Origin of the sequence: Quyinboa ferrireducens, from assembly GCF_042436675.1 — a bacterium.
GTDB lineage: Bacteria > Bacteroidota > Bacteroidia > Bacteroidales > UBA5342 > JBHJHP01.
Genome location: NZ_JBHMVA010000001.1, coordinates 230,687 through 288,357, shown reverse-complemented (window position 1 = coordinate 288,357; position 57,671 = coordinate 230,687). Strand labels below are relative to the sequence as shown.

At 41.0% G+C, this 57,671-nt stretch carries 20 protein-coding genes (2 of these 20 running past the window's edge); 13 read left to right on the top strand and 7 right to left on the bottom strand.

Annotated elements, in window-relative coordinates; all coding sequences use genetic code 11:
* The 9 genes from ACE01N_RS01080 to ACE01N_RS01040 all read left to right on the top strand — a co-directional run.
* Nucleotides 1-2,223 carry the 3' portion of an OmpA family protein gene (locus ACE01N_RS01080; RefSeq protein ID WP_380583960.1) on the top strand. It extends 555 nt beyond the left edge of the window, so only the last 2,223 of its 2,778 coding nucleotides appear in the window; its start codon lies off the left edge, out of view; the stop codon is at nucleotides 2,221-2,223.
* A gap of 20 nt (nucleotides 2,224-2,243) precedes the next feature.
* Nucleotides 2,244-3,137 (top strand): hypothetical protein, encoded by an 894-nt coding sequence (locus ACE01N_RS01075; RefSeq protein ID WP_380583958.1) that lies wholly within the window; start codon nucleotides 2,244-2,246, stop codon nucleotides 3,135-3,137.
* A gap of 32 nt (nucleotides 3,138-3,169) precedes the next feature.
* Entirely contained in the window at nucleotides 3,170-5,218 is a 2,049-nt protein-coding gene (locus ACE01N_RS01070; protein ID WP_380583956.1) for a hypothetical protein, read from the top strand.
* A gap of 22 nt (nucleotides 5,219-5,240) precedes the next feature.
* Nucleotides 5,241-7,559: a hypothetical protein gene (locus tag ACE01N_RS01065; protein WP_380583954.1), complete on the top strand. Its 2,319-nt coding sequence runs from the start codon at nucleotides 5,241-5,243 to the stop codon at nucleotides 7,557-7,559.
* Nucleotides 7,560-7,584: 25 nt separating this feature from the next.
* A complete protein-coding gene (locus tag ACE01N_RS01060; protein WP_380583952.1) occupies nucleotides 7,585-10,428 on the top strand; it encodes a hypothetical protein in 2,844 nt (947 codons plus the stop codon).
* A gap of 22 nt (nucleotides 10,429-10,450) precedes the next feature.
* Nucleotides 10,451-18,505 carry a hypothetical protein gene (locus ACE01N_RS01055; RefSeq protein WP_380583950.1) on the top strand — a complete coding sequence of 2,685 codons (8,055 nt, stop codon included), beginning with the start codon at nucleotides 10,451-10,453 and terminating at the stop codon, nucleotides 18,503-18,505.
* A gap of 82 nt (nucleotides 18,506-18,587) precedes the next feature.
* Entirely contained in the window at nucleotides 18,588-39,536 is a 20,949-nt protein-coding gene (locus tag ACE01N_RS01050; RefSeq protein WP_380583948.1) for a LamG-like jellyroll fold domain-containing protein, read from the top strand.
* A gap of 92 nt (nucleotides 39,537-39,628) precedes the next feature.
* On the top strand, nucleotides 39,629-40,135 hold the full coding sequence (locus tag ACE01N_RS01045; RefSeq protein ID WP_380583946.1) for a T9SS type A sorting domain-containing protein: 507 nt from the start codon (nucleotides 39,629-39,631) through the stop codon (nucleotides 40,133-40,135).
* Between the two features lies 1 nt (nucleotide 40,136).
* Entirely contained in the window at nucleotides 40,137-41,258 is a 1,122-nt protein-coding gene (locus ACE01N_RS01040; RefSeq protein WP_380583944.1) for a hypothetical protein, read from the top strand.
* Between the two features lie 81 nt (nucleotides 41,259-41,339).
* Here the strand turns inward: ACE01N_RS01040 and ACE01N_RS01035 are convergent, their stop codons facing one another.
* The 7 genes from ACE01N_RS01035 to ACE01N_RS01005 all read right to left on the bottom strand — a co-directional run bounded on the left by ACE01N_RS01035 (nucleotide 41,340) and on the right by ACE01N_RS01005 (nucleotide 53,287).
* Nucleotides 41,340-42,935 carry a hypothetical protein gene (locus tag ACE01N_RS01035; RefSeq protein WP_380583942.1) on the bottom strand — a complete coding sequence of 532 codons (1,596 nt, stop codon included), beginning with the start codon at nucleotides 42,933-42,935 and terminating at the stop codon, nucleotides 41,340-41,342.
* A gap of 9 nt (nucleotides 42,936-42,944) precedes the next feature.
* Nucleotides 42,945-43,970 carry a hypothetical protein gene (locus tag ACE01N_RS01030; protein ID WP_380583940.1) on the bottom strand — a complete coding sequence of 342 codons (1,026 nt, stop codon included), beginning with the start codon at nucleotides 43,968-43,970 and terminating at the stop codon, nucleotides 42,945-42,947.
* 9 nt (nucleotides 43,971-43,979) lie between these two features.
* A complete protein-coding gene (locus ACE01N_RS01025) occupies nucleotides 43,980-46,334 on the bottom strand; it encodes a hypothetical protein (RefSeq protein ID WP_380583938.1) in 2,355 nt (784 codons plus the stop codon).
* Nucleotides 46,313-47,905: a cytochrome c3 family protein gene (locus ACE01N_RS01020; RefSeq protein ID WP_380583936.1), complete on the bottom strand. Its 1,593-nt coding sequence runs from the start codon at nucleotides 47,903-47,905 to the stop codon at nucleotides 46,313-46,315. The genes ACE01N_RS01025 and ACE01N_RS01020 overlap by 22 nt, the downstream gene beginning before the upstream one ends.
* Nucleotides 47,906-47,915: 10 nt before the next feature.
* Nucleotides 47,916-49,262 (bottom strand): NAD(P)-binding domain-containing protein, encoded by a 1,347-nt coding sequence (locus ACE01N_RS01015; RefSeq protein ID WP_380583934.1) that lies wholly within the window; start codon nucleotides 49,260-49,262, stop codon nucleotides 47,916-47,918.
* Complete coding sequence (locus tag ACE01N_RS01010; protein ID WP_380583932.1) at nucleotides 49,250-50,053, bottom strand: hypothetical protein; 804 nt, start codon at nucleotides 50,051-50,053, stop codon at nucleotides 49,250-49,252. The genes ACE01N_RS01015 and ACE01N_RS01010 overlap by 13 nt, the downstream gene beginning before the upstream one ends.
* Nucleotides 50,054-50,191: 138 nt before the next feature.
* Nucleotides 50,192-53,287, bottom strand: a complete 3,096-nt coding sequence (locus ACE01N_RS01005) for a cytochrome c biogenesis protein CcsA (RefSeq protein WP_380583930.1) — start codon at nucleotides 53,285-53,287, stop codon at nucleotides 50,192-50,194.
* 249 nt (nucleotides 53,288-53,536) lie between these two features.
* On the opposite strand from ACE01N_RS01005, the gene ACE01N_RS01000 reads away from it, so the two are divergent.
* The 4 genes from ACE01N_RS01000 to ACE01N_RS00985 form a co-directional block, all read left to right on the top strand.
* Nucleotides 53,537-54,613 carry a hypothetical protein gene (locus ACE01N_RS01000; RefSeq protein ID WP_380583928.1) on the top strand — a complete coding sequence of 359 codons (1,077 nt, stop codon included), beginning with the start codon at nucleotides 53,537-53,539 and terminating at the stop codon, nucleotides 54,611-54,613.
* Nucleotides 54,614-54,717: 104 nt separating this feature from the next.
* On the top strand, nucleotides 54,718-55,422 hold the full coding sequence (locus ACE01N_RS00995) for a Bax inhibitor-1/YccA family protein (protein WP_380583926.1): 705 nt from the start codon (nucleotides 54,718-54,720) through the stop codon (nucleotides 55,420-55,422).
* A 23-nt stretch (nucleotides 55,423-55,445) separates the two neighbouring features.
* Nucleotides 55,446-55,880: a DUF2147 domain-containing protein gene (locus tag ACE01N_RS00990; protein WP_375729305.1), complete on the top strand. Its 435-nt coding sequence runs from the start codon at nucleotides 55,446-55,448 to the stop codon at nucleotides 55,878-55,880.
* Nucleotides 55,881-55,934: 54 nt separating this feature from the next.
* Nucleotides 55,935-57,671 carry the 5' portion of a T9SS type A sorting domain-containing protein gene (locus tag ACE01N_RS00985; protein WP_380583923.1) on the top strand. The gene runs 849 nt beyond the window's last position, so only the first 1,737 of its 2,586 coding nucleotides appear in the window; its start codon is at nucleotides 55,935-55,937; its stop codon lies beyond the right edge, outside the window.

The following is a 57,671-nucleotide window of genomic DNA, read 5'->3' as shown; positions in this document are numbered from 1 at the left end:
CTTGTGTTCGCTTCATACACGAATTTTAAAAAACCGAGTCGCAGGGAGGAAGAAGCTTCGGAATACAACCAGATCCTTCAGGATTATGAGAGAACCAATACCGACCTGTATATTGCATCTCTCGACGATAAGTTTGAAAACAGGAAGTTATTTTCAAAAGATATTGCTTCGTTGGAAAACGAAGGTGCTCTAACCTTTAATAAGGATAATACGCAAATGTATTATACCCGCAATGAATATAAAAAGGGTAAAGACAGGTATATGATCTATTATGCAAAAAAGGTAGGCAACGAATGGATAGATCAGGGTCCCGTTAATTTTAACTCCGAAGAGTTTAATACTATGCAACCAACATTTTCGTCGGATGGGAAAGGGATTTATTTCGTCTCGAATAATCCGGGAGGCTATGGTGGATATGATATTTATTATGCCGAGGGATCCGGGAGCAGTTTCAAACAGCCTGTTAACCTTGGGCCAACCATTAATACCACTGAAAATGAAATATTTCCATATATGCAAAACGATACCGTTATGATTTATTCATCTAACGGTCTGCTTGGTTTTGGGGGTTACGATATTTACTGGGTTGATATAAAGTCAAAAGATAAAATACCCAGAAACCTGTTACAGCCTATTAACTCAAATAGCGATGATTACTGTATAGTTGGGAACCGGAATAATCCCGAACAAATGTTGTTTTTCTCTGACAGGGATATGTCGATGGGCAACCTTGCCATGAATGTAAAGCACGAAGATGTTTCGGGCGAAGCTCTTTCTTTTAAAATCAGTCTGTTGCCTCCGGGTAAAAAGCTGACGGATGAACAAAGGCAATTGCTTGCATCAGAAGGCAGCCTGCTTAAAGATAAAGTAAAGGATAATACCTCTGACAATGGTTCAGGAACTAATGTTGCTGATGCTTCCGGATTGTTTGTTTTACTTGATGGAAACGGAGAGCCGTTACTTGATGAAAGCGGTTTCCCGTTAATAGTGCCAAATGGGATCTATAAATTGGATGAAGACGGAAAAACTGTTGTTGACACGAAAGGTAATAAGATAATAGGATATGATGGAAAACCGATCCGAACATTCGAAGGTGCGGTGGCATATAATGAGGATGGAAATCTTATTACTGATGATGTTTCGGACTATTTCGATGCGGTTATTAATCCCGCTTATTTGGGTGCGGGCAATGTAGTTCTGCTTGACGAAACAGGAAAACCTGTTAATGATATCAAAGGTAATCCGATTATACTGTCTGAAGGTACTTACACTATTGGCAGTGATGGACATACATTACTTGACAATAAAGGATACCCGATACTGGGTGCGGATAGTAAGCCTGTATCATTACCGAATGATGCTGTAGCATTAAACGATGATAAAACGATTGTAACGGCTGATGCGTCTGACTATTTTGGAAAAGAAATTACACCCGTGGAAACCTCTGGATTTGCAAGCCTGTATTTCGATCTGAACAGTAGCAGTTTGTCTGAAGAAGCCAAACAAAACCTGATGATGGTGGCAGAATATCTGAAGGCTAAAAAGGCAATGAAACTTGTAATTTCCGGTAATGCCGGCCTGAGAGGCAATGAGTCGTATAACCTTGTAATTTCAGCTTACCGTGCTTATCAGGCTTATGAATTCATGACGGAAACACTTGGTTTATCTGACGAAAGTATTTTGCTGGAATCCAATGGTAAATACTTCCCGACTGTAAAAACATATGACATTGCAAAAGGACTTGAAAACAGAAGAGTGGATCTGAAAGCGCAGTGGGCTGAACCAAATAGTGGGTTAAAAGTGCGGTTCAAAATAACTGGTAAACCGCAGGAAGAATTGATAACCAACCTTATTGATCTGTATCTGGAACAGCATCCGGAAGTAGATTACCTGTACCGCGTTAAAAATAACGAGGGTTTATTCAGAGTTGCCATTAATCATAATCTGGATACATCTGCTCTAAAACAGATGAACCATTTAGGAAACAGGGATTACCTGTTGAATAAGGAAGTGATTTTCGTGAAACAGCATAACGAAGCATTAAAAGACATGGTATTTGATGTAAGGGTTAAAACGCTGTATTACGTACCAAAAGACGTGGATGTTCAGGTTATTGCCGACAAATTTAATGTGAGTGCGGATGAATTGAAACGCATCAATAAACTGAAGGATGGTGAGCAAATTGAAGCAAGATCCAGACTTATAATACCTATTAATAATTGAATAACAGAAAAAGAAGATATATGAAACGGCTGGTTTTTATATTGTTTGCATTACTACCTGTTTTAACTGCTTTCGGTCAGGAAGGTGTTTTAATCGGGAAAAAGGAAGGAACTCCCAATAAGTATGCAAAGCTGGAAATTTACTCTACAAACAGTGGTTTACTGGTTCCAAGAATGACAACCGAAGAGCGTTTGGCTATCAATCCCGATGAATCTGCTTTGAGTTTGCTGGTTTTTGATACCACGGACAGCACATACTTTTTTTACAACGGAGCTGAATGGGAAAAGATGAGTGCCAACAGGGACATCGTTCTTTTAACCAGTCAGATGGATACTCTGCGTATACGCCTGGAGGAATCACTGGATAGTTTAGGAACCCTATTGATTGATACGCTTGAATCACGACTGCCCAGAGCTGAAATGGTGGATTCTATCAGTCAGCTCAATGCCAGCGGTGATAATAATGGTGATGTTACTGTAGTGGAAGATAATGGTGAAGGATACCGTGAAACATTTGTCTGGTCGGACACAAACGGTGACGGGGTTGCTGATACCTGGGTTGGAGTTACAATTCGTCCAAGAGCTTCAGGTTATGCGGTTTACTGGTTTCAGGATGATGGTGCCAATACACTAACTCCGGCAGATTTTACCACGGATAAAGAAGTAGCAACCGGTTCCGATAATTTCAGTGGTTCCGGCTATGCCATAGCAAAACCTTATGACGGATATTACGTGCTTGCTTTCCCATCCGTATGGGGGAGACCGGAATTTTATCTGAATGGTAACGCTGTATTTGATGGGATATCAAAACAGTTAGTAGTGATTGACGGCGTACAGTATCAGGCGTGGTCTTTATATGTAAGGATTCCTTCTACGTATACAGGACCCGATCTGGTATTAACTGCAGTAAAGTAAAGAATTTAGAAGATTAATGAAATAAGTATATCATGAAAAAATGTAGCGTATTATTGCTCCTTTTTCTCCTGACGACATTCGCAACTATCGCTCAGGAAACCTATTTGAATACAACGCTCCGTAAGCAATCGTGGAGTGATTTGCCTGTAATTTATGTGAACGAGGCAAAAGGTGGTTTACAAACGCTTCAGATAGATTTAGACGGTTTATCTGCCACAGAAGTAAACGACACTTTGAATTCTCTTGTTTTGCCAAATTTCAGGGAGGAAGGAATGGTTGTGGTAGTAACTGACGGAACAGGTAATTCCAGATTCTTTCAGTTTTATCAGGCTGATACCTGGCGTGAAGTGTTTATCATCACAAGCTGGCAGTCTGGTGTAAACTATATTCCCGGTCAACCCATTTTACACAACGGAAACCTGTTTATTGCAAAAGATACGGTTGCGGATGTTGAGCCATTGGTGGATACCAACTGGAAAGCATCGTGGGCAAACCTTGGAGGTCTGGATTCAACCGATCTGGATTTTGCATTAAAAAATCTTGGAAATCTTGAGGATGTTGCGATTAATCAGGATTTGACTCCGAACCAGACTGATACGCTGGATTTAGGTTCAGCACTTGCAAGATGGAGCAATTTATACTTATCAGATACATTGTTTTTAGGGCAGGATACTGCTGCTGATATAGCCGTAATAACTGACTGGACAGAGGGTGATACACTGAATAGCACTACCTTAAGTTCTGTTGGATATACACATAAGGCCATTAAGGAAGGTGGTAACGAAGTTGCATTCCTTTACGGAACCAAACCTGTAACACGTACTGGTTTACCAGGTGTTACAGGACAGTCAATGGATGTAAATAATCTGGAAGATTTCCTTAAGAAGATTTTCTTTCCGGTAACCAGTCCTAAAATTTTATCATACAATTACAATGGAGTGGTTACTGCTGGCAACTATTCTTACCAGAATGAAGATGCTCAGGGATTGTTAACCGATGTTGTCGGAACCATTAATGTTCCGTTCTCAAACTGGAGCGTTAATGCGTTCGATTTTAATTACGAAATTGAAAACAGAAGTGTGCGTCCGACAGATAGCAGCGAAGATACTCCTATTGACAGTGTGGTAATCTACAACGGATCTACGCGTTTGGCACAAAATGCACATGGCGTACTCGATGCCAGTATTACCGGTTCATTTAATCTTGACAGGACCGCTTTTGTTGTGGATACGGATAATGTGAGTTCTAATCCATTAACACTCACTGTTTATGATGCATATCCAAATGCGGTTCCGTTGATCCTTTATGTTGCATTCCAGCCGGCACTTGGTGTTTTGATTAATACTGCAGAGGTTACAGCAACAGGTGCAACTGCAAGATATACTACTTCAGAAGGAACCGGTGTTGCGGCTACACCTTATTTAATAGAACGTACAGGTGCTGATATTAATCTCGATTTATACTGGACCTTTAACGCAAGGGATGATGCCGGTCAGATTACTGATGTAGAATTCCAGACGAATGGAGGACCGGCCGGCGCTACTCCCGCTAATATTGCAGGAACAAACGTAACAACACAACGTTCTAATCTGGTAATTCCCAATGATCACCTTACGGCATTTCGTTACGGTGTTCGTGCCCGTGGTGCCGTAGCAAACGATTACAGCCCGTTTAACAATACATTATACTACCAGTTAATGGATGCAAGTTACGCCGGATTTTTACCTTCAGATATTATGCCATCTGAAGCACAGGTTGAAGCCTTGCAGGATAAAAGATTGAATGATGCGCAATACTACGAAGCAGTAGATGGCATTACATTATCAAACGGAACCGGAGGTTCAGGTTTCTTTGCCTGGGCTATTCCTACTTATGTTGATGGCGCTCAACCGGCACCAACAACGTTTGCAGCACCCACGCCTTTTTACGAAGCTGCCGGTACATGGTATGTTAACGGTAACATTAACACCTATTTTGTGAAGTTAATTCCATCAGGTGGAGGAAACGGATCTTGGTATTGGGTCTGTGTTTACAAGGCTTCTGTTGCTAACGGAGGTAACATCAAAGTAAAATTACAATAATAATCATAAACGAATGACGATCATGAAACAAATGAATTTAAAGAATAAGCTGCGGTTATTTACAGCCATATTCGTCATCCTGTTTTCTTTAAACGGAAATGCGCAGGTGGTAATGCCTGACCAGTTACAACCCGGGGACTCGTGGGGGCTTATCGATGTAAATAATCTTTACGGAGGTTTCATGCAGGTAGCTGACTATAATGCATTACTAAATATTGACGTGCAGTTTGTAAAGAAAGGTATGGTAGTTATCGTTTATGACTACGATGGCATTGAAACCAATGGAATTGATACACGTTCTTACATGTTCATCCCCGCAGCCGGAACATGGAATTACACATCACCATTTGATATTCCTGCCGCTAATCAGAATGACGTGGTTGCTCCTGAAAATTGGGTGGAAGTAAGTATTCGTCCGGTTGCCGGTGTAAGCCAGATAGATACCGTTTCTGTCAAAGCATTGATTTTTGATGGAGATACCATTAAGGGATACAGTACTGATCCGAGTTTTGCCAATGCCACGGATTCTCTTTTCCCGTCTCAGTTAGCCGTTTCTCTGTATGTGGATTCGTTGATGACCGACCTGAAAGAATTCGGTGTGTTTGATACCATTGTCGTTGATACCGCATTTATTAATGGATTAGCTATTAACTATTTCACTTTGAATAACAGGTATATTACAGATATATCAAATGATTCAACGCTGAGTGGTGCAGATTCTACGAAACTGATAACAGAATATTCGGTTCAGACAAGGATAGACTCTGTTCTGGCATATGTGAACGGACAGTTTTCATCGTTGAGCCAGAATTTAATTGAAGATACACAGGATGGAGAATCCATGGTAAAAGTAACCGATGGAGATTCTGTCATCATTCGCGTCGCAAACGATACTGCAATTGTTGTGGATCAGAACCGTAATGTTACATTCAATAATTCAAACCTGATTATTAATGGAGATTCTTTAAATGCTATTGCAGATAAAGGAGAAACATTTGCTAATGAAGCAGATTCAGCCAAAGCGGTAACTTCACTGGCAACGGTAGACAGCATGATTGTTGAAGGAGGTAACAATATAAACTTTGCGTTCGGAACCAAAACTATTACGCGTGCAGGTTGGGATGGTGTTACCGGAGCACAGATGAATGTGGATAATCTGGAAGATTTTCTTAAAAAACTATTCTTCCCGGTTTCTTCTCCTTTAATTCAGTTCTTTGGAATTGATGGAGAAAGCAATACTGCATATTACTCGTATCAGACAGAAGATGCAGTTTCAAAAGTAGTTACAAACCATGTTGGAACAGCAACCGTACCTTATAGCAACTGGAACAGTGCTGCAACATATACATTAGGTTATGATGTATATAACAGGAGTGTGAATGATGAAAGTGATGATACTCAGATTGATAGTATCGTTTGGTTGCTAAATGGTTCAAGACAGGGTGTTGTTGCGGTTGGAAACATGAATTCAAACAATGCAGGAACTTTAACGCTTAACAAGGCAGATTTAAATGTAAATGCAACCGGTGCGAGTACGAATGCATTGGAAGTTAAGGTGTATGATGCCTATCCGAATATGAGTTCAATTGGTTGGACATTGAATACAAGTGCTGCTCTGCAATCTTTAGTTCAGAATAATTTGACCGTTACGCATCCTTCATCTGAAGGCAGCAATCCATATTTAATAGAACGTAATGGGGCAACTCAGACATTTACCGTAACCTATAATGTTGATGCAAGAGATGAAACAGTAACGGATGTTATCTATACACCTTACGGTGGAATTACGGCGCCATCAAATGAAACAGGTTTGACCGTTACCGGAAATGGTGTTGCCAGAACAGTAACCATTGATGTTGCAAATACAAACCTTAGCGTTGTTCAGCTTGGTGTTCAGGTTCAGGGAGATATTTATAACACTGCAAGTACAGAACAACGTTCACCAACAATTCAAATGGCTGACAGAGGTTATGTTGGATATGTGACCAACGCTCAGAGACTGGATATTACTAACCAGGGTGCAACCATTGCCGGTTTCTCAAACGCAAGCTGTTTGATGAATTACCAGTTTAAAACCACAGATGGTGTGACATTAACAAACGGAATTGGTGAAACGGGTTACCTCTGTTTTGCATTGCCGGTTTCTAAAGAAAGCACAGGAAAATCTTATAAAATACAAACATACGACCTTGGTATTTGGAGTGATGTTACAACCGGACAGGTTGTGTACGACATAACAACAAATGGCGCAACTGTTTCATATTATGTAGTTTATATTAATTCAGGAACTGCTAATACCAGTGATGGCGGAACAGTACAGGCAAGAATAATTGAAAATTAATAGTTGAAATAAAAATATTTTGGAGATGAAAACTTTTAAAACCGGATTAATAACAAAATTTCTGCTCTTAATAGGGTTAGTCTTTTTGCCGGCCTTATCGAATGGCCAGATTAAGCTGTCGCAGTCGATGAGCCCGGGAGGTACTTTTGGTTTGGTTGATGTGAATGAACTGAAAGGGGGTTTTATGATGGTTGATAACCTGGAACAAAGGGATTCAATTTTCATGAACCGGACAAAAAGAGGTTTAATGGTTGTAGTAATTGACGCCGATGATATTCAGGCCGGGGACCAGACAAAAACATATATGTTCCTGCCTTCTGAAGATCCTGTTGATTACAGTGACGGTGGTAAAATCTGGAATACCTATGATGAATATTCGGTTCATATGGTAAGTCAGTTTATGAGCAAATACAGCCTTACTCCTTGGGTTGAAGTTTCACTGGGTTTAAAAGATCCAAACGGACCTGGTATCGATACTATTTTCATCTCCACATCATTCATCGATACAATATACTCCAATACAGGTGATACTTTATTCCTGATGGATAAAGTTAAAACAGATTCATTGTATGCCGATTATCTGGATTTATCCGGTGTTCAGATTCTTGGAATTTCTACAGACGAAACATTTGCCAATGCAAGTAATGACAGTCTTGTTACGCAACTGGCAATTAAAACATATGTTCAGAACGAGTTGGCTAATCTGAGTACTAATGCCAATATCTCTAATCTGAGTGTGGATACACTTACGGCGGATACAGCATTTATTTCCCGCTTATTAAATAATACACTGGTTTCTGATTCAATTAATGTGGATACATTGATTGCATTATATTCAACAATAGATACTGCTGCTATTAATAAGGTAAGTGTAAATTATTTTACCCTAAACGGATATTGGGTAGGATCTATTTCGAACGATACATTATTTACTTCAGCTGATTCTACAGCTTTGATTACGGAATTTGCAGTTCAGAACCGGATAGATTCGGTTATGGTTTACGTGAACGATCAGTTTAGTAACCTGAGTCAGAATTCCATTGAAAATCCGGTCAATAGCGCAACTAAAATTGTGGTTAACGAAAACGACTCGCTTGTATTTACCGTAAATGGCGATACTGCCATGGTTATTAATCCAGACGGAACCGTTGTTGCAGACACACTTTCGGTTCAGCAGTTAACATTAAGCGGCGATACCATTACGGGAATTTCCACTGATGTTAATCTTGGAGGAATAGCAGCAAGCGATGACAGCCTTTCTACACAGTTGGCTGTAAAAACATATGTTGATACAGAAATTGCCAAACTTTCCGGCAGTACAACTACAGATACATTAAGGGCTAATGTGGCCTATATCAATCAGGCCAATCTGGATACCATCGTGGCTGATACAGCTTATATCACAGAATTAAAGGCCGATACACTTGTTGCTGACCGTGCTGAGATCGATACCTTGTATATGGATAGCGATACCATTTTTAGCATCGCCAAAACAGGAGATACGGTTGCTGATTCGGTTCAGGATAATACATTGGTTACTGCAGGATATGTTAAGAACAATGCTTCTGCATTTCCTGACGGACTTAACCCAATTACACGTGCTGGTTGGTCAGGTGTTTCAGGTCAGGATCTGAATGCTGACAATGTGGTCGATTTCCTGAAGAAGGTTTTCTTCCCGGTACCGGAACCACAGATTAATGATTTCAGATACGATGCAACCTACCGCTCTTATGAAACAGCTCCGGGCGGAGATCCCAACGGTGCGTTAACTGAAACCATCAGTCCTACATTGCAGATTCCTTATGCAACCTGGAAAAACAGTGCTTTTACACTGGCATTGAATTACGATATTGACAACCGGAGTGCTCTGGACGCAAATATTACAACGACCAATATTGCGACAGTAAATTTAATCTCAGCTCCGGGTACTTTTAATCAAACGGATAATATTAATAATGCCAATGCAAATATTACCGGATCCTTTACTGTAAATAAGGCAGATTTTGGAGCACCTTCGGCTACTGTGGATAACAATTATACATTTACATTAACCGTAACGGATGATTATCCAAACGTAAATACATTAACATTCCCGGTTCTGCTTAAAAATGCGGATCCATTAACAATTTCATATTTCAGAATTAATGGAGGCAACGGACCAATTACTGTAGAAGGTGACGGAACAGATAAGGCTCCGGTTTTCTCATGGAGTATAAATACGCAGGAAGATACGGTTACATCTATTACGTTGGTTCAGGAGCTTCCTTCAAGTGCTACCTATGCAACAGGTTCAACTTCTGCAACAGGTACATACAACCATACAATTACTGCACCTGCAGGCCAGGGTACTTATACTTACCGCTATGACTTAAGGGTTGGCAGTGAAGTGTTTGGTTCAAATGTGAATACAAATGTGAACAGACAATATATTATTACTGACAGGCATTTCTGGGGATATATCTATCTGACCCAGAAACAGGCAATTGATGCGATGGCCAGCGGAACAGCGGTTGATCTGTCAGCATTCTTCCCGGATGCTCCTTCAAGAGGCAACGTATTGAATAAGGACTGGGAAGGATCGCAACCGAATGCAGGTATTGCTTCCGGGGCATCTGTTGGTGATGGAGTTGCATTTTCAACAACAACATCAGGTGATGTATATGCATGTATTGCAATTCCCAGAACAACGGGTTCGGTTGAACTGCATCAATGGGATGATTTAAATAAATACTGGGTTGATCAGTCAGGTCTGGTGGCAAAACCGGTAACCTATACTGTAGGATCTTTAACTAAAAACTATTGGTTGGTATACAGTACTACGGCTTTCTCCAGTACTGCAGCACCAATCTTCCGTGTAGTAGAAAAATAAGAATAACGATAGCTTTAAGATTATGAAAGCAAAAGCATTAGGAAAGATTTTTATTGTTTTAAGTTTACTGTTCATTGGCGCAGGCACCGCCAGTGCACAGTTTGTGTTTCAAAACTATTTGAAGCCGTCATCCTCAACATTCCCAATTGTAGATCAGGATCACATTAAAGGGGGTTATCATGTTTTGGATAGTTGGGCCCAGTTAAATGACGGGTCTGATATGGCAGGTTTACATAAATCAAAACGTGAGGTTGGAATGATTGTGGTTATTCTTGATGAGGGAAAAACCTATGTTTTGGTTAGTCTGGGACTGGATCCGGAAGATCCAACCGATGATATCTGGCAGGAAGTGATTTCCACAACTGTTTACCGGAATTTTCTTCCATATAAAGCAGGTTTTCTGGCAGTACACGAGAATAACCTTTATATCTGTACCGCCGATTTCGTTGGTTTATCCAACTATGTGGGCCAACCTCTGCCATCAACAAACTGGGTAAATTTAGGTGGTGGATCCGGTGGAGACTTTGCCTTAAAAGACCTTTCCAATGTTGATAGAGCCAGTATCGTTGATACCTTGATTGCAGCAAATGCAATAGCCGATACAGCCATTCAGAATTTTGCTGTAACTACAAATAAAATTGAAACCAATGCAGTAACAGGTGCCAAATTAAATAATGCTGTTGCTGGTTCAGGTTTGTTATTCGATAATCTTCATAATCTTAAAGTTGCAGTTGACAGTAATACCATCGTATTTAAAAATGATAGTATAACTATTAATAACGGTAGTATTCAGACTGAAAAACTACGTTCAAATCTAGGTGCTTCATTAACCAATGGATCTGCAGGTCAGGTTCTTTCCTCTGATGGTTCAGGAAACTTCCAGTGGTTAAATTCAAGTAGCTTGTCGGTTAATCCTGATAACCTTAATCTTGGAAATGACAGTATTTTTGTTGGTAGCAGTTCCAAAGCTACCCAGATGGTTGTTGGAGGTGACATGGGGCTTTCAGTTATGAATGGTGATTCAGCAGTTTTCACTATTGAAAATAATGCTGTTGATTTGGCCAAACTGGATCAGGCTAACATTTCAATTGCAGATCTGGCAGCTGCCAATGCAACGGTTGATATGAACGGTAATAAAATTGTAAATGTTGCAAATCCGCTGGATAGTGCAGATGCTGCAAACTTTTATACCGTTAAAAAACAAATTAACGATTCCTTGTTATTAAGGTTAAATGATAACAGTTCATCATACTCACAGTGGTGGAGTGCAGGAAAAATGCAGGATACACTTGCTGATTACCCGGTTATTTATGCATCTGGTAAAATAAGCAGCGCAGTTATTCCATCACTTTCAATCAACACTACTTATGTGGTTTCCGACTTGTATCAGATCCGTGTTCTGGATGTGAATCTGGATACGATTATTTATCGAGGTGATATTGCAATTGATACCACTAACAGTACATCTTACATGTTTATCGGTTATCAGGATGGGTTGAACGATACGCTGGAATACGGACAACATGTAGACACACTGTCCGTATCAGGTGATCTTTGGGTGCCGATTTCCTTTGGTAACGTAATTTCTGTAAATGGACAGCAGGGCATTGTAAATGTTGATATTAATGATATGCCTCTGGCTCAGGCCGAAATTAATTCTAAAGAAGATGCACTGGGAAATCCCGTGACCAACGGTGAAGTTCTTACTTCAACAACTACCGGAGCAAGATCATGGAAAACAATTGGTGATCTGTTAAGTACAACCACGCTCGATAATTTTGGTGACGTAACAGATTATACAGGTGCCGGTGACAGTACAATTCTTGTTTATGACGGTTCAAATTGGCAGGCGGTTAAGTTATCCGGTGATGTTGTAATAGGAAATTCCGGAGCAACTGAAATTACAGCCGATGCAGTTGAATTGGGAACTAATACCACAGGAAATTATGTAAGATCGGTTAACGACCTTGTCGCAGATGGTTTAAAAGTAACAGGCAATGGCGAAGGTGGCGATGTTAGCATTCAACTTAACGTGGATGATTCAACACTGACAATTATTGATGATACTGTTCGATTAATGAATGGTGCAGTAAGAGCATCGAATATGAAAGCCACATCAGGTTCTCTTGGAAACGGAACGGGTGGTCAGGTTTTAAGTTCTGATGGACTTGGAGGATTTGAATGGATGAATGCCAGCGCACTGTCTGTTAATCCAAACAATATTACTTTAGATTCAGCGAATATATTAATTGGTAATGCATCAGATCTGGCACAGGCTCAGCCTTTAAGTGGTGATGCCACATTAGACCATAACGGAGTACTGAGTATTTCAAATGGTGCAGTAACAAAAGCAAAAATAGCTGCAGATGCAGTTGATAGTGTTCGAATAATTGATGGTTCTGTTACCTCAACAGACATTAAGAACGGAACTATTACAGCGCTTGATATTGCTGATGATGGTATTACCGCTGCAAAAATTGATGCAGGAATTGCAGGTGCCGGTCTGAAAAAGAATACCGGTAACGATTCAGTATATGTTTCTACCGATGGCGTAACGCTTGAAGTGGTGAACGACCAGGTAAGCATTAAAGATGATGCAATTACATCTGCTAAAATCAGTGATCGTTCAATATCCGGTGTTGATATTAATCAGCTTGGAGCAACATCAAACCAGCAATTGACATGGGACGGTTTTAACTGGGTGGCGCAAACAGACTCTGCGATTTATACCGGATTCCAGGACACAATTGGTCTGGATGCAACTAATGTTCAGCGGGCAATTGAAAAAGTCTATGGTGCAGCAAATGCAGTAAATACATCTATCCTGGATAAAGTAAAGGCTGACAGTACTTATTTTGAGTCTGCTCTGGATGATGACAGCACTGCTATCTGGGATAAAATATATTCTGATTCACTGGCTACTGTCGCAGTACTTTCTGCACAGCGTGCATTATTATTCGCAAAACTTACCGGAGACAGTCTGTATTTTGAAACCATGATGGATCAGGACAGTCTGTATTTTGAAGGTCAGCTTGCTTCTGGTAATTCAACACTGCTTTCAAAAATGGCTTCTGACAGTTTATATTTTGAGTCAGCTTTGGATGATGACAGTACTGCCATTTGGGATAAAATATATTCGGATTCTCTTGCGACGGTCGCAGTACTTACAGCTCAGCGTGCACTATTATTCGCAAAGCTTACCGGAGACAGTCTGTATTTTGAAACCATGATGGATCAGGACAGTATCTATTTTGAAAATCAGATGGATATTGACAGTGCTTATTTAGCAGGCTTAATTACTTCCGGAAATTCAGATCTTCTTACAAAAATAAATGCCGACAGTACTGCGATATGGGATAAGGTTTATTCTGATTCTGTTGCCGCAGAAACGAAATTAGCACTACAGCGTACACTTTTATATACAAAACTTACGACAGACAGTTTGTATTACGAAGCTCAAATGGATGTTGACAGTAGCTACTTTGAAGGACTTATTAATGCCGGATCTGCCGGATTACTTTCTAAGATAGCTGCAGATAGCACCTATTTTGAAGCACAGTTAGATGTGGACAGTGCTGCGCTTCAAACAGAACTGGATGCTACCCAGGCGGGAGCTGGTCTTGGAACAGACGGAACATATACAGCGAACGGAACAGCTAACTACATCAGTGGCGCAACCAGTCTGGTGAATGCAGACGATCTTTTAGATGCAGCTATTAAAGTAAACAGTGATTCTGTGATCAACTATGCATCCTACATCAGTGCATTACAGGATAGTGGTTTGGTTTACAGAGATAGTATTAATAATTTAAGTGATTCAATCCTTGCTTTACGAACAGATTTAAATTCATTGGATCCGCTGCCTGCACAGGCTGGGTTAGCGAATCTTGTCCTCACGACTGACGGTTCAACTGCAATATGGGATTCAGTTCGTACAGCAGCTATTGCTGACGGTAATATTATAGCTTCTAAACTTGCTGCTAATTCAGGAACCCTTGAAAATGGAACAGCGGGACAGGTATTATCTTCAAGCGGAAACGGAAATTTCTACTGGCAGGATGCCAGTTCGCTTTCGGTTGATCCGAGCAGTCTGACCTTACCTGATGGTCAAATGTATGTAGGAAATGCAAGTGATCAGGCACAAGCCAGGGATATTACAGGAGATGTATCTATATCCAATACTGGCGTCGTTACACTGAATGATACGATATCTTCTATCAATGAATTATATGTTGGTGATTCACTGAGTACCGCACAATTACAGGTAACAGACAGTGCCGTATTTGATGGTGCGGTTGTTATCGGCGGAACCGGAGTTAACGGAATCACAACTTCCGTGAATGCAGGAGCAGATAACGATTCGCTTGTAACAGCAGGAGCCGTAAAAACATATGTTGATGCAGTGGCAACTTCGGCCGGTTCAACACAAACCGAGGTTGATGCGATTGAAACAGGAGCCGGTCTTGGAACAGACGGAACCTATACTGCTAACGGCGCAGCCAATTATATCAGTGGCGCAACCAGTCTTGTTAATGCAGATGATTTACTGGATGCAGCAATTAAAGAAAATGCAGATTCAGTAGCCAACTACTCCGCATACTTTGCATCGCAGTCAGACAGCAACCTGGTTTACAGAGACAGTATTAATGCACTGAGTACAGCCATCGCTGCTGCCGGAACAGATAATACTGCACTTCAGGGTGAAGTTGATGCTACCCAGGCGGGAGCGGGTCTTGGAACAGACGGAACCTATACAGCTAACGGAACAGCCAACTATATCAGTGGCGCAACCAGTCTGGTGAATGCAGATGATTTACTGGATGCAGCAATTAAAGAAAATGCAGATTCAGTAGCCAACTACTCCGCATACTTTGCATCACAGTCAGACAGCAACCTGGTTTACCGTGACAGTATTAATGCACTGAGTACAGCCATCGCTGCTGCCGGATCAGACAACACAGCGCTTCAGGGTGAAGTTGATGCGATTGAAACTGGTTCGGGTCTTGGAACAGACGGAACCTATACAGCTAATGGAACAGCTAACTACATCAGTGGTGCAACCAGTCTTGTTAATGCAGACGATCTTTTAGATGCTGCGATAAAAGTAAACAGCGATTCTGTGATCAACTATGCATCCTATATCGGTGCTTTACAGGATAGTGGGTTGGTCTACAGGGATAGTATTAATAACTTAAGTGATTCTATTCTTGCTTTACGAACAGATTTGAATTCACTGGATCCGTTGCCTGCACAGGCTGGATTAGCAAATCTTGTCCTCACGACTGACGGTTCAACTGCAGTATGGGATTCAGTTCGAACAGTAGCAATTGCACGTGGAAATATTACAGCATCCAAATTGGCAGCAAATTCAGGTTATTTGCAGAATGGAACAGCCGGACAGGTATTGTCTTCAAGCGGAAATGGAAATTTCTACTGGCAGGATGCAAGTTCACTTTCGGTTGACCCGAGCAGTCTGACCTTACCTGATGGTCAAATGTATGTAGGAAATGCAAGCGACCAGGCCCAGGCCAGGGATATTACAGGTGATGTATCCGTATCTAATACGGGAGTTGTTATATTGAACGATACGATATCTTCTATCAATGAATTATATGTTGGTGATTCACTGAGTACCGCACAATTACAGGTAACAGACAGTGCCGTATTTGAAGGTGCCGTAGTTATCGGCGGAACCGGAGTTAACGGAATCACAACTTCAGTGAATGCAGGAGCAGATAACGATTCGCTTGTTACAGCAGGAGCAGTAAAAACGTATGTTGATGCAGTGGCAACTTCGGCCGGTTCAACACAAACTGAAGTTGATGCGATTGAAACAGGAGCAGGTCTTGGAACAGACGGAACCTATACTGCTAACGGCGCAGCCAATTATATCAGTGGCTCAACCAGTCTGGTTAATGCAGATGATTTACTGGATGCAGCTATTAAAGAAAATGCAGATTCAGTTGCCAACTACTCCGCATACTTTGCATCACAGTCAGACAGCAACCAGGTTTACCGTGACAGTATTAATGCACTGAGTACAGCCATCGCTGCTGTCGGATCAGACAACACAGCGCTTCAGGGTGAAGTTGATGCTACACAGGCCGGAGCGGGTCTTGGGACAGACGGAACATATACAGCTAACGGAACAGCCAACTATATCAGTGGCGCAACCAGTCTGGTGAATGCAGATGATTTACTGGATGCAGCAATTAAAGAAAATGCAGATTCAGTAGCCAACTACTCCGCATACTTTGCATCGCAGTCAGACAGCAACCTGGTTTACAGAGACAGTATTAATGCACTGAGTACAGCCATTGCTTCTGCCGGAACAGACAACACAGCTCTCCAGAGTGAAGTTGACGCAACACAAACCGGAGCAGGTCTTGGAACAGACGGCATTTATACCGCCAATGGAACAGCCAACTACATTAGTGGCGCAACCAGTCTTGTTAATGCAGATGATTTACTGGATGCAGTAATTAAAGAAAATGCAGATTCAGTAGCCAACTACTCCGCATATTTTGCATCACAGTCAGACAGCAACCTGGTATATAGAGACAGTATTAATGCACTGAGTACAGCCATCGCTGCTGTCGGATCAGACAACACAGCGCTTCAGGGTGAAGTTGATGCTACACAGGCCGGAGCGGGTCTTGGGACAGACGGAACATATACAGCTAACGGAACAGCCAACTATATCAGTGGCGCAACCAGTCTGGTGAATGCAGATGATTTACTGGATGCAGCAATTAAAGAAAATGCAGATTCAGTAGCCAACTACTCCGCATACTTTGCATCACAGTCAGACAGCAACCAGGTTTACCGTGACAGTATTAATGCACTGAGTACAGCCATCGCTGCTGCCGGAACGGACAACACAGCGCTTCAGGGTGAAGTTGATGCGATTGAAACTGGTTCAGGTCTTGGAACAGACGGAACCTATACAGCTAACGGAACAGCCAACTATATCAGTGGCGCAACCAGTCTGGTGAATGCAGATGATTTACTGGATGCAGCTATAAAAGTAAACAGCGATTCTGTGATCAACTATGCATCATATATCAGTGCATTACAGGATAGCGATCTGGTTTACAGGGATAGTATAAATAACTTAAGTGATTCTATCGCTGCATTAAGAAGTGATCTGGCAGGACTTGATCCTTTGCCTGATCAGACAGGTGCAAACAACCAGGTTCTGGTTTCTGACGGTACTAATGCAGGTTGGTCTTCAATTGACAGCGCAAATATTGCCACAGCAGGTGTTTCTATCAGCAATATTAAAGAGGGTTCGGCAAATCAGTTGTTGTCAACGAATGCTGCCGGCGATGGTCTGGAATGGATTGACCGAAACACCGTTGGTAAACCGATCGAGGCCGGTGACGGATTAAATATTACATCATTGAGTGACAGTGACAGTATTGCCGTAAATATTGATCCGACTCAGCTTGAAATTGCAAATGATACCATTCGGATTAAAGATGGAGGTGTAAATACAGCACAAATTGCGGATGGTGCAGTAACCAGCGTAAAAACATCAGTTTCTTTCCCTTCAATAATTACTGCAAATACAACATTGACTGCTGCACAGCAGGGGGTTGTACTGGTAAATACTACAGGTGGAAATATAATTGTTACACTACCCGCTGCAACTGCAGTTCCGGGTGCAAGTTTCACGCTTAAGAATACCGGAACCAATACACTGACAGTAGACGGAAACGGAGCTGAAACCATTGATGGTTTGACAACTTCCGATATTTCATCTCAGTATGGTTATATAACTGTTGTTTGTGATGGTTCATCATGGTACAAAGTAGCGGATTATATCCCGTCATATTTCCAGAATGTAACTCCGGGCGTTGTTCAGGCAAACAAAGCTGTTGTTGTGGATAACAACCGTGACATAACTAATTTCAGAAGATTAGCAATAGAAAATACCGGTGCCAACGAAAATGATGCATTTTATTGGGGTGATCCTGATACCGATGGTACCTGGAGGGCAACCAGAACAGCTGCAGGTTTAAAATTTGAAAAACGTGTAAGCGGTTCATGGGAATATATGATGGAAATTGAATAAGGAAAAGAAATACTTTTCTGGTAAACTCTTAATTAGCAATATGCGTACAGGTAAAGAAAAATATACCTATAACATAAAAAGTATGAGGTCAGTTGTAACCGTATTATTGTTGGCATTATCTTATGTTGTTGTAACCGCCCAATCCACACTGCAACCGGCAGGGAATACATTAAATTACGGAACGGGAAATGATTATGTAGTTATTGATAACCTTAAGAGTTATGATTTTGCCAACAACGACTGGACTATCAGTTTCTGGGTGAAACCTGAGGCAGGTGCTGCGGCAACTGTTCAGGGATTGATTACCAAACGGAATAACGGGACCAATATAATGATTCCGACTCCGCAATATAATGATTGGTCCCTGTTGTATGAAACAACGACGGGCTTTTTGAAATTTTCGTATAATAATACCGCATCCTTTTCAAGTTCTTATGCCGTCCTTACAAATGATGTCTGGACGCATGTTGCTTTAAGAAAGTCTAACGATACCATTTATTTTTTATACGATGGCATCGCCAAAGATACACTGGCACTATCACCATTAATGTCGCACAGGGCAACCATTCCGGTTTATATAGGTTCCGCTCCGGTAGGAGGAACAAATTATAGCTCCGGATCGTTTTGTGGTTCAATAGATGAGGTTGTGTTCTGGGACAAAGCTGTTTCAGATGCTTCCATTAATCAAATGATGAACCGGACCCTTACTTCAACATGGGTTAATGCAAATCTGTTGGATGCAACCTGGAGCGATATTCTTGCGTATTACAGGTTTGACGATGGGACTCCGTCTGGTGCAAATGCAGCAGTTGATACCTTAGCATCGGAACTGGATATCATAGCAGGCACCAATACCTATAATGGTGTTTTGAGTGGTTTCACATTGTCAGGAGACAATGCAAACTGGATTAACTCAAGTGCGCCGTTAGGAGTAATTACAAATACGGGTTTATCATTTCCAAGTTACAACAGTGTTATTATTTCCGGAATACAAACCGGTGACTGGTTGGGATCTGATCCGGTTATAGAACGTGGTGTTGTTTATAGTACACTGAATCATTTTGACCCTTATTTTACGAGTGGTTCAGAAATGACTTACGTGGCATCTACGGATCTGCTGTCTCAGAACAGTTTTTCCACACAGATAAACGACCTTGTACAGGGGCGGGTGTACACATACAAAGCCTATATTCTGACCAATTCAGGACATTATGCTTACGGACAGGAACGTATACTTGCGATGGGTGAAGAACCATCCGGTAATGCCATTAATCTGGACGGAACAGATGATTATCTGGATATCTTTCTGGAGTCAGCACAGAACACGTCTGAGTGGAGCATCGACTTCTGGGTAAAACCTGATTTATCCATTTCGGGTACCGATAATGTGATCCTGTACCGTTCGCTGGAGGCATATGGTTACAATACGCTTAGGTTAAATTACGATGCAACGAACGATGAATTTGACCTTAGAATAAGGGAAGGAAGTTCTGCTTCAGATGCTACAGTAACGGCTAACCTCACAGTTGATCAGTGGAATCATGTGGCCATTATTTTTGATGGTTCTGATATAAAGTACTATCTGAACGGAACAAATCAGGGGAATATATTTACAGGAGTTACTCCGGGCATATACAATCTTGAAAAATTAATTATTGGTGCTGACGCTGGTCCCGCTAATTACTTTAAGGGTGAGATTGATGAACTGCACTTCTGGAATGCAGACATATCAGCAGATATTAATTCCTTAAGATTCATTGAACCGGATAAAGAGACCCTTGATGCTGCTGGTTATGGCGTTGGATACAGTGATCTTTATCTGTATTATAATTTTAATCAGGGTGAAGCTTACGGGAATAATTCAGGGACCGGATCCAATCCACAGATTTCACAGTTAATCGATCAGTCTCAGAATGGTTTTAATGCCACAATTCATAATATGGCCTTGGGTAACTCTGCTTATGGAGATTATCAGAATGATACCATTTCCAACTTTACGGTTTCAGGACTTTATAATCTTCAAACGCTTGAAACGGTACTGGATTTAAGTCTGACATCTGCGACACTGACCGGATATATTGAAGGACCATGGTTCGATAATGGTCTGACAACAAGAGGTGTGGTGATTTCAGAAATAGATAATTTTGATCCGAGAAACAGTGCCGCGGCTGATACCATAATGTTTTATTCAACGGATCCGTTATCCAAAGATACGTTTACGATACAGGTTGACGGACTGGAAGTTAATACCCGATATTTCTATCGTGTTTTTGCCTTGTCAAATGAAGGGGTGCTGACATATGCCAATCAGGAAGAGTTAATAACAAGTATTGATCCTCCCGGTTATGCTTTAGATTTTGACGGGAACGATGATCGTGTTCAGACTCCTGTTACAAAAAGTGATCTGGGTAATGATTATACGATAACTCTCTGGATGAAATACGAAGGAGATCCGACCGGTAATTACTATTCTCCGATTATTGGTGCTTATGAGGCTGCCGGAAACTCTGATTTTTCAATTGCAAAAGATTATGGCAATGCACAGTTTTATATGCGTGACGGATCAGGTAGAGATAACTGGGGTAGCGGAACGACTGCATTTGATGGTAACTGGCACCATCTGGCCTTCCGAATGGTTGATGGCATAGGGTATCTTTACATAGATGGAGAACTACTTTCATTCGATGATTTTGGAGGTGCAGCCGCAGCAGAACAGATTAACATAGGTTGGGATCAGCGATACAACAGGGCTTTTGATGGTAAAATTGATGAAGTCCGTATATGGAATGTTGCACTTGATATGGATGACATTCGTAATATGATGGACAGAACCATCGATAACGATTACATTACGAATAATCTTTCAGGTGTATCAACTGCATCATTGCTTGCTTACTACCGTTTCGATACCGGATTACCGGAAGGTGATAACTCAACAATTTCTGTTGTACAGGATTTTAGTAGCAGTGGTAATACTGCCACAATGTCGAATTTTGCACTGACAGGTGGAAATTCAAATTTCGTATATTCTGAAGCAGCCTTAGGTCTTCAGACCATGAATCAGAATATGCCTGTATCGGGAACGTCTGCCACGCTGAAAGGTGCAGTAACGGGGATATGGACAGTTAACGCTCCAACATCCGGTGGTTTTTGTTATTCTACTACAAAATCATTTAACTATCACAGCCAGTCAAAAGTTGCAGCTACTTTCAGTAACGATACACTCACAGCTACTATAAATTCACTTACCAGAGGTGAGACGTACTATTACAGAGCTTTTGGGGTCAACGGAACAGATACAGTATGGGGAAATGAAAATAGTTTTGTTGTGGAGGACGACGTGCCGGGAAATGCCATTTGGCTCGACGGTACTAACGATCTGATTATTAGTTCTGATAACATTGATATAAGTAGTCAGTCCTTTACACTTGAAACATGGGCAAGAAAGTCTGATGTAAACGCCAGGGGTTATTTCTTTGGACAGGGAATTGCCGGTACAAATGAAGCTTTATATGTTGGTTACAGAGATGCTAATACACTCACCATTTCATTCTACGGGAACGATGTGAATATTGATGTTAACCCGGATGATCTCTGGCATCATTATGCATTTGTGTATGATGCGGCAACCAAGACCCGTCGCATCTATATGGATGGAAATCTGTTGATAACATACGCCAACACAGCCAGGGAACATTTCCTTGGAACCGGTGATTTTTATGTTGGCGGTGGTTTCATGTATGCAGGTGGCTATAATGCGGATGAATTTAACGGCGAAATGGATGAAGTTCGTGTTTGGAAGGCAGTGCTTGACCGGTCGGATATCCGCAGCTTAATGACCCGGACTATCAATCAATCCTGGACTGATGCTAACCTGTCAACAGCCACATGGAGTAATCTACAGCTGTATTACAGACTGGATCAGGGTATCCCGTCCGGCGACAATAATCAGGAAAGAAGAGTTTTTGATTATTCAGGTAAAGGAAATGACGGGTATGCCGTTAATATGAATTATGCAGGAAGCTCATCAAATTATGTGGCTTCCGGTGCAAATATTGGCGTTGAAATTACAGATTTAACCGTTGGTGAGACAACGGCATCATTTGATGCAGAAACGACGGGGATCTGGGTGTCCGGTGCTACACCTGATGAAGTGGGATTTTATTATTCTACCCAATATGCATTTCAGGCTGCCTCGGGAACACTGGTTTCTTCAACTTTGTCTGGAAGTACTTTTTCCGGATCAATTTCTGGATTAGACAGTGCAGAGACTTACTATGTAAAAGCATTTATAAAATTTGGAACAGATACTACTTGGAGTCCGATGAAACCTTTCGTGACTGCAAGCAATCCCCCCGGGAATAATCTGCTGTTTGATGGCGCAAATGATTATGTATCTGTTCCCTTTGATAATACCTTAAATGTTACAGCCAACTTTACGGTTGAAGCCTGGGTTAAAGGAACCTCGGAAAACTGGACCGGTTGGGATGGCATTGTTTATAAACCCAACAGTTATTGGCTCAGAACGCAGGGTGGACAGAAAAATATGTACTTCTATGTGTACGCTGATGGTGGCTGGCGTAATGTTCAGTATGTCGCTCCAACGGGTTTCGATATAAGGGTATGGCACCACTACGCCGGTGTTATGGAAAATGATACACTACGCATTTTTGTGGATGGCGTGATGTACAATGAAGTAGCCATGAACAATACCATTGACGCTACCGATGAGAATTCTTTGTACATTGGATATACAGGATATTTTGATGGTAATATTGATGAAGTCCGAATTTGGGATACCGATCTTTCGACCGATGACATTAAAGAGATTAAAAACCGTACCTTAACCGAAAGTTGGGTTAATTCCAACATGACCAGTGCTAACTGGACAAACCTTAAAGCTTACTACCGTTTTGATCAGGGAATACCCGGCGGCGATAATACAGATGAGACCTTCTTCTACGATTTTTCTTCTTACGGGAACCACGGCTCTCTTATGAATTTTGATTTAACAGGTTCAACTTCCAACTGGGTGGCTTCGTCAGCTTTTCTGGGAGTAAACACTCACGAAGTTGTAGCCATAGGTTTTGATAATGCAACCATCAGGGGTAGCCTGACAGGAACCTGGTATGATAATGTTGATGCTGTTGGTTTGGTTTACAGTGCTACGCAGGGATTTGATCCTTCTTTGGCAAATGGAGTGGATATTTTTGAAGAAGTTGCACAGCCTGAGGAAATAAACGGTGATGAATTTACCATTGATATCGCCGGTTTGGTTAGCGGTAAAAAGTACTTTTTCCGCGCTTTTGCACGAATTAACGGTGTAACAACATATGGTGAAGAAAAATTCTTTGCCACAGCTATTAATCCTCCCGGTAATGCGTTGGCCTTCGCTGGAGATAATGACTATGTTCGTGTATATAATACCGAAACCATTTCTCCTACCGATGAAATAACAATTGAGTTATGGACTAAAAATATTGGAGCAACCTGGTCAGAATATTATTGTCTGGTCACTAAAAGAGATGCTTATTGGTTGCTTCCTGTCAGGGGCTCAAAACGGTTATACTTCAGGGTATATAATCAGGACCTGTCTTACAGACAAATCAATTTTTACATTCCGCAGGGAATTGATCTGGAAGATTGGCATCATTATGCCTTTACCTATGACGGAAGTACCATGAAAATGTACATCGACGGAAAGTTGATGCAATCAGGAAACTTCGGAACAACATTACCGATTAATCAATCGGATTACAACCTGAGGATTGGCCGGTCCACCGGAAATAACTATTATGAAGGTAGAATTGATGAAGTAAGAATTTGGCATAAGGCTTTAACAGCAAGTCAGATAGATTATATTAAAAACAGGACTATTGATAAGGAACTGGTGAATGATATGATCGGTTTGAACTGGACTGACCTGGGTGTAAACTTTAGGTTTGACCAGGGAATTGCAGACGCTGAGAACCCGGGAGAACATTATCTGTATGATTTCAGTGGTAACGGAAACCGTGGGATACTTTTCAATTTTGACCTTGTTGGATCTGCCTCAAACTGGGTTGGATCGGATGCTGCTTTGGGTGTGACAACTTTAACAGATTTTGAATTTGTATCTGGTAAAGGAACGTTTAATGCTGTAACCACAGATTTGTGGCACGGTAACTTTACTGACCGGGGAATTGCCTATAGTGATATACTGAACTTTGCACCATCGGAAGGCGATGCTTTTACAACAAGATCGAGTTCAACGCCTTTGGCTCAGGATACGTTTAATGCGGTTGTCAATGGGCTTACTTCCCGTGAAATGATATTCTATCGCGGATATGCCACTACTGATAATGTACATTATGCCTATGGTGAATCCCAGGCTTTTGTTCCTGGAATTAATCCTCCCGGAAATGCTCTGGATTTTGATGGATCAGACGATTATATTCAGGTTGGCCACTCGGGCTCTGTTAGTCCGGAAGAGGAATTAACAGTTGAATTGTGGGCAAAAAGTGATAATGCATTATGGTCAAGTTACGGTATGGTATATAAACCCAATGAATACCGTATGCTGCCTAATCCCAACAGTGACAGGATTAACTTTCTGGTTTATACTTCAGATAATTCATACCGTCAGGTGACTTATGATCCGCCGGCAAGTTTTGATCTGACACAATACCATCATTATGCCGGAACTTACGATGGATATGAAGTAAGAATTTATGTGGATGGCTTCCTGAAGGCCAGCGAGGATTATGGTACATTTATGCCAATCAGGGATGATCAGCAAAACGATCTTTTGGTTGGGCGTTACAATGGTACCAACCATTTTCAGGGGCAGATGGACGAACTACGCATTTGGAAAAAGGCCCTTACTGCAGATGAACTTCAGGATATGATGAACCGGACTATAGACAGGGCTTATGTGGATAGTCTTGGACTAACCACTTTGACGTATGACGATCTGGGCATGTACATGCGGTTTGACCAGGGAGAAGCAGGTGGCAACAATACCAAAATACCAATTGTATACGACTATACCGGAAATAAAAACTTTGGTGGTTTTAACAACTTTACCCTGTTGACAACGAACTCTAATTTTGTCCAGTCAACGGCAGGTATTGGTGTGGCTACAAAAATTGCAACAGCAGTAAGTTTTGACAAAGCAACTTTAAATGGTGAGCTGACAGGTATCTTTTATGAGGATGTAACAGAAAAAGGATTTGTTTATTCAGATGTTTCATTTGATCCTTATGCGCCGGGTGGTGTATCAATTACAAATATTGTTGTTCCGGGTGTTGAACCTGGAGATTTCAGTGCAAATTTAACCAACCTCGGGTTCTTAACTGATTATTATTACAGGACATATTATAAAACAGGATTAACGGATTATGTATATGGTAACGAAGTAAGGTTTACCACCACCCTTAATCCTCCGGGATATGCGCTGCATTTTGACCGTTCAGATGACAGGGTTAATATTTATGACCTGGAAGTAAATGATAAGGACACTGTAACCGTCGATTTCTGGATGAACTGGGAAGGTAATTATAACATGATGCCGGTTGGCTTCAATAATTACGGATTAAGGTTTGTGGGTGGATTCTTCGGCTTCTTTACTAACAGCAATGACCTTTATGGAATGGCAAATGCCGATGAGCTGGCTAACAAATGGGTTCATGTTGCAGCTGTATTTGTGCGGAATGATGTGGAAGCATCAAAACTGTACATTAATGGTGTGGAACAGGAGCTCGAAAGACGCTATACTCCTCCTACCGAACGTGATCTCAGTGTGGATTTCAGAATCGGTACCATGAATAACTCCAATGGTGACGATTTTCAGGGAACCATTGATGAATTCAGGTTCTGGAATAAGGAACTTTCTTCTGTACAGATCAATGAGGTAATGGACAGAACTCTGGATAAACCTGATGTTGATTCCATTGCAGGTCTGTCGTGGGATAATAACCTGCTGGTTTATTATCGTTTTGATCAGGGTAATGCCAACGGTGACAATACCGGCATGACAGAAATTCGTGATCTTAGTAATTACGGACATAATGGGGAAGTGCTCAATTTTACACTGACTGGTGACAGAGGGAATATTATTGTTTCCAATGCACATATAGGTGTAAAAACAGTACCGGATGTAACTGATCAGGTGAATGATGAAGTAAAACTTTACGGAGAAATAACAGGAATCTGGAATACAACATTTACCGACAGTGGTTTTGTATATTCCACAACTAAATATTTTGTACCTGAAACTGAAGGAACATATGTGGGTGCTGATCTGGCTGAATCCGGAAATCAGTTTGCAAAAGTTGTTACCGGATTACCGAATTCCACCAAATATTATTTCCGTTCTTATGTGGTTTCGGAATGGGATACACCGGGTGGAACAGTGAGTGATACGGTTTACGGTATTCAAAAAGAATTCCTGACAGCCGGGGTTTATACTACCGAAAAATATTACCACCTTCAGGATGATCAGATTGAGCTTTATTATCAGCTTGTTGGGACACCGTTGTCCGGTTCTCTTACCTCAGGTATAAAATACTCTGCTACAGAAGGTTTTGATCCTGTATCAACAGGAACTTCCGTAGTTGGATCTGCATATGTGTCTGATACCTTATCTTCGTTGTTAACAGGATTAACCGAAGGAACAACTTATTTCTACCGGCCTTATGTGACTAACGGAAGTTCAACACTCTATGGTGATGAAGCATTCTTTGTGGCTGGATGGAATCCTCCGGGAAATGCATTGATTTTTGCCGGTTCAGATGATCATATTGTTGTAGGTCCGGCAAACGAAGTGATTACTTCGCAAAACTTTACGCTTACAACCTGGATTAAATACAGTTACACAGGTCTTGGTACAATATTCAAAGCACCACGTTTCGGTAGTACTGCTTATACCATTGCAATTTATATAAACCGAAACAGTCTGAATCAAACCGTTCCAGGAAAACTTAGTGTTCAGTTCCTGAACGAATCGTATGATTCCGAAGAAGTGGCTTCTGTCAGCAGTGATTTTAATGACGATAAATGGCACTTTGTAGCTGTTACCATGGGAGAGGACGGGTTGAAACTGTATGTTGACGGCGTGCTTGAAGGTGAATCTACTTACCGTTTATATACTGCAGGATTTGGATCAAGCCCAGCTTATATTGGTATGTATGATCCAAATTATAATGAGTATCGCGGTGAAATGGATGAGTTCAGGTTGTGGAAAAAGGAACTGAATATATTCCAGTTGGATCAGATGATGTACCGTACCATTGACGAAGACTATGTGAACGATAGTATTTCAGGTATTTCCTGGGACGACCTGTTGCTTTACTATCGTTTCGATCAGGGTGTGGCAGGCGGAATCAACACTACAGAAGATCAGGTATTCGACTATTCAAAATATGCATGGCATGGTACACTGAATTATTTCGATTTAACAGGAACCAATGCTAACTGGATTGAATCGACGGCTCCACTGGGCGTAGAAACCATGGATGCCAGCGCGGTTTATACATTGGGAGAAGCAACTATGCAGGGTAATCTTACCGACTTATGGTACACTGCACCCGTTGATACAGGTTTTGTTTATTCCAATACGCAGGGATTTGATCCTTCTACAGGAACTGCTATTGATGCGAACGTGCATGTTAATGATTCATTGTTTACCAGAACATTAACAGGCCTTGATCCGGTTCTGAAATATTATTACAGGGCGTATGCTACTGCAGCCAACGGAAGAACAACATATGGTATTGAAAAAACATTTATACCGGGTGGTGTAAATACGCTGGATACATTAGGTTATATTGACGGTGACAATGCGGAAGTATTTGGTATAGTAACTGGTGATTTCACAGGAATAGCCGGAGATACCGGTGTTTGGTATGCACCGGTTCCTGATTTCAATCCGGCTGCATATCCTTCAAATTATGCAGTATATCATGGTGGAAGCACCGATACCTTTATGGTTGACCTGACTAATCTGGATGCCGGTACAACTTATTATTACCGTGCGTTTGTTGATGTAACAAGTGGTGCTTATACCGGTAGCCGTGTATTTGGTGAAGAACGTTCATTCCGTACGTTGTCAAATCCTCCGGGAAATGCAATCGACCTTGACGGAGCGAATGACTTTATCAACATGTTCAGTGTAGGTGAAGCTATTGCAGAAAGTGCGGCAACAGGATATACCTGGGAAGCATGGGTGAACTCAGGCATTGAAACCGGTGATCGTACATTATGGAGTATGACAGATACTCTCGGCGATTATGAACGTGTCTGGCTTCAGTCGGTTAATCATAATTCTGAAAGACATCTTAGATTAAGACTCGACAATACATATTATTACTCTACAACGACAATCGAAGATTCTTTATGGCATCATATCGCGTTAACCGTTGATCCGGTCACACCTAAAACAAGGCTTTATGTGGATGGGGAAATGGTACTTGATCTTGATGTGGCTCATACCATTGAATTGTATGATATTGCGGCTGTAGGAGCCCGGTTGTATGATTTAAGAAATGTGGACAGGTTCTTCGATGGTTCATTTGATGAAATCAGAGTCTGGGATCATGCTTTAACCCAAAGCCAGTTGCAGCAAATGATGTATCGCACAATTGATCAATCCTATGTTGATACAGATGTTTCTGCATTGAACTGGAGTGATCTGATTGCATATTACAGAATGGATCTTGGGTTACCGGGTGCCAATAATGATGAGTATTACGAATTGCATGACCTTTCGGGGAATAATGTAAACGCATATCTTACAGATTTGGCATTGAGTGGTTCCACTTCAAACTGGATTTTCTCCGGAGCACCGTTAGGTGTGACAACAGAATCTGCAACAGCCTACACCGATGACGGTGGCAACTTTTATGGTGCCATAACAGGTATATGGTATTCAGCACCGATGGATTCGGGTATTGTATATAGTGCTGTCTCTGGGTTTGATCCGGATACTGCGACAAAAGTAAGCAGTGGATTATATACAGCAACCGATACCTTTAAAGTTGAAATGCGTGATATCTTCACTCCGGGTCAGTATTACTATTACAGGGCTTATGTTCAGGTAAGTGACAGTATATGGACGTATGGAAATGAAAAAGCTTTTTATGCCGGTGGTGTTATAACACTTGACACAGTTGCCAATCTGACCAGTGTGGAAGCCACTTGTTTCGGGGAGGTTGTTTCAGCTTTCCCAACTGCGGTGGATACGGGTATTGTATATTATCTGGTTGAAGGTTCTGATCCCGATACGGTTAACTCATCACAGTATGTTTCAACCGTACAACAGAATGTTTCAGTGTATCAGTCAGTGTTGACGGGCTTAATACCGGCCACAAGATATTATTACCGGGCTTATGTTGATCTGGGAAGCGGAAATTATGTGTTTGGTGATGAGTGTTCATTTATTACTGTTTCCACACCTCCTGGTCGTGCAATGGATCTGGATTTAACAAATGATTATGTGGAAATCAGTCATTCTACAGATCTTAACCCAACTGCTCAAATGTCCTATAGTTTGTGGGCTAAAAGTAATTATGATCTCTGGACAACAGCCAGCGGTTATGGTGTGATGCTGAGCAAAGGTGAGGCATATATGTTTAGAGGTGCGAGAAATTCCAAACAGATTCAGGCTTACTTTTATTTTGAAGGGTCAGGATGGCGAAGTCTTACCTATACCCCGGAAGAATATTTCCAGATTGATGAATGGCACCAATACGCTGTAACGTTTGATGGGAATACATTTGCGCTTTATGTGGATGGTGATCTGAAATCATCTACTACGAATTACAGTGGATATACGATAAGAGCTAATAATACGAGTGTTCAGATTGGACATGATTCACGTTATACCAATCAGAACGATCAGAATTTCAGGGGGCAGATTGACGAATTGCGGATCTGGAATATCGGATTAACCCAGTCTCAGATTGTTGCGATGATGGATCGCAGCATCAGTGAAGACTATCTTGCAGCAAATGTTGCTGGTGTGGACTGGACTAACCTGGAATTATATTATACCATGGATGATGGTACTCCTGGTGGAGATAATACCGGATTACTCAGTATTAACGATGACAGTGGAAATGGGCAGAGTGGAGCGTATATCAATATGAATCTGACTGGTAATACATCTAATTATGTAGCCTCCGGTGCCCATTTTGGTATTGTAACCGACACACTGATTTATAATCCTGATCTGAGAACTCATATTCTGACAGGACACATTACAGGCATCTGGTATACCTTGCCTGATCAGGTAGGATTCCAGTATAGTACTGCAAGAGACTTTAGTGTAGCTCCGGTAAAAGTTTACGGAACAATTCATAGTGACAGCAGCTTCAGTGCAACTGTTACCGGATTAACTTTGGGAGAAACCTATTATTACAGGGCAATAACTGAAGTTAGCTCTGTAACATCCTATGGATTTACACGCGTGCTTCAGACTATGGAAGGTAATCCGAATGGTTTTGTTTCCAATGGAAATGCCCTGGCTCTGGATGGTAACGATGATTATGTATTTGTTGAAAATCCGTCATTGCGTCTTGACAGTCGCTCATTTACAGTTGAGATGTGGAGCCGCAAACGTTACAATGATTCCTGGGGATATCTGTTCAGTCAGGGATCGGGTACAACAAACTATGGTTTACATGTTGGTTATGCGGATTATAATACGTTACGATTTAACTTCTGGGGAAATGATGTAGGTGTTGATGTGATACCGGATACATTATGGCATCATGTGGCGTTTGTGTATGATGCTACTACAAAAACAAGGGATATATATTTTGATGGTCGTTTGATGCGTAGTTATACCAATGCGTCAAGGGAACATTACCTTGGTACAGGAGATGCTTATGTAGGTGCCAGACTTAACGGAGCTTATGAATTTGAAGGTGACATGGATGAAGTTAGGGTGTGGACTGCTGCACTTGACCAGAATCAGATTAATACCTTAAAAAGCAGAACTGTTGATAGTCTGTATATCTCAAATTCAGGTTTAGGATTATCCTGGGATGACCTTAAGCTGTACTACAGATTTGACCAGGGAACACCTGACCAGAATAATTTTGGTGAATATTATGTATATGATTACTCAAATCCGAGAAATGAAGGAGCCTTGGTTAACTTCAGCCTTGGAGGAGGGGAATCGAATTTTATAAGACGCTCTGCTCCAATTGGTGTAGAAACTACTGAGATTTCAAATATCGGTACAACCTTTGCACATGTTGAAGGTCGTGCCACAGATGCATGGAATAACAACATCATTATGCGTGGTGTTGTTTATTCCCCGCTGAATGATTTTGATCCGGAAAATGTTGCTGATCCGGCTGATACAACGCAGATTTGGTCAACAACCGATCTGGTTATAAATACCTTTGAGGTGGACCTTTCCGGGTTGAATGTTGGTGGTCAGTACAGCTATGCTACTATGGTTGTGGCTGATAATGGCGATACGGCTTACAGCACGTTGAATTCTTTCAATACGGTAATGGATCCTCCGGGGCATGCTTTATCACTGGATGGTGGTAATGACTATGTTTCAATTACCGATACACTGGATCTGGCTTCCCGATCATTCTCGTTTGAGATTTGGGCGAGAAAGCGTACCGAAAATGAAGCAGGTTATTTCTTAAGCCAGGGTCAGACTACAACAAACTACGGATTACATATTGGTTATCGTGACTGGAATACGGTAACAATGGCATTCTATGGCAATGATGTGAATGTGGATGTGGTTCCGGATACTTTGTGGCACCAATATGCATTTGTATATGACGCGGACACCAAAACACGTACCATTTACATGGATGGTGATAGCATCTATGAATACACCAATGCGGCCAGAGAACACTATCTGGGTACAGGTGAAACATTTATCGGACGTTATTTAACCGGAAACTATTTCAACGGAGATATTGATGAAATACGTATCTGGCACACGGCTCTGACTGATGAACAGGTTTCAGATCTGGCATTCAGGACCATTGACAGCACCTATGTGAACAATGAGGTGCCGGGATTAAGTTGGGACAGCCTGTACGTAAATTACAGGTTCGATCAGGGTGAACCGTCACTGAATAATAGTGGAGTAACTACTGTAACGGATCTTTCTGGAAATCTGCATACCGGTTTATTGACAGATATGGCATTATCAGGAGAACCATCCAACTGGATTAAATCCAAAGCAGGAATTGGTGTGAAAACAGTGAGAAATGCCAGTCCGATTTTGGCATCTTTTGCCACACTTCATTCTCAGGTTACAGGCCAATGGTATTCTGCAATTGTGGATAGCGGTATCGTTTATAATACCGTACCAAACTTTATTCCGCGTGATACAGCCATTGCGTTTATTTCTGCAAACCAACCCTCGGTAGTTGATACATTTGTGACCCTGTTATCAGGATTGGAGCATTCTACGGACTATTACTACAGGCCATTTGTGGTTTCTGCTCTTGGCGATACAGTTTATGGTCTGCAACAGATGTTTACAACATCAGGTATTGAAACTCTGGATTCTGCTGAAAATGTTTCAGGAACCAGTCTTACGCTTTTCGGAAGACTGAACAACCCGGTTGCTTCTCCTTTGGACACGGGTATTGTGATCAGTGAAACAAGGGATTTTGTTCCGAATTCCGGAACATTTGTACCTGGTTCATTACTGCCGGCAAGTACCAATACATTTGGTTCAGACATTACAGGATTAAAACCATCAACCGTTTATTTCTTCAGAGCATACATATATAATGCAACTGATACCTTATATGGTGAACAACGCATGGTTCGTACGCTAAGTAATCCGGCAGGGAATGCCGTTAATTTTGACGGTGTGGACGACTGGATTGAATTGCCGTCGAATCTGATGAGCGCATCCGGACTGAGCGGAAGTGATGAGTTGACGATTGAGTTCTATTATAAAGGTACGGACCTGCAATCAGCCATCCGTATTCAGGAAGGTACTGATAATTACATCATCATTGGATTTAATAATCCGCCAATGGCAGTTATGTCGAATAACTCGGGTGTGAGCGGTGCCTTGAGCATTTCCAATGTTCAGGATGTGGAAGATAATGAATGGCATCATATAGCGATGACCTGGAAACGCAATATTGCTTCAGGATTCCGCGTATATGTGGATGGTGAAATGGTGGATGACAATTCCAGTACTAATATTCCGATTCCTTCATTCACCTCAAATGCTACAGTTTCTATTGGTAGTTATAATGGTAACGGAGCATATCCTTTCCTCAGTGGTACCATGGATGAAATCAGGATATGGAATAAATCGCTGACACAGAATCAGCTGCAGCAGGTATTTGAACGTACCTTAGATGCAGATTTTGTTAACAGTAAGGTCGCAGATCTCGCATGGAGTGATCTTGTAGCTTATTATCGTTCCGATCTGGGAGAAGCGGGACTGGATAACACTTCCATTTATCAGTTTATGGATTTCACGTCCAACGACTTTGACGGGACGCCGACAAATCTGGCATTGAATGGTTCAACCAGTAACTTCATTGAATCTGATGCATTCTCCGGTGTAATTACTACCCCGGATTACTATACCATTCCTTCAGCCAGTGAAGCTGATGTTTATGCGCATTTAACCGGTATATGGTATGATGCGGTTATTGACAGTGGTGCGGTTTACAGTGCCGTTCAGGGTTTTGATCCGGATACTGTACCTTCCGGAAGGTTTATCACTGCCTTTACAACGCAGACAGATACCTTTGTGACACGATTACCAGGCTTGACCAGCGGACAGGAATACTATTACCGTGCATTCCTTATTACAGCAACCGGAGATACAGCGTATGGTAACGAGTCTGTATTGATTGCAGGTGGTATTGAAACACTTGAACAGGCTGACAGGCTCGGTGCGTCGATCCTGACATACGGAAGGATGACCGGTGATTTTGCTACGGCTTCGGATACAGGTATGGTTTACAGTACCGTTAACGGATTTGATCCTGCAGATTATCCTGCCAACTTTGTATCTACCTTAGATGGTGGACAGGATACCTTCTCGGTTCAGATTAATAATTTACAGGTAAATACAGATTATTATTACCGTGCTTATGTTATAAACGGGACAGATTCAATCTATGGATCTCAACGTATGTATCATACGGCTGATAATCCTGCGGGTAACGCATTGCAGTATGACGGAACAGGTGATTATGTTCAGGTTTTGACTCCGATAGCAAACGACCTGAATGCAGCAGGTGAAATGACTCTTGAAGCATGGGTTAAGCCGGATGATGTGGGAACTTTACGAACGATTCTTGGTTTCACCTCTTCCAACGGAAGTGTGAACCGTATAATTCTTTCGGTTGACGTTAATAATCATATTACAGCGATTATCAATTCAACCAACTATCCACTGATCGGTGGAGGCGTTGATCTGGCAGATGGTGAATGGCACCATGTCGCTGTCGTTTCAACACAGTCTCCTGCCGCAACAGAGGTTTACATTGATGGCTTACTGGTGGGTACTGCTAATGAATGGGCCGGATTTAATCCGACAGACATCCTGGGAGTAGGTGTTGAATATAACTATGTGTCCGGTCGTCTACCGGTATCACATTACCAGGGCGGTTTAGATGAAATCCGTATCTGGAACAAGGCATTAACAGATGATCAACGGTATAAATTCCTGTACAGAACAGTTTCTGAAGAGTATCTTGATACGGTACCTGGTATTTCAGGAGCCAACCTGATTGCATATTACAGGTTTGATCAGGGTATAGCCGGTGGAAATAATGCGGGTGAAACAAGACTGTTTGACTTCAGTGGAAATGAGAATCATGGTGACCTGATGAATTTTGCCCTGAACGGAACAACTTCCAACTGGGTACAGTCAGGTGCGTTAACAGGTGTGGTTACTTTGGATGAATATGAACCACAGTTGACAACAGCACTGACCAAAGGTCTGAAAACCGGAATGTGGTTTAACGGACACGACAGTACAGGTGTGGTTTACAGTACTGTTGACGGCTTTGATCCTGCAACAGGAATCAGTTTCAGGGATGATGATCATTTATTGAATAATGATACAATTGAAGCTACAATAACCGGTCTTTCAGAGGGAGGAATTTATTATTACCGTTCTTATGTTGCTAAAGACGGTGTTGTTAAATACGGGCAACAGAAGTTGCTGCAAACCGGTGGAGTTTACACCCTGAATCAGTACGATTCGATAAGTGGGGACAGCATCACACTTTACGGGTCAATAGTCGGAAATGTATCACCTGTGAATTATGGGTTTGTATATTCTGTAAACAGTGATCTGTCAGGTGCAACCACCGTTACAACGACAACGATAACAAATGACACATTTAATATTACTGTGACCGGTTTAACTCCGGGTCAGACCTATTACTTTGCTGCCATTGTGAATACGACTGCTCCGGCTACGATTTATGGTGATACGCTTAAATTTGCCACCTTATCAAATCCGGCGGGTAATGCCCTTGACTTTGACGCAACGGATTCATATATAAGTTTTGATAATAAGTCGATTCCTCAGGCACTGTCAGTTGTTACCAATGGTTTAACTGTTGAAACATGGTTTAATACGACCCAGATAGTCGATCAGCAGGCGCTGTTTGGATTCCATAATACAACAGGGTCCGTTAACAGATTCATTATTGATATTACCAACGACGATCGTCTGGCGATGTATGTGAACGATGTTCAGTATATTATTGGCAATGATGTGACTGATGATGCATGGCATCATATTGCTGTGGTTTCTGAAAAATCACCGGCTGAAACCCGTGTTTATCTTGATGGAAATCTCGTTTATACCTTAGGTGAATGGGTCGGAATATTATCGGCTGACCAGATGGTAATTGGAGGTGAGCTGGATAACAGCGCCATTGACGAAGTACTTTATGGCAGACTGGATGAATTCAGAATTTGGGATATGCCGTTAACAACTGCTCAACTGGATGAAGTTTCGATTGCTTCTCTGGATCAGACGTATGTAGATGGCATCAGCGGATTAAACTGGAATGATTTGGTTGCTTACTATAACTTTGATTTTTCTGACGAGGCCGGAGATAACAGTACATGGTTGCCTTATCTGCTTGATATTTCCGGAAATGCTAATAATGGTACGTTTAATAATTTTGCACTGACCGGAACAGACGGGAACTTTATCCTTTCTGATCTGAATATTGGAGTGAAACCTTTGGGTGTTACTTCTGTCGGATCGAATGATGCAGATGTTCAGGGAGAAGTAATTGGTGCCTGGTACGATAAATCAAATATCAGCAGAGGTGTAGCTTATAGTCAGGTTAGTAATTTTGACCCGAATGAGCCGACTGATGTAGAAGGAACTCAGGCAGCATTAACCGACGGATATGGTTCATTTACAGTAACCTTAAGTGGGTTAATGGATGGAACCAAATACTACTTCAGACCTTATGCAGAATACAACGGACAGCGTGTTTATGGAGCAATTGACTCCCTGAATACCAACAATACCAGTTTGTATTATGTGGATATTGATGCGGCAGGTGCCAACAACGGAAGTAGTTGGGCAAATGCCTATAATTCATTATCCGATGCGCTTGCTACAGCGGGTGCTTCCGATACTGTATTTGTGGCTGAAGGAACCTATTACCCGGAAACAGATGTAAGCGGTAATGCAACACCTGCAGATAACCGCACAAAAACATTTACAATCAGACCGGGTGTTTACCTTGTAGGTGGATTTAATGGTACTGAAAGCGATATTGCTTCTCGTGCAGCAACAGGTCTTACTGTAATAAGTGGTGATCTGGGTACATTATCCGATAATTCTGATAACAGTTATCATGTAATGACTGTTAACGGATTCTCGCTTGACACACTAAAACTGGAAGGAGTGACTATTGAGGATGGTAATGCTGACGGTACTTTGCTTAACAGTTATGGTGGAGGTATTTATGCTCCGGGATTCCATATCGATATCCATTCTTCAACCATCCACAGTAACACAGCTGTAAATGGTGGTGCCATCTATTTTGATGCATCCAACAGAGGTTGGCTGAATATTGTAAATACTACAATTTACAATAATGCTGCAACAACTGACGGCGGGGCATTATATCTGTATGGTTTGCCTGAACAAATGGAATTTGACGGGATTAACGACCATGTACAGGCTCCGAACAGTGTGGACGGCAGAAGGTATTATACCTGGTATGCAAGAATACGTACTACAGATACTCAAACATTTGTAGATAAGACACAGAGTCCGGCAATAATAAGTGCCGAATCAGGTGACGTAAGTTTCTTTGTAGACAATGGTTATCTGGGTTACTACGATACATTTGGTTCTGTAACCTCTGTAGTTACATCTGCTTATGTGGCAGACGGACTGGATCATGAGATAGTGATGGTTCGTGAAAACGGCGTGGTTCGGTTGTATGTGGACGGTGCTCAGGTGGGTGGAGATATAACAACGGGAACAACAGTATTTAATTCGGCTAACCTGCTTTTCGGTACCTTAAATACACATTATGCAGGAAATATCTTTGAGATTAAGATTTTCAGCCGCAACCTTTCCGCTGCAGAGGTGGCTAGTATTGGAACCGTGACCACAAACGTGGAAGCATATTATATTAATACCGGTAATACCGGTGGTGCAGGTGGAACATGGGCAGACCAGACAGGTAATGCCAATCACGGTATCGTGTTTGGAACACCGGATATCATCGGTTCAGTAGATACTACGGTTTATATCGTCAATACAACCATTGCTGCTAATACCTACGGTGATGAATCAGCAATTTATGTTGACGGATCCAAAGTATCAGTTTCAAATACTATTTTGTGGAACCAGGGTTCAGAAATTACAGGAACAGATGTGGAAATCAGAAACAGCATTGTCCGTGGTGGAACCGGGGATGATACATATGATCTGAACAACAATATCTGGCCTTATGATCCATTCCTGGATCCGGCCGGCCTGACTGACAACGGAGGTTATGTTAACACTGTAAATCTCTTCTACGGTCCTGCTGTAGATGGTGGAATAACATTGAATGCTCCTATAGTAGATGCAACCGGTGCAGTCAGAACAGCCGTACCTGATATTGGTGCAGTTGAGTTTGGTGTGAAAACAATAGGTCAGAGTTTTGATATGACACCGGCTAATGTAAATGTAACCGCAAGCGGATTTACAGCTTATAATGCACGAACTGTTGAATTCTGGTTCAAACCGGAAACTACAATGCAGGGCGATTATATTAAACTGAGTGGATCTGTTGTAATATCCGTGAATGCTACGGATCAGGTAACTGTAACAGGCATGACGTCCCCGACAATCTATATTGATGGAGTGGCAGGTAATGTTTTGACAGCAGGTGTATGGCAGCACGTGGCCGTAGTGAGCGCTGCAGACTTTACGGTTGATGATATTCAGATTGCAAATGTGAGTGGTGAAGTTTCAGGTCTGGTTGATGAACTCAGAATATGGAATCTGGCGCTTTCAACCACTCAAATGAACACTGTTCGCTTTGTAGAACTGACTAATGACGGAACAAATCTTGTTGATCCTGTTAACCGGACTGTTGTTCTTACGGGTACTGTATCGTGGAGTAACCTGAAAACATATTACCGGTTCTACAACAGCCAGTTCAGTGATGTGGCAGGTGGTATAAACGGTACGCCACACAGCGGTGCTGATGTTACAGCAGTTGTTCCTTATACGCACTGGTTGCCGCTGGCAGATGTCGCAAACTGGGATGTGCCGGAGAACTGGTACTTTAACTCCATACCGGATTCTTCTAATACAGGATATGTAATTCTGAACCAGGCGACAAATATTCCGCATGTTAATGTTACAGGAAATGCGTCATCAGAAACATTAATTTATGGTTTACTTCTGAATCAGAATGCTACATTTGTGGTCGATAACGGTGCGCTGGTTATTACCGGTAAGGTGTTAAAGACTCCGTCTGATATCAGGGTTAAGCTGCCAAAAGGAAAAGTGATGCGAATCTTCAATACATTAAATGTATGGGAGTAGAGTTAAATTATGTTAAAATTAAACATTGAGTTAACATCAATTTGTAAATTAGCTTTAATTTTAGTGTGACTTAATATATCTAAGGGTCTGAAATGATAAAAAAACACAAAAAATTAATATTGTCTGTTGTTTTTGTTCTGACTGCAGTTGTGGCATTCGGACAACGATCACTGGAATTGTCAGTAATATCTGCATTTGGGGAAAATTCGGAGAGTACTTCCTATAATATTTCTCAAACCATGGGAGAACTGATGACTGAAACTTTTGAAGGTCAATCCGGTAGTTATTTTTTAACCCAGGGTTTTCATCAGGAAACAACTGTAGTTACAAGCATTAATCCTGAAGAGAGCGATATTGGTTTAGTCTATCCGAATCCAACAAGAGACAGGGTTTATGTAGATTTGAACAAGACAAGTAAAAAGATTGTAAAACTGGATCTTTATGATATTACCGGAAAGATGATTAAAACGGAGTTAGCAGATTTAAGGTTTAATGAGGGAATCTCACTTTCGGAGTGTGAGAACGGTATTTATTTGTTACGGATTTCAGATGTTAATGGGGAACTAATACAGACTTGCAAAATAGAAAAAATACAATAGAATGAAAAAAATTACTTCGTTGGCATTATTGTTATTCATTGTAATAGCAGCTAATGTAAGCTCACAGGGTTTTAACTATCAAACTGTACTAAGAAACAGTGCTGGTAAAGTAGAAGCCAATACTGCTGTTGTGCTTAAGTTTACCATAAAGCAGGGATCGGAATCGGGTACATCCTTGTATTCAGAATCACATGACGTGAGTACCAATACATTTGGTGTTATCAGTGTTGTGGTTGGAGAAGGAACTTTAATTTCAGGAGATTTTTCCACTATTGACTGGAGTAACGGGCCATATTATCTGAATGTGGATATTGATGGAGAAGATATGGGAACTTCTCAACTGAACAGTGTTCCGTTTGCAAATTATGCTAAAATGGCGGAATCAGCTCTTACTGCTGATGCTGCAACTTCGGCGACCAATGCTAATCATGCAACTTCAGCAGATAATGCAACCTCCGCCACGAATGCTGACTATGCAACCAATGCAGGTCACGCTACGAATGCAGATAATGCAACATCGGCAACTAATGCGGATCATGCAACCAGTGCTGATAATGCTACCTCTGCAACAACTGCCAATGCTGCCAACAATCTGAATATTACCGGTGCAGCAACAGGTGATGTCCTTTATTATGACGGATCAAAATGGGTAAGGCTTGCAAAAGGGACTGATGGTCAGGTATTAACTGTTGAATCAGGTATTCCTGCATGGAAAGATGCAGCCGGCAGCGGTTCCACGGGGCCTGAAATTGGAGAAGCTTATGATGGTGGAACCATTGTTGAAATATATCCGAATGGTGATGTGTTGTTGGTTTATAATACACAACTTCTATATGACGATGGAGGAGGAAATATTAGTGCCACCTTTGATTATGCAAAAGCTACAGCATTGGTTCCATCAGGATGGCATATACCTACAGTGAAAGAGTTTACGGTTGTAGAATCACATTCAGAGCTTTTGCCTGATGTTGTTTGGGTGAACACGGATGATTATTTAACATTCTGGACCGCCAGTGACTTTAACGGGGGAGGAAAATTTACTTACTACAGTGGTTTTTACAGCCCTTTACCAACAGATGGAGCCGGTCGTTTACTGGTTGTAAAAAAGGTTCCTTATTATTAGATTCCTTAACTACTTTAAATAAAAGCCAAAAGGGCGGTTGCATAGTTGTAATCGCCTTTTTTATTTTAGAATGAAGGCTGGTTAGAATCTTTTAATTAATCCCAGGTAAACCCGGTTATACAGGTTGCTGTCTTCGAGTGTAGCTTCATAATTAGCTGTGATCTGAAGCTTTTTCAGAATTCTATAGGACAATGAAAGTTCGCCAATCTTCTGGAACATGCCTGTCGGGGAGTTGGTAAAGTTGTAATCAATCACCCTGAAATTGAGCCTGCTGTAGAGTTTGCCTTTGCAGAAATCGCGGGACAGATTAAATGCATACTGCATCCCATTCAGATAGCTTGTGTTCAGCATTGTAACATTGATGGCTGCTGTGGCATCAATCCACGGCACCTTGCTGTATGTGATGTACGCGGATGCATTATTTGTAGGCGCCGGATCACTTTTACGGTAACGATACCCCGCATTGAGCGATGCCGTAAAATAATTAAAGGGTCTTAGTAAGACCTGAAAACGAAATCCCTGCCGGGTTTCATTCTCAAGGATGCGATCTGCCAGGTTTTTAAAGGATTCAAAATAGATAACATTCTTACGTGCATCGTAGGAGGTAAAAAATGAAATTTTCCGCCAGGGGCGGTAGCGTAATGACAGGTAAAGCCCTGTTAAATCAAGTGTGCTGGTTGGAACATCATTTTCCAGTTTGTACAAATCCAGTTCACACGATGCAAAAACATTCAGGTTTTTAACCAAAGAGTTGCTATGCTGAAAGTAGGCAAACCGGCGGTCTGTTTTATTTCCGTTCATCTGCTCGAACATGGCTAAAGATGTGCTGGCATTTCCTTTTTTAGTCTTAAAGCTGTGTGCTACAAAGCCCCCAAACTGAGGCAGATTTGTATTTATGCTGTAATCTGTGTAATCCGGCCTGGTTCCACCGGCCAAACCGAAGGTGAATTTTTTGTATCTGGTTTGAACCTGAATGCCATCGATGGCTCCTATATTTGCTACGTGTGTGTTAATTTTTCTTCCGAACCAGACATCGGTATTCTCCGAGATATCGTATTTAAGAGCCAAAGAATAAATCTTAAGCCCGTTGAAAATGTTATCCTGTATCTGACTCCATTCTCCCGAACGGTGTGTAAAACTTATGTATGCATCTGTTGATACTTTGGATCCTCCAAGATGATCTCCCTGGAACGAAAGCGTATAGCGCATCCGTTGGTTATCTGATACATCGGTGTTTGAAAAATTTGAATAAGATGCAACAGCAATCCGTCCGTAAATGCGTTGTTTCTCTTTTCGTTTAGCGCTTATTTTTTCTTTTTCAGCGCGTTCTGTTTCTGGTTTCTTTGTTACAATTTTTACTTCCGGTGCTTTGCTAACAATATTAGCACGTCCTATAACAACATCATCTATGTCCGGTTCAATACCGGTTAAAGGTTTTGTAACACAGGAAATGGAGGAGGTTTGTGTGACTATCAGCGATGGAATAAGTTTGTCCCCTGATTTAATCGATAAGGTATCTCCTGTTGATATGCCTTCTGTTGAAGGAAAGCTAACGTAAATATTTTGCATGCTGACATAAGAAACGCGACCTTCTATGGTCTTTTGAAATACTTCCTGAGCATTTCCTGTAAATGTAAGGAGAAGTATTGCAGATATGGTGGCAATCAGTTTCATCATAACGTAGTTTTAGTCGTCAGCTCTTCCAATAGGGTGGCACCGGTAACATTCATTGCTTACCCATGAGTAATCTCTTACTTCATCGTGTTTTCTGTCCATGGCACTTTTGTTATGTTCATGGCAATCAGTACATGTAAAAACGGAATAGTTTTGTGAATCATTGTGGCATGTGACGCACGAATTCCAGACATTTTTGTGTTTTCCCGAGTAAATCGGAAAATAGACGTTGTCATGTTCCCTGTAATCTGCAGGATTCCAGTTTTCTGCCAGCGTATGGCATTCTTTACAGTTCTGAGAAAATCCCAGGTCCGGATGATTTGGGTTTTGTGTCATCTCATAATCCGATGCATGGCATTCATAACAATCTGCAGTAACCGACTGAAAGGGTTTATCCACACCGTGACAAGTGATGCAATCAACCCCGGAATGTCCCTGTATCAGTGGGAAAAATCCATGTTCAAATCCCGTAGCATTCCATTCTGTTGAATGCAGACTGTGACATACTTCACATTGGGTAGAATAACCTGCCTCGGAATGATCCGGATTTGTCGTGGCCTGGTAATCCTTCTGGTGACAGCTGTAACAATCAATACCTAAAACATTGAACTGTAAAAATGAAGCCGATGGATGGCAGCTGTAGCAGTCTATGGCATTATGAGCCCCTGTTAAAGGAAACCGGCTCATTTCGTGAACTTCTGATATGTCGCTAACAATCCATGTGGTTGTGTTGTGACAAATTTCACAGCTTTGCCCTACAGTATTCTGATGGATATCGGTATGACAATCCATGCATTCTGTTCCTGCATCTTTAAAAACCAGTGAGGTATGGCATTGTCTGCACGTATTCATTTTATGCTGGCCTGTAAGTTTGAAGCTGGTTGTATCATGATCAAAACCGGATTTAGCCACAAGATCCCATTCATCAGCTGTATGGCAGACAGCGCAATTCACATTAAAGTCGTCACCATGCGGAGACTGGCTGTATGTTAGGCGAGCAATAAGCAGGATAGATACTATTAGAATCTTTTGACGCATTTATCTAATTTAATCAGACCTTCCGTTAGGATGGCATGAGTAACAACTTTCGCTGGCATACACATAATTCCTTACTTCCCTGTGATGACTATCTGTATCTGTCTTATTATGTTCATGACAAGTGATACAGGAGAATACACCGAAGTTGGAAGCGTTGGTATGACAGTCGATACAATTATTCCATTCACCACGGTGTGCCCCGCTGTAAATCGGGAAATACTGTGCATCATGGTTAAATGTGGATGGTGACCATGCACTGGTCGTATGGCAATCCTCACACACTTTCGGGAAATTCGCCGCTGCATGATTTGGATCTGTTGCTGAATTATAATCGCCGGCATGACAGCCATAGCATTCAGATGGTGTATTGGTATAACCTTCGGAATGACACCGGATGCAATTATCGGCTATCGTTGCATGCGCACCTGTCAATGGATAAAAATTGTCGTGATTAAATGTGGACGGGCTCCATCCGGTTGTGTTGTGACAGGTTTCACAGGTGGTTGGAAACTGCGCATCCGTGTGGTTCGGATTTGTAGTTGCATTATAATCCTGTGCATGACATCCATAACAATTGTTTGGTGTATTGGTATAACCGTTGGCATGGCAGGCATTGCAGTTATCTGCAATTTCAGCATGTGCTCCTACCAATGGATATATTGTAGAATGATCAAACGTTGAAGGCGTCCAGCTGTTCGGACTGTGACATGTTTCACACGTGGTTGGGAAATGCGCATCAATGTGATTTGGTTCCGTAGTTGCATTATAATCCTTCGTGTGACAGCCGTAGCAATTATTTGGTGTGTTGGTATAGCCATCTGCGTGGCACAGCTTACAGTTGTCTTTAATTTCGGCATGTGCACCAATAAGAGGATAGAACTGATCGTGGTTGAAGATGGAAGGCGACCATCCCTGATCCGTGTGACATATCTCGCATTCGGTCGGGAACTTAGCATCAACGTGATTGGGATCAGTTGTGGCATTGTAGTCCTGTGCATGGCAGCCATAACAATTGTTCGGTGTATTCGTATAACCATCTTTGTGACAAAGCATACACTGATCTGCAATGGCTGCATGTTCTCCGCGCAACGGATAATAATTATCATGGATGGCAAATGTGGCTGGTGACCAACCCGGGTTTGTAGTATGGCACTGATCACAATTGTCAGGGAAGTTCAGGTCCTGATGAGGCGGATTCTGTGATGCAATATAATCCGCCGTATGGCAATCCTTGCAAACGGTTGATGTGCCTGCATAACCATTGGTATGGCAACTGAGGCACTCGGCATCTCTGTGTGCTCCTGTCAGTGGGAAGTTGGTAAGATCGTGATTAAAGGCTCCTGTTTTTGATCCGTCCGGATGACAGGCAAAACAAGCCTGATCGTTATAACTGTAACCACTTACACCGCCGTGTTCTTCGTCCGTATCAGCCTTATTATGTTCATGACAGGCCGTACAACTGTATTGAGTGTAATCTCCCGGAACCGTATGGCACTCGGTACAGCTTTCCCATGTACCGTTGTGTGTGCCGGAATAAACAGGGAAGTAACTGGCATCGTGAGCTTCAAACCTGGCTGGGGACCATCCCGGATGCGTGGTATGGCATTCTTCACATTGTTGTGAAAATCCTGCATTTACATGGGATGGATTATTTGTTCCGCTAAAATCTTCTGCATGGCAGGAATAACATTCATCTGACGTGTTGGTATAGTTATTATCCTTGTGGCATAAGGAACAATCGTTCAGATTATGTCCTTCTGTTAACGGGAAAAAGCTGTGATCGAACCCCTCTGTTGTCCAGGTTGTGGCATTCATGGTATGGCAATCCGTACACTCTGTTGAAAATCCTGAAGTGACATGATTTGGATTTGTGGTCGCCATAAACTGTTCTTTATGGCAGTCGTAGCATTCCACCCCCTGTGGATCAAACCGTAACATGGAGGCCGATTTATGGCAATCGTAACAATCGGCAGTGGCATGTGTTCCAACCAACGGGAAGCGACTGTTCATATGCATTTCCATCACATTATTCATGATCCATGAACCGGTATTGTGGCAACGGTCGCAGTCCTCGCCTACTGTATTCTGGTGAATATCGGAATGGCATGAAATACACGTTGTTCCTGCCCTGGAAAATTCGAGCGAAGTATGGCAGTACCGGCAGTCTACATTCTGATGCTGTCCGGTTAAAATGAAGCCTGTTGAGTCGTGATTAAAGGTTGATTTTTTAACCAGATCCCAGCTCTCCGGAGAGTGACATACATCGCAGCTGATGTTGAAATTGTCTCCGTGCGGCGACTGTCCCTGGCTGAATAAAGCGAGAGGAAACAGTAGCAAAACGATTATTTGTGACAGGTTGCGCATTCTATCTTTTCATTATCGTAGAGGTATTTTACATATCTTCCTTTCAGTGTTCTTACTTCGCTGTGGCACTGATAGCAATCCACACTGGCATGTGCTCCTTCGAGTTTGAACCTTGTGTTGTCGTGGTTAAACTTACCGGCTTCCCAGTTGTCAAAACCATGACATTGTTCGCAACCTTTCTCCCCGTATTTTTCAAACTGACCGCGATGTTCATCAGTATGACATTCCAGACAGGCACCTTTTAATGATGCAAATTTCTGTTCTTTAACCTGATTTTCATCTTTTGGGAAGTGGCAGCTGCTACAATCTGTTTGCGCATGTACTCCGGATAGTTCAAATCCGGTCTGATCATGATCGAATGTTACTTTGGCCCAGGTGTTTACTGTATGGCAATTCATGCAGCCATTGTTGTCGGTGTATTTGGCCTCCATGTAATCCTGGTGTATATTTTCGTGACAATCAGCACAGTTGGTGCCGATTTTTCTGAAGTGCCAGTCTTCCTGTTTTTTGTGACACGCAAAACAAGGCGTAGCCAAATGTGCACCTTCCAGTTTAAATGCTGACTCGTTATGCATCTCGATAGTGAAATTCGAGCGTTTAAAACCCTTTACTGTATGGCAGTCGCTGCAATCGGTATATTTTTTTTCTGCTGTAAATTCTCCTTTATGGTAGTCTTCGTGACAATTGTTGCAGTATTTGTGCTGTAAAGGATCGGTGTATTTTCCTGTGGTGTGACATTCTTTACAATCCACATTTACATGCATGCCTTCAAGCGGATAACCGGTCTTGCTGTGATCAAAAGTATTCATGCCCTTGATAACTGTAAAGGATTCCTCCGTGTGGCATTGTCTACAGTTCTGTCCGAATTTGTTGTTATGGACATCTTCGTGACAGCTGGTGCAATTGCTGTGATCTACGTTGGCAAAGTGCTGAAATTCTTCACCGTCAATTATCTCGTCTTTATGGCACTCAATACAATCCACCTGCTGATGTTTGCCTTTTAACACAAAATCGGTTTCATTGTGATTAAACCCCGGTGCAGGTCTGAACTTTTCATAGTTGTGACATTCCAGGCAGTTATCGCTTAACGTTTCGCGATGAAAGTCCTTATGACAGGCCAGACATTCCTGAATAAGGCCCAGATAGGTCATGGTTTTCTTTTTAACCTCCTTATCCTGTATAAATTCTTTCTTGTGGCAGGCTTCACAATCCTGATCTGCATGTGCACCTTCAAGTTTATAACCTGTAAGATTATGGTCGAAAGTTTCTGTGTTAAGATCAGTAAGGTCATATTCCCTTCCGTGATGTTCATTGTGGCATTCAAAACAAGACTTCCCTTTTACTTCGGAAGATGAATGGAAACCTTCTCCTTTATCAATACGCACTGCTACTTCTTTATGACAATCGAGGCACTTTGCATTGGTAACCTTTTTCCCAAGTTCATGACATTTAGTACAGTTGCTGATCCCTTCAAGATCCTGATGAAACGAAGATAAATCACCGGGGGAGATCTGTCCGAAGGATAGGATCATCGGTATGAGAAAAAGATATATAAGGAGGATTTTTTTCATTTGGGGACTTTTAATGCTTTAATAATGCCTCTCCGTGTTTTCTCGTGATTTTTATCCCAACCTTTTCAAGAAATTTGGTTGGTAATTCACCGCCGGCAAAAATATATACAAGGTCGTTGGGTATGATTTCCTCTTCGCCTGTTGCGCTGTTTTTAAGGATGACACTTTCAGGATGTATTTCAGCTACATTTGTGCTGAACCTAACTTCCACGTCTCCCGCTTCAATAGCTTTAGTGATGCGTGTGCTGTTGCCAGGTTTAATTCTGCTGAATGCATCACTGCGGTAGGATAGAATTACTTTATTGTTATCGGCAAGCAACATTGCGGATTCCACTGCGGAATCACCACCGCCAATGACCATGATTTTTTTATTATGAATATCTTCCGGTTCAAGCAGACGGTAAGCAACTTTTTCAGATATTTCACCGGGAACGCCAAGTTTTCTCGGAGTTCCTCGTCTTCCTATCGACAGAAGAACCCGCGATGTTTTTAACTCATCACCCGTTTTTGTTTTTATGATAAAGGAACCATCGTTATGAATGATTTCTTCCACCTTCGTTTCCTGACGAATCTCAATGCCATTTTTCGATAAGGCATTATTCCAGAGCTTCAGCAGTTCTTCTTTAGAGGTTTCATGCAGTTTTACTTTTCCCCATCCCGGCAGATCCATCTGATTGGTCATTACAATCTTTGAACGCGGAAAGGTATAAACAGTTCCTCCTAGCGTATCCTGTTCAAGCGTGACAAATTTCAGTTTATGTTGTTTCGCCGTCAGAGAAGCAGAAATGCCAGCAGGTCCTGCTCCTATAATAACCAGATCAAGCTGATCAGGTTTTGATTCCGGCAGATCCTTCAGAATATTCTCTACCGCCTGACGGCCCTGCTCCACCGCATTTTTGATAAGCCCCATTCCTCCAAGTTCTCCGGCAATATAAATCCCTTTTATGTTGGTCTCGAACTTTTCGCTCACATGAGGAAGATCGACTCCTCGTTTTTCCGTTCCGATACAAAGTGTGATGGCTTCAACCGGACAGGCATGAAAACATGCCCCATGTCCGATACAACGGGATGCATTGATCACGGTTCCCCTTCCACTGCTAATACCAAGAACATCTTTTTCCGGACAGGCCCTGACGCAGGCACCGCTGCGGATACAGCTGTTAATGTTGATGACCGGATGTAATGACACGGGTTCAAAGAGTCCGTGTTCCTTGGCAAATGATATCTTTTTTTCCGTCTGTTTGGTTTCACGGCGTAACTTGAAAAAGTAAATGCCGAGTATGACCAATACGATAAAAGCAACCGATCCGTAGATGATTACTTTTTCCAGTAATATGCCTTCCATTAAAATACCCATCTGTAACCAAATATTATGGTAATAACCACGTGAATGACCATGATGATTATCATGATCAGTGCAAAAGGAAGATGAGCCACGTGCCAGTAACGGAAAAGATTTTGCATCCGTTCCAGACGTTTGATTCGTCGTCCCAAGCTTTTTTCAGATTTAAAGTGCGACAGGGCTGTACGGATTTCCTGACCTGAAAGCTTCTTTGCCTTAAGCTCTGCTTTTAGTCTGTTGACCGCTTCCCTGCTTTTATTATCGGGTAAATCAAAAAGTGCTTCTTCAACGCCATAATCCTGTGTGAGTTTGAGTTTGAACTCATCTTTCAGATTATTCACTTCATTTAAACTAAGCGCCCTTCCTTCTATTGTTCTTGGGATCTGAAGATAGATGTAGCGTCCCAGTACACCGCTTAGAACCACAGCTACCATGCTCCAGAAACTTACTGATACGATGCCTCCGAATTTAAAGGAAGTATGGTATAGTACAAGGATTGGTCCAAGCGAACATAAGAATATATGGAACTCCAGCCAGTATTTAAGAACGCCAACTCTGGAAAATACTCTTAAACGTTTTCTTGCCATGTAAGTAAATATACCTGTAAGGATAAGAAGGGTTCCTATAATGCCATAACCATGAGCAAGAAGTCCGCTGGGTTTCAGTTTATCATAGTCCGCATGATGAAACCTGTCTGCAATATTCACATTGTAAAAAGCCCAGCCCCTGACAGCCAAAATAATCGCGATAGCGACTGTTATAAAAACAAATGACCAGATATAGAATTTATGAAACTTAGGTGACATGGTTTATAATACTGTAATTTTTATATCAAATATAACGATAGATACTTAATAATATGTTAACAGTAAGTAATTTATAGACAGTCTTAATAGAGACAACCTATGGAATTACTAGGATAAATTTTTCGGTTTTTTAGAATGTCAGGTTTTAATATTCCTGGCTTTTGTCATGCTCTCTTTGTAGTAGGCTGCTGAAATGATTACAATTATAAGTATTGCGGTTAAGTATACAGCATTAGGTATCGGAGGTGCATCTCCCTGGGCATAGGAATGCAATCCTGACAAGTAATAATTTACGCCAAAGAAGGTCATTAATACCGAGCTGAAACTGATCAGTGTTAAGCCGTTAAACAACGCCGCACTTTTAAATGATGGGATTTTTTTAAGATGCAGTACAATTGAATACACCAGAATGGTTACCAGTGCCCAGGTTTCTTTTGGATCCCAGCCCCAGTAACGTCCCCAGGATTCATTAGCCCATATGCCACCAAGAAAAGCTCCGGCGGTCAACAGGATCAGACCAATAATCAGAGATATCTCGATGATAATGGATATCTCCCGAATATTGAGTTCGATATTCTTTCGGTTGTTGTTCGTTTTAAAGGTGATCAGAATAAGGTTTAACAACGCAAGAAGCGCTCCAATGGCTAAAAATCCATAGCTTGATGTGATAACTGCCACGTGAACAATAAGCCAGTATGATTTTAGTACCGGCACCAGTGGTGTGATTTCAGGATTCATCCAGCTGAAACCTGCAACCATAAGCATGATACCTGCCAGAAGATTGGTTACTGCCAGGGTAATACCCGACTGACGGGCAAAGATCATTCCGGCAAGTGCCGTAGCCCATCCTACAAATATCATGGTTTCGTAACCATTGCTCCATGGTGCATGACCCGAAATATACCAGCGCAGGCCTATTCCTGCAGTATGAAGTGCAAAAATCAGTGCAGATACCAGTATGGCTCCTCCGTTCACATACTTCAGTGAAAGCCGGGGCTTGAATACAGTGAGTAGATTTATTATCAGTAGAATCAGTCCTACGGTCTGATAGATTCTTGAAAGTTTTCCAAACAGGTTCAGCTTGCTGTAAAGCACTTCAGACTTAATTTTAAATGATGATGGTATAATTTTGCTGCCATGCATCAACTGGTAGGTTTTTATGCTGAGTAATAATGAGCTGGCACTGCTCCAGTTTCCGGAAGACATAGCTTTAGCAGCCTCCTGCAAATATGCATTGTACATCTGAACAGGCGAACTCTCACCTTCGCCTAAATGGTTTGAAGGGAAAGTATGGGCGGTTGTCCAGTTTTGGCGGTCATCATCCGGTAAAGGGAAAAATTTAAAGAATGAGTTGTTGTAGATTTGGTAACAGATGTTGATCCGTTCGTCTAGGTTTATCACTTCCTTATCATATTTATTCCTTGTATTAGGATCTTTTTGATACGTTGAACTGACAAGTTTCTGCAGTTTATAATCACCCGTTTTATCAAACATATTATGATAGCTGATATAACCTGAAGGAGCACCAAGCTGTTTGGCCAGACTACCGTTTGAAATTTTGATAATGGGTTCATCCTGCCAGCGTGTCGGATCAGTCATCATACCAAGTATGACCTCGGTTGAAGATAAACCATCATATGTTTCTTTTTTATATAATTTCCGCATTAATTCGGATGTCAGGGTTGCAAATGGTTCAACCCTGCCGTTTTTATCCTGAACCAGAAGTGAGTTCAGCTCTTTAATGTGTTCTTTTTTAGTGGATGCAAAATCAGCAGGATTGTTTGCAAAGGTCGTTGCTGGCATTACCATCATTAACAGCAGAATTGCCGGGAGAGTAGCCCGTTTCAGTTTACGGATCTCACTACTCTGACGAATTAATGAACGAAGTTTACTGTTTCGGTTAAATAGCGTCAGTACCATTCCCAGGCCTAAAAGGAAATACCCCAGATATGAAACAAATGTTCCCCAGTAATCGTGGCTGACAGATAGAATTGTTCCTTTTTCATCCTGATCGTAAGAAGACTGGAAGAAGCGGAATCCATCGTATTTAAGAATGTGGTTCATATAAATTCGAAAAGGAAATGACGTATTGTTTTGCGGATCATTCAGTACTACATCGCTTGCATAGGATGAAGGGCTATGTGATCCGGGATAACGTTCCAGATCAAAATCCTTTAACTGAACAGAGAACGGAAGCTGTTTGGTAATGGATCCAAAATAAACTTTCAGATCAATATCGTCCAGGCGGGTTTCAGTTGGCACACCTTCACCGTTCTGGTTGATCAGGCTAATTCTGTCTGAGGCATTATCGGTGGAAACCGAAACAACCAACCCTTGCGAACCGGTTTGCATCCTGGTATTTGTTGAGATACTTTTTTCGGCATGCGGCATAAATGATTTGATGACAAACACATGCCCACCAACCCGGTAAATTGTTTTTTCCATGGCATCATGGCGTTCACCGGCAGCCAGAATAGTCGTGTCGCCTTTGGCCATCATGCTTGTCACCATCACATCTGACTTTGAGATAAACTGAGGCTTGTTCTGATCGTATAAGAATGTAATCATGCCAGGTTGATCCGGATCAAATGAATACGTATGCATGTCTACGGTTGCTTTTTCTCCCTGAAGCAGATCAAATTCATGCCCTGCTTTGCGCATGTCCATAATAAACAGCGAAACACCGGGCAGCCCAGTGCTGGATGGTTTCAGAACCTGTTCTGCATTTGGAAGGAAGCGTTCCGTTTCAAGGCTTATCTTTTTCCCACCTATTTCAAGTGTTTCAGTATAATGGTTAGATCCCTTGTGCGTTAGCCGGATCTTTTTGGAGATTTTTTCATTTACGCCTTTATAGCTGGCTTCCATGGTTAGATACGTATGACTCAGGGTAATGATATCCGAAGATTCACCTTCACGAATATGCATGGTACCTTCATAGCTTATATGTCGGGTGATGGCACCTCCTCCCAGAATCAGAAGAAAAGCCAGGTGGAAAAGAAGAATCGTCCATTTTTTGGGTTTATAAAGCTTGTTTTTGATGACATTTCCGGTCAGATTTATGGCAATAAGTCCCAGGAGAACTTCGAACCAGGGTGCCACGTAAACCAGTTTCTTTGCGGTTTCAGTTCCATAGGCACTTTCAATAAATGTAGCCCAACCAATTGCAACGGCAAAAATAAGCATCAGTACAACCGCCGTTGCCATCGAAAACAGAATATTTCCCAGCTTCTTCATTTTGTTCTTTTTCAGATATAATTGACAAATGTATATGTTTTATTCAGAAGATATTCAAAATTTTGCATATGCAATGCTAGTTTATCGGTAGTATAAATTAACGTACTTGTTATATAAATATTTTAATTGGTATTTTTAACTTTATCGTTTGAACCCAAAATTTACAAATGCTGATTATTTTACTGGCTTGCTCGTATTTACTTTGAAAGAGGAAACTTGTGGGATTATAAGTTTTTTACATGGAATATTATGACATTAATATCTTATACCAATAATTTTGGTCATCCAATAATTTGTGGTGATATTCTTATTACAAGGAAGGGTGGACTAAAAAATTTAAAACTACCCACACATTTAAATGGAACTTTAAACTTTTTAGGAAATCAAGACGCAAAGCCTGAAGAATTAAATCAAAAAATTTATGTTATTAACAAAGATTTGTGTGTTGCTGTTGCTGGATCACTAAGTAGAATATACTCTTTTTTAAATTCAGCAGAATTATTTTTCCACAAAGAAAAACGTTTAGAGGCAACGGATGTAGAACGTTTTATTTCTTGGTTTCAAAATGAAAAAGGTTTTGATAATTTCTCTGTATTGATATTGCATCATTTGAAAGATAATGGTAGGGATGTTTTTGGAGCTTATTATTTGGGTGAAGGTTGGCAAGAAAGAAGGCATAATATTTTTGATGATATTTTAGCATGTGGTTCAGGAGCATCTGATTATTTGAAAAATTTGGAGAATTTTCCTGAAGTATTAGGTTTAGGAAAAATAAATACTATCAATAAAGCATTATCTCAGAATCTAAATTTGCTTTCATTATTATTAGGATATGAATTAATATTTGCAGACACCATTAGAAATCATTATGGAGCGGGATTTGAGGTAATCTATTTTGAAAATAATGAATTTAAAAAGTTAAATAATTATACATTTATAATTTGGACGGGAAGTTTTTTTGATGATGAACTCAAAATGCAGCCATTCAGAATAATGAAGTATCAATACCAGTATGAGGTACTACTTGTTAGAACAACTGGTCTTGAAAAGAGTGATGATATATTTTTTATCGTGCCTATAAATAAAGAGAAAGAAGTATATAGAAATAAGAGTTTTACGGTTCCTGATTTTAGTTCTGATTTAATTATTTCATTTTTTATGATCAAAACGGAGAACAATAGAATTTTTAATGAATGTATACTTGTAGGAGGAGAAGGGAACGCGGGTGTTTTTATTGAGCAAGAAGGTAAGGATATTAAGGTTTATTTAAGCAGTGATTTTGAAAATGATATTAAAGATAGAGTAAAACAATTAGTTAAGAAGTGATATATAATTACTACAACCTTAATAAGGGTTAGTTTCGAAAGAGATATTAAGGTTTATACTGTAAAATTAATGATTCTGAAAATTATAGAAATAAAATATTAAATATGACACAGAACCAACTTTCCTATACCGGCGAATTTGAAATCGCGGCAGAACAGCAACGGTTTATAACTAAAGTATATGGCTGGATGACCTTTGCCCTTGCAATAACCGGACTTATCGCTATGTGGATTTCATCCACGCCTCAAATTGTAAATGTTATAGTTAACAATCAAATATTATTTTTTGGTTTATTGATTGGGGAATTAATACTTGTTGGCAGTCTGGCTTCCATGGTGAAGAAAATGTCTGCTAAACTGGCTACATTACTGTTTGTACTGTATTCCGTGCTTAACGGTTTTACATTCTCTGTCATATTTCTGGCTTTCACTGCAGAATCCATTGCCACCACATTCTTTATTACAGCCGGAACCTTTGGGGTGATGAGTTTTTACGGATACGTCACAAAATCGGATTTGACCCGAATGGGAAACCTGTTATTTATGGCGCTGATTGGATTAATCATTGCTTCGGTCGTCAATTTCTTTTTTCAGAATGAGATGTTGTACTGGATCACCACCTATGCGGGTGTATTCATTTTTGTTGGACTGGTGGCCTATGATACCCAAAAGATCAAAAAGATGAACATCATAGGGAATGAAGGCACTGAAGAGGATAAAAAGGAAGCCATTATGGGAGCTCTGACTCTTTATCTTGATTTTATTAATCTGTTCCTCTTTTTATTGCGTATTTTCGGAAGAAGGAGGTAGTAAACAACAATAATAGGTTCAAAATGAAAAAATTATTTCCAATCTTCATTATTATACTTCTGTTTCATTCCTGTTCAGATAAATACCGAAAGGTATCTAATGATAAATTTATCGGTACATGGGAACTGCAGGGTGCTTCAATTTTAACAGGGATTCATGTCAAAATAACAAAGGAAGATGGAGGATTAAAAGGACGGATTGTAAAATTAAATGAGAATAAATATGTAACCCTGTTCGCAGATTCAGCAGATACCTGGATTTCTGGAATTGAACGGAGTTCAAATTTCTCCTTTATCATTACTGAAAATAAGTTGGGTAAACCGCTGTTTGGATTATACGGTCTTCCGACTTCTCAGCAATATAAAGCAGAATTTATTAATGATAATACTATTGGTTTAGCTATAGACAGTTCTGATCCGAAAAGGTCTTCAAGAGTTTATGTGCGTATAAATAATTAATCATTAAATTTGATGAATTAAGTAATTTGCTCAAACATACCTTAAAACAATATTATGAAAAAAATTATTTTTATCAATGTATTTATCGTTTTTACCCATTTGGTAAATTCCCAAATTTTTGATTGGGCTTATACTAATGGCGGATTCACTGACAATTTTCTGTTCTGTTCTGAACTTACAAAAAACAATGAGGTTATTTTAGCTAGTAATGGAATAATACGTGGCATAGAGAGTGAGGTGATTTTTTGCAAACTTGATCAAAATGGCAAGATTGTTTGGATGTTCTATCCGGATTATTCGTCTTTCTGTGTTCCAACAGATGTCGTAATTGATAGCAATGAAGATGTTATTTTTACGGGATACTATTCTTCGATGACAATAGGTGATAGTGAGTTGACACATTCTACACAGCCGCGTTCTTTTATACTTAAATTGGATAAGAATGGAAACTTAATATGGATAAAAGATTTTGGTTCTCCCAGCGTAACAAACGCGACTTATTCAAATGCTGTTTCAGCTGATTATGAAAATAATATTTATCTAACGGGTACTTTTAATACATCCCTTAATTTTGGTGATAATCAGTTATTGAGTAATGGTTCTACAGACTTATTTATAGCATCTATAAATGCTGAAGGTGATCCGTTATGGGCAAAGTCATATGGCGGGATTAGTGATGACTGGACTTATGATATAGATGTTTTTGGTGAAACTATGTGTATTGCAGGTGCATACACAGATAATAATGTTGTATTTGATACAATTGTTCCTCCAAATATTGAAAATGCATCAATTATAGGATTTGTAGCAAATTTTAATCTTGATGGATCAATAAACTGGATTACCACCAACGAGTCATATAAATGGTCATTTAGTGAAATTTTAGATTTAGCGCATGATACAAATGGGAATATATACGGTTATGGACAATATGAAGGAGAATTAAAGTATCACAATGATACCTTAAAATCTCCTTCAAGTATTGCCGGCAGCATGCTGTATAAAATGGACAGGAACGGACATAAAATTTGGGCAAGGCAAGTTGACAACTCCGTTTATGAGTTTTTTAGTGATCATTTAGAAGGAACAATATACAGGAAAAACGGAGCTATTACATGTGATGATAATAATAATCTTTTTTTAGGATCAAGCTTTAAAGATAGCTTGATAATTGCAGATAAAAATTTGAAAAGTGGAAATGAAGACCAATATTGGGATTCAAGAGATATTTTTATAGCTAAGTTTAACGAGATTGGGTATGTTCAATGGATGAGGATAATAGAAGGTGCGTCTAATGATAGAATTACATCAATCCATTCATCAGGGGATAAGTTCGTAGTAGCAGGGATATATAAAAGTGATAGTTTACGATTTGATACTACGCTTATAGAAAATTATGCTGGCAAAATGAGTTATGATGTTTTTTGTGCAACTTTCGGAGACACAACAACTAATAAATGTCCTGTTATTAAATCTAAAATCACATCAATTAGGGATTATGTATGTGAAGATCATGAACTGGCTATTGCTTGCAACACAAATTATGGGAATACGTATTCGCTATTTCTTAATGATACACTGTTAGGTACATCCTATAATATGGACTGGAGTGTAAGTAAATCTGGGCAGTATAATTTTATTATCAACAAAGATTTGGTATGTTCAGACACGACACTTTCTAAATTAATTAACAAAAGAGACAAGCCTCAGGTTGATCTTAAAGCAGAATCAATTCTTTTTGATTGTTATGCTGATAGTCTTAAATTGGAATCTAAGGATAGTGTAGTTTAT

Excerpts from the sequence above, each read along its gene's own strand:
- ACE01N_RS01075 (WP_380583958.1), top strand. The coding sequence starts at position 2,244 with ATGAAACGGCTGGTTTTTATATTGTTTGCATTACTACCTGTTTTAACT.
- ACE01N_RS01070 (WP_380583956.1), top strand. The coding sequence starts at position 3,170 with ATGAAAAAATGTAGCGTATTATTGCTCCTTTTTCTCCTGACGACATTC.
- ACE01N_RS01065 (WP_380583954.1), top strand. The coding sequence starts at position 5,241 with ATGAAACAAATGAATTTAAAGAATAAGCTGCGGTTATTTACAGCCATA.
- ACE01N_RS01060 (WP_380583952.1), top strand. The coding sequence starts at position 7,585 with ATGAAAACTTTTAAAACCGGATTAATAACAAAATTTCTGCTCTTAATA.
- ACE01N_RS01055 (WP_380583950.1), top strand. The coding sequence starts at position 10,451 with ATGAAAGCAAAAGCATTAGGAAAGATTTTTATTGTTTTAAGTTTACTG.
- ACE01N_RS01050 (WP_380583948.1), top strand. The coding sequence starts at position 18,588 with ATGAGGTCAGTTGTAACCGTATTATTGTTGGCATTATCTTATGTTGTT.
- ACE01N_RS01045 (WP_380583946.1), top strand. The coding sequence starts at position 39,629 with ATGATAAAAAAACACAAAAAATTAATATTGTCTGTTGTTTTTGTTCTG.
- ACE01N_RS01040 (WP_380583944.1), top strand. The coding sequence starts at position 40,137 with ATGAAAAAAATTACTTCGTTGGCATTATTGTTATTCATTGTAATAGCA.
- ACE01N_RS01035 (WP_380583942.1), bottom strand. The coding sequence starts at position 42,935 with ATGATGAAACTGATTGCCACCATATCTGCAATACTTCTCCTTACATTT.
- ACE01N_RS01030 (WP_380583940.1), bottom strand. The coding sequence starts at position 43,970 with ATGCGTCAAAAGATTCTAATAGTATCTATCCTGCTTATTGCTCGCCTA.
- ACE01N_RS01025 (WP_380583938.1), bottom strand. The coding sequence starts at position 46,334 with ATGCGCAACCTGTCACAAATAATCGTTTTGCTACTGTTTCCTCTCGCT.
- ACE01N_RS01020 (WP_380583936.1), bottom strand. The coding sequence starts at position 47,905 with ATGAAAAAAATCCTCCTTATATATCTTTTTCTCATACCGATGATCCTA.
- ACE01N_RS01015 (WP_380583934.1), bottom strand. The coding sequence starts at position 49,262 with ATGGGTATTTTAATGGAAGGCATATTACTGGAAAAAGTAATCATCTAC.
- ACE01N_RS01010 (WP_380583932.1), bottom strand. The coding sequence starts at position 50,053 with ATGTCACCTAAGTTTCATAAATTCTATATCTGGTCATTTGTTTTTATA.
- ACE01N_RS01005 (WP_380583930.1), bottom strand. The coding sequence starts at position 53,287 with ATGAAGAAGCTGGGAAATATTCTGTTTTCGATGGCAACGGCGGTTGTA.
- ACE01N_RS01000 (WP_380583928.1), top strand. The coding sequence starts at position 53,537 with ATGACATTAATATCTTATACCAATAATTTTGGTCATCCAATAATTTGT.
- ACE01N_RS00995 (WP_380583926.1), top strand. The coding sequence starts at position 54,718 with ATGACACAGAACCAACTTTCCTATACCGGCGAATTTGAAATCGCGGCA.
- ACE01N_RS00990 (WP_375729305.1), top strand. The coding sequence starts at position 55,446 with ATGAAAAAATTATTTCCAATCTTCATTATTATACTTCTGTTTCATTCC.